The 50,446-nt window shown below is 43.6% G+C and carries 37 protein-coding genes and 1 pseudogene (1 of these 38 running past the window's edge); 17 read left to right on the top strand and 21 right to left on the bottom strand.

What is annotated here, in order from left to right; translation table 11 throughout:
- The 3 genes and pseudogenes from F0145_RS26320 to F0145_RS21145 all read left to right on the top strand — a co-directional run.
- A pseudogene (locus F0145_RS26320) lies at positions 1–180 on the top strand (IS4-like element ISSysp3 family transposase); the annotation flags it as partial.
- 425 nt (positions 181–605) lie between these two features.
- On the top strand, positions 606–2,336 hold the full coding sequence (locus F0145_RS21150; RefSeq protein ID WP_150091715.1) for an alpha-L-arabinofuranosidase: 1,731 nt from the start codon (positions 606–608) through the stop codon (positions 2,334–2,336).
- 452 nt (positions 2,337–2,788) lie between these two features.
- Positions 2,789–4,510 carry a hypothetical protein gene (locus F0145_RS21145; RefSeq protein ID WP_150091713.1) on the top strand — a complete coding sequence of 574 codons (1,722 nt, stop codon included), beginning with the start codon at positions 2,789–2,791 and terminating at the stop codon, positions 4,508–4,510.
- Positions 4,511–4,779: 269 nt separating this feature from the next.
- Here the strand turns inward: F0145_RS21145 and F0145_RS21140 are convergent, their stop codons facing one another.
- Positions 4,780–5,901 (bottom strand): Gfo/Idh/MocA family protein, encoded by a 1,122-nt coding sequence (locus F0145_RS21140; protein WP_150091711.1) that lies wholly within the window; start codon positions 5,899–5,901, stop codon positions 4,780–4,782.
- A 363-nt stretch (positions 5,902–6,264) separates the two neighbouring features.
- Here F0145_RS21140 and F0145_RS21135 point away from each other — a divergent pair, with 363 nt between their 5' ends.
- Positions 6,265–6,723 carry a DUF1569 domain-containing protein gene (locus tag F0145_RS21135; RefSeq protein ID WP_150091709.1) on the top strand — a complete coding sequence of 153 codons (459 nt, stop codon included), beginning with the start codon at positions 6,265–6,267 and terminating at the stop codon, positions 6,721–6,723.
- Between the two features lie 118 nt (positions 6,724–6,841).
- Here the strand turns inward: F0145_RS21135 and F0145_RS21130 are convergent, their stop codons facing one another.
- Positions 6,842–7,852, bottom strand: a complete 1,011-nt coding sequence (locus F0145_RS21130) for a phosphotriesterase family protein (protein WP_150091707.1) — start codon at positions 7,850–7,852, stop codon at positions 6,842–6,844.
- Between the two features lie 8 nt (positions 7,853–7,860).
- Positions 7,861–8,940: an alpha/beta hydrolase gene (locus F0145_RS21125; RefSeq protein WP_150091705.1), complete on the bottom strand. Its 1,080-nt coding sequence runs from the start codon at positions 8,938–8,940 to the stop codon at positions 7,861–7,863.
- Positions 8,941–9,212: 272 nt separating this feature from the next.
- On the opposite strand from F0145_RS21125, the gene F0145_RS21120 reads away from it, so the two are divergent.
- From F0145_RS21120 to F0145_RS21110, 3 genes are all read left to right on the top strand, one after another.
- Positions 9,213–9,794: a carboxypeptidase-like regulatory domain-containing protein gene (locus F0145_RS21120; protein WP_150091703.1), complete on the top strand. Its 582-nt coding sequence runs from the start codon at positions 9,213–9,215 to the stop codon at positions 9,792–9,794.
- A 124-nt stretch (positions 9,795–9,918) separates the two neighbouring features.
- Entirely contained in the window at positions 9,919–11,427 is a 1,509-nt protein-coding gene (locus F0145_RS21115; protein WP_150091701.1) for a sensor histidine kinase, read from the top strand.
- Positions 11,428–11,441: 14 nt separating this feature from the next.
- The gene (locus tag F0145_RS21110) at positions 11,442–12,119 is read left to right on the top strand and encodes a LytR/AlgR family response regulator transcription factor (RefSeq protein ID WP_150091699.1); all 678 of its coding nucleotides are present in this window, start codon (positions 11,442–11,444) and stop codon (positions 12,117–12,119) included.
- Between the two features lie 420 nt (positions 12,120–12,539).
- Here F0145_RS21110 and F0145_RS21105 read toward each other — a convergent pair whose 3' ends face one another.
- Positions 12,540–13,094 (bottom strand): SAM-dependent methyltransferase, encoded by a 555-nt coding sequence (locus tag F0145_RS21105; protein WP_150091697.1) that lies wholly within the window; start codon positions 13,092–13,094, stop codon positions 12,540–12,542.
- A 123-nt stretch (positions 13,095–13,217) separates the two neighbouring features.
- Positions 13,218–14,609, bottom strand: coding sequence for an APC family permease (locus F0145_RS21100; protein ID WP_150091695.1), 1,392 nt, complete (start codon positions 14,607–14,609; stop codon positions 13,218–13,220).
- Positions 14,610–14,966: 357 nt separating this feature from the next.
- Here F0145_RS21100 and F0145_RS21095 point away from each other — a divergent pair, with 357 nt between their 5' ends.
- Complete coding sequence (locus tag F0145_RS21095; RefSeq protein ID WP_150091693.1) at positions 14,967–15,926, top strand: bestrophin family protein; 960 nt, start codon at positions 14,967–14,969, stop codon at positions 15,924–15,926.
- Positions 15,927–15,950: 24 nt separating this feature from the next.
- Here the strand turns inward: F0145_RS21095 and F0145_RS21090 are convergent, their stop codons facing one another.
- Entirely contained in the window at positions 15,951–16,151 is a 201-nt protein-coding gene (locus F0145_RS21090; RefSeq protein ID WP_150091691.1) for a hypothetical protein, read from the bottom strand.
- 238 nt (positions 16,152–16,389) lie between these two features.
- Here F0145_RS21090 and F0145_RS21085 point away from each other — a divergent pair, with 238 nt between their 5' ends.
- From F0145_RS21085 to F0145_RS21065, 5 genes are all read left to right on the top strand, one after another.
- On the top strand, positions 16,390–16,719 hold the full coding sequence (locus tag F0145_RS21085) for a thiamine pyrophosphate-binding protein (protein WP_150091689.1): 330 nt from the start codon (positions 16,390–16,392) through the stop codon (positions 16,717–16,719).
- 141 nt (positions 16,720–16,860) lie between these two features.
- On the top strand, positions 16,861–17,856 hold the full coding sequence (locus F0145_RS21080; RefSeq protein WP_150091687.1) for an L-dopachrome tautomerase-related protein: 996 nt from the start codon (positions 16,861–16,863) through the stop codon (positions 17,854–17,856).
- 145 nt (positions 17,857–18,001) lie between these two features.
- Positions 18,002–18,538 carry a (2Fe-2S)-binding protein gene (locus F0145_RS21075; protein WP_150091685.1) on the top strand — a complete coding sequence of 179 codons (537 nt, stop codon included), beginning with the start codon at positions 18,002–18,004 and terminating at the stop codon, positions 18,536–18,538.
- The gene (locus F0145_RS21070; protein ID WP_150091683.1) at positions 18,531–19,526 is read left to right on the top strand and encodes an FAD binding domain-containing protein; all 996 of its coding nucleotides are present in this window, start codon (positions 18,531–18,533) and stop codon (positions 19,524–19,526) included. The genes F0145_RS21075 and F0145_RS21070 overlap by 8 nt, the downstream gene beginning before the upstream one ends.
- Positions 19,523–21,751, top strand: coding sequence for a xanthine dehydrogenase family protein molybdopterin-binding subunit (locus F0145_RS21065; RefSeq protein ID WP_150091681.1), 2,229 nt, complete (start codon positions 19,523–19,525; stop codon positions 21,749–21,751). Before F0145_RS21070 ends, F0145_RS21065 begins: the two co-directional genes overlap by 4 nt.
- Before the next feature lie 302 nt (positions 21,752–22,053).
- Here the strand turns inward: F0145_RS21065 and F0145_RS21060 are convergent, their stop codons facing one another.
- Positions 22,054–23,196, bottom strand: coding sequence for an AI-2E family transporter (locus F0145_RS21060; RefSeq protein WP_150091679.1), 1,143 nt, complete (start codon positions 23,194–23,196; stop codon positions 22,054–22,056).
- Positions 23,197–23,355: 159 nt separating this feature from the next.
- A complete protein-coding gene (locus tag F0145_RS21055; RefSeq protein ID WP_150091677.1) occupies positions 23,356–24,159 on the bottom strand; it encodes a hypothetical protein in 804 nt (267 codons plus the stop codon).
- An 800-nt stretch (positions 24,160–24,959) separates the two neighbouring features.
- On the opposite strand from F0145_RS21055, the gene F0145_RS21050 reads away from it, so the two are divergent.
- Positions 24,960–25,592 carry an HAD family hydrolase gene (locus F0145_RS21050; protein ID WP_150091675.1) on the top strand — a complete coding sequence of 211 codons (633 nt, stop codon included), beginning with the start codon at positions 24,960–24,962 and terminating at the stop codon, positions 25,590–25,592.
- A 49-nt stretch (positions 25,593–25,641) separates the two neighbouring features.
- On the opposite strand, the gene F0145_RS21045 is transcribed toward F0145_RS21050, so the two are convergent.
- Together F0145_RS21045 and F0145_RS21040 are read right to left on the bottom strand one after the other, a co-directional pair.
- The gene (locus F0145_RS21045; protein ID WP_150091673.1) at positions 25,642–26,205 is read right to left on the bottom strand and encodes a hypothetical protein; all 564 of its coding nucleotides are present in this window, start codon (positions 26,203–26,205) and stop codon (positions 25,642–25,644) included.
- Positions 26,206–26,549: 344 nt separating this feature from the next.
- On the bottom strand, positions 26,550–27,179 hold the full coding sequence (locus F0145_RS21040; protein ID WP_150091671.1) for a hypothetical protein: 630 nt from the start codon (positions 27,177–27,179) through the stop codon (positions 26,550–26,552).
- Between the two features lie 294 nt (positions 27,180–27,473).
- On the opposite strand from F0145_RS21040, the gene F0145_RS21035 reads away from it, so the two are divergent.
- Positions 27,474–29,111: an alpha-amylase family protein gene (locus F0145_RS21035; protein ID WP_150091669.1), complete on the top strand. Its 1,638-nt coding sequence runs from the start codon at positions 27,474–27,476 to the stop codon at positions 29,109–29,111.
- Positions 29,112–29,521: 410 nt separating this feature from the next.
- On the opposite strand, the gene F0145_RS21030 is transcribed toward F0145_RS21035, so the two are convergent.
- The 7 genes from F0145_RS21030 to F0145_RS21000 all read right to left on the bottom strand — a co-directional run bounded on the left by F0145_RS21030 (position 29,522) and on the right by F0145_RS21000 (position 43,574).
- Entirely contained in the window at positions 29,522–31,192 is a 1,671-nt protein-coding gene (locus F0145_RS21030) for a glycoside hydrolase family 32 protein (RefSeq protein ID WP_150091667.1), read from the bottom strand.
- Between the two features lie 335 nt (positions 31,193–31,527).
- Complete coding sequence (locus tag F0145_RS21025; RefSeq protein ID WP_150091665.1) at positions 31,528–33,258, bottom strand: RagB/SusD family nutrient uptake outer membrane protein; 1,731 nt, start codon at positions 33,256–33,258, stop codon at positions 31,528–31,530.
- A gap of 21 nt (positions 33,259–33,279) precedes the next feature.
- Positions 33,280–36,405 carry a SusC/RagA family TonB-linked outer membrane protein gene (locus F0145_RS21020; protein ID WP_150091663.1) on the bottom strand — a complete coding sequence of 1,042 codons (3,126 nt, stop codon included), beginning with the start codon at positions 36,403–36,405 and terminating at the stop codon, positions 33,280–33,282.
- A gap of 68 nt (positions 36,406–36,473) precedes the next feature.
- Positions 36,474–37,364, bottom strand: a complete 891-nt coding sequence (locus F0145_RS21015; protein WP_150091661.1) for a carbohydrate kinase family protein — start codon at positions 37,362–37,364, stop codon at positions 36,474–36,476.
- Positions 37,365–37,411: 47 nt separating this feature from the next.
- The gene (locus F0145_RS21010; protein WP_150091659.1) at positions 37,412–38,746 is read right to left on the bottom strand and encodes a sugar porter family MFS transporter; all 1,335 of its coding nucleotides are present in this window, start codon (positions 38,744–38,746) and stop codon (positions 37,412–37,414) included.
- Between the two features lie 717 nt (positions 38,747–39,463).
- Positions 39,464–42,232 (bottom strand): hybrid sensor histidine kinase/response regulator transcription factor, encoded by a 2,769-nt coding sequence (locus F0145_RS21005; protein WP_150091657.1) that lies wholly within the window; start codon positions 42,230–42,232, stop codon positions 39,464–39,466.
- Between the two features lie 337 nt (positions 42,233–42,569).
- A complete protein-coding gene (locus F0145_RS21000) occupies positions 42,570–43,574 on the bottom strand; it encodes a universal stress protein (RefSeq protein ID WP_150091655.1) in 1,005 nt (334 codons plus the stop codon).
- A gap of 676 nt (positions 43,575–44,250) precedes the next feature.
- Here F0145_RS21000 and F0145_RS20995 point away from each other — a divergent pair.
- Both F0145_RS20995 and F0145_RS20990 read left to right on the top strand, forming a co-directional pair.
- Entirely contained in the window at positions 44,251–45,642 is a 1,392-nt protein-coding gene (locus tag F0145_RS20995; protein WP_150091653.1) for an aldehyde dehydrogenase, read from the top strand.
- Positions 45,643–45,887: 245 nt separating this feature from the next.
- Positions 45,888–46,919, top strand: coding sequence for a spore photoproduct lyase family protein (locus tag F0145_RS20990; protein WP_150091651.1), 1,032 nt, complete (start codon positions 45,888–45,890; stop codon positions 46,917–46,919).
- A gap of 137 nt (positions 46,920–47,056) precedes the next feature.
- Here F0145_RS20990 and F0145_RS20985 read toward each other — a convergent pair whose 3' ends face one another.
- The 4 genes from F0145_RS20985 to F0145_RS20970 all read right to left on the bottom strand — a co-directional run.
- Positions 47,057–47,623: a hypothetical protein gene (locus tag F0145_RS20985; protein ID WP_150091649.1), complete on the bottom strand. Its 567-nt coding sequence runs from the start codon at positions 47,621–47,623 to the stop codon at positions 47,057–47,059.
- 25 nt (positions 47,624–47,648) lie between these two features.
- Positions 47,649–48,818: a mannonate dehydratase gene (gene uxuA, locus F0145_RS20980; RefSeq protein WP_150091647.1), complete on the bottom strand. Its 1,170-nt coding sequence runs from the start codon at positions 48,816–48,818 to the stop codon at positions 47,649–47,651.
- A 184-nt stretch (positions 48,819–49,002) separates the two neighbouring features.
- Positions 49,003–49,806: an SDR family oxidoreductase gene (locus tag F0145_RS20975; RefSeq protein ID WP_150091645.1), complete on the bottom strand. Its 804-nt coding sequence runs from the start codon at positions 49,804–49,806 to the stop codon at positions 49,003–49,005.
- A gap of 348 nt (positions 49,807–50,154) precedes the next feature.
- A protein-coding gene (locus F0145_RS20970; RefSeq protein ID WP_150091643.1) for a Gfo/Idh/MocA family protein crosses the window boundary here: on the bottom strand, positions 50,155–50,446 show its final stretch. The gene runs 1,145 nt beyond the window's last position; the window shows 292 of its 1,437 coding nt (coding positions 1,146–1,437); the start codon falls outside the window, past its right edge — the gene reads right to left on this strand; it ends in the stop codon at positions 50,155–50,157.

Genomic DNA, 50,446 nt, shown 5'->3' with positions numbered 1-50,446 from the left:
GCCAAGCAGCGGAATCCTTACCCCCAAGACTCTTTACAATGGTGCTACTGGATAATAGCCCGATTAGGCGGGTGGAAACCCCACGAAAAGCAGGCGGGGGTGATTACCCTTTTGCGCGGTTGGAATTACTTCCAGCATATCTTGCACGGGTGGACCCTGGCCCAAAAATTTGTGTCCTAATCGTAGCCCTAATTTAGGGAAGGAGTTCGGCCTACCTGGAAAGTTACTGATTAGCTTTGTTGAGCGGGCTTGTTTATTAATTATTAACAATAATTATTAAGGCTTAGAAAGGCAGTAGCTACAGAGCAAACTACATCAGTTTGGGCGATGAGGGCCTTTCAGGTTTCCGGTGCGCAGCATTCCGACGAAGGAGGAAAGGAAAGATGAGCAGCCCGAATGACCAAACGGGGCCCTGCGGCCGGGAGCTAACTTAAACAGTAACTAACAGTTAGCACCTACACCTTGAAAGATGGAATCTTTCAAAAGACAATCAGAAAGACCAAGATATTTATGGAATATCGTTAAGAAGCATTGACACTATTGGCTACTTTTTTCCGGCAAGTTTAGCATTCGGAAAAGGCAAATATTTGTACGAACTTGCCTTTATGAATAATTTTAGATTTTTAATAATAGTCGGCTTTTTGTCATTTTTTGCCGCCTGCCAAAACCCGGATAAAGAAGTTATTACGCCTACGCCCGTAACGCCACCCGAAACCATAAAACCGGCCGTTGACCCGCCGGTAGCCAACAGCATCGGCTTCTTTTTATTAGACTGGCAACCCAAAACTTTTACCGCACCCGCTTACCAGGACGCAGCCGCTCCGGCAACGGCTGTTCATACAATTACCATCGATGCCAGCGCGGTTATTACCAAAGTGTCGCGTTCAATTGCCGGCGATAATGCTAATTTATGGATGACCCAAATACTGACAGAGCCGGCTTTAATGACTCACCTCAATAATCTTCAACCGCATCTTATTCGTTTTCCGGGGGGCAGCATTAGCGATGTTTTTTTCTGGAATGCGCCCAAGAACACCCCGCCGGCTGATGCACCAAACCAGTTAACCAATGCCGATGGCTCCAAAACCAGCATGCCATACTGGTACGGCAAAAACTCCGAGAACTGGACCTTGTCGCTGGACAATTATTACCAGGTGTTGCAACAAACCAATAGCCAGGGTATTATTACTGTTAATTACGGTTATGCCCGTTACGGCACGGCCGCCAACCCGGTAGCCGCCGCCGCGCATCTTGCCGCCGACTGGGTACGTTACGACAATGGCCGGACTAAATATTGGGAGGTTGGCAACGAAAGCTTTGGCGACTGGGAAGCCGGTTACCGCATCGACCCTTCTTTGAACAAAGACGGGCAGCCGGAATACGCTACCGGTGAACTGTATGCCCAGCATTTTAAAATATTCGCCGATTCGATGCAGCAAGCGGCCCGCAAACTTGGCAAAACCATTTACATTGGGGCGGTTCTTTACGATAGTCCGGTTCAAAGCTGGCAAACCAATACCGTAAAAACCTGGAATACCGGGCTGTTGCCCAAAGCCGCTAACACCCCAGATTACTACATCGTGCACAATTACTACACGCCCTTTAACCAACAAACCAACGCCGATAATATTTTAACTTCGGCACCAACCGAAACCAAGCGGTTAATGGACTTTGTAAAACAATCTGTGCAGACGGCGGGTGTAAGTGAGAAACCAGTAGCGCTTACCGAGTGGAATATTTTTGCCGTAGGATTAAAACAGCAGGCATCGTACATCAACGGCATGCATGGGGTAATGGTACTCGGCGAAGCCCTGAAAAATAAATATGGCATGACTTCCCGATGGGATTTGGCTAACGGCTGGAACAACGGCGACGACCACGGATTATTTAATATTGGTGATGAACCGGATGGCGTTGCTAAATGGAATCCGCGGCCAGCATTTTATTATCTGTATTATTTCAAAAAATTCCTGGGCGACCGGTTGGTTGCGGCAACCATGGCTACAAACCCCGGAATAGAAACCTATGCCGCTACCTTTACTTCCGGCGAATTAGGAGTTACCCTGGTAAATAAAACCAATACTACCCAAACCGTAGAACTTAAAATAAATAATTTACGGGTAGGCAATCGCTTTTATTGGTACACGCTAACCGGTGGCACCGATAACGGCGAGTTCTCCCGGAAAGTAATGGTAAACGGCAGTGGCCCTACCGGCGTGGCTGGCGGCCCTGCAAATTATGCAACCCTCAAAGCCAACAGCGCCCTTACCCAAAATAGCATTAAGGTAACTTTGCCGACGAGGTCGGTGGTAAATGTAGCTGTTGATAAGAACTGATTCTGCTGATTTCGTTGGCTAGAATATTTTAGTTATCTCTTTTAAGGTAAGCATCTGCTTGAGTCTTATCGCCATAATCTCTAATATTATTTACTTATATAATACCACTATTAAACAGGAATTGCGCTTTAAAAACAATAAAATAATTACGAGCAAATATCCACTCACCGGGGTCATTCTGGAAGAATCTTACCAGCAAGTAGCCAATAAGACTCTTTCAGAATGACCATGGTTGGAGGTACAGCCTTTGCTTTATTGAAAAGCGCAGTATTTAATTAATAATAGTATAATATTAGAGGCTATGGCGGATATTTCAATTCATAATAAGTTTTACATATAATAATATTGCCTGCAACAGTAGCAAATCTCTAACCTGAATATATTTCGGCCGCGAAGTCTCTAAAATTTAGCAGTATTTTTTATATTGTTGCTGATCCACCGCATGTAAAACTATGAAACGAAGAACGTTTGTTAAAAATGGGTTAGTGGTTTGCGCTACCCCATTGGTACCATTTTTTATACAAAATAGCTGGGGCAAGCCCCTACCCGACCAGCAACCGCAGAAACCCGCCTGGCTGGTAAAATTGGTACACTTAAACGACGAACGAATAAAAAACCACCAGAAAATACAAATAACCGATAAAAATAATCCAGCTTACGGCGGTATTCCGGATGGCAACGAAATAGTCCATGTGCATGCGGTTACCGGTTTTCTGCAAGCCGGCATGTGCGGTTTGGTAAGTAAAGAATCTGAATATTTTAATAGCAAAACGCTAACTGCCCAATTAGTACTGGCGGCCAACTATCTCCGGAAATTACAGCACGCCGACGGTACCATCGATTTATTTTCAACTAATTTTCACTCTACGCCGGATTTAGCTTTTATTGTAAAATGGCTCACGCCTGGTTACCGGCTGTTACAACGCAGTTCGGTGCCCAACAAAAAAACTTTACTCCAACCCTTAACCGAATTTCTGCAAAAAGCTGGCAAGGCGTTAACCGTGGGCGGCATTCATACGCCTAACCACCGCTGGGTAATTTGTTCGGCTTTGGCGGGTTTGTACACCATCTGGCCCGAACCAGCCTACCGCCAACGCGCCGAAACCTGGTTAAACGAAAAAATTGACATGGACGCGGACGGGCAATACGAAGAAAAAAGCAGCTACATCTACTCCTCGTTAAGCGACCGCGTACTGCTGGCAACTGCCCGCGGCTTTAAAAAACCGGAGCTGCTGGAATACGTGCGTAAAAACCTCGAAATGACGCTCTATTACATTCACCCGAACGGCGAAATTGTAACGGAAGCCTCTGGCCGCCAGGACAAAGCCATAATTGGCACCCTCGAAAATTATTATTACCCTTGCCGCTACATGGCCATCCACGACCGCAATGGTAGGTTTGCCGCTGTTTGCCGCCTGATAGAAGAAACCGCTTTCCCTAAAACCGTCGGGTTTTTATATTATTTTCTCGAAGATCCTACGCTGTGGCAGGAATTACCGCCTTCCGCTCCCCTACCTACCAATTATGTTAAAGCCTTTCGCCCATCCGGATTACTCCGCATCAGGCGCGAAAATTATGATGCTTCCATCCTGCTGAATAATCCTGTATTTTTTACCATGCATAAACAAAATGCCGTGTTACAAGGCATCCGGTTAGCCAGCGCTTTTTTTGGCAAAGGCCAGTTTACGGCAACTAATTACCGCGAAGAAAACGGCGCTTATTTACTGGAAAGCAACCTGGAAGGCCCGTATTACCAACCATTTCCGGCAGCTAAAATTCCGGGCGATGGCGATTGGGCTAAAATGCCGCGCGAACAAAGGGCGCAATCGGAAGTGCAAAAATTAAAAACCTCTGTAGCCATCCGGGAAATAGAAAAAGGTTTTGAACTGGAAATAGATATTCAGGGTACCGACCAGGTGCCGCTGGCGCTGGAACTTATTTTCAGGCCGGGCGGCCAATTTACAGGGGTGCAGGCGCATTCCGATTTACCGGAGGTATATTTCTTAAAGGAAGGCCAGGGCCGCTACACCCTCAACGGCAACCACATTACTTTTGGGCCGGGTAATTACCAACATAAATGGGTAGATATCAGGGGCGCTTTGCCCCGGACCAATGCGCCCACCGTATTTATAACAGGTTTCACCCCTTTCAACCGGAAAATCCAACTCACTTGATTAGGTATTATTTTGCCGACGGGAATTTTTATGGCAATATTTTAATAGGTTAGAATAAGATAATTGCTGCGATTTTAGATAGCACAAAGTCCATCCCTCCAAACTCGGTCATTCTGAAAGAATCTTATTGGTTGCCTGCTAATAAGATTCTTTCAGAATGACCGCGGTGAGTGGGTATTCTTTAGAAAATATTAAAAAGAAAGCTAATGCTCAATTTTATTATGATAGGAATATAACAGCACCGCAATAAAAAGGAGACTTGAGATTGATTATATTTTCACATCTACTTTTCTGCCGGTTTTTACGGCCTGAAAAATAGCATCAATAATTTTTAAATCTTTTAAACCTTCCAGGCCATCTACCGGCACTACGGGCTGCTTGTTGTCGAAGATAATAGCGGCCATTTCGTCCATTTGCACGGTTTGGTGTGTGGTATGCGGACCAGTTAGTTCGCCTTTGTGGGTGCGACCTTTAATAGGGCCGTAGCCGGTTGCCGGGAATAATTCGGCATAACCTTTATCGCCGTTCAGGAAAAACCGGTCGAGGTTGTTCATGGAGTAAGTAGATAAACAAGAGGCTACTGCCCCGCTCGGAAAGCCCAACTGAAACTGAATGGTTTCATCAACGCCTTCTTTAAATTTTACAGGATCGGTTTTGGTTTCCTGGGCGGTTACCCAGGTTGGTTCCTCGCCTATCATGTAACGCGCGCCGTTAATTGAATAAATGCCAATATCCATCATAGATCCGCCGCCGGCCAATTCTTTCTTCAAGCGCCACTGGTTCGGGTCGCCGATTCTAAAACCGCTCAGCCCCTGAAAAAACAATACTTTTCCCAATTCGCCGGCTTTCCGCATCCGGATAATTTCGAGGGTATTGGGCTCGAAGTGCAACCGGTAACCCACCAGCAATTTTACATTGGCTTGCCGGCAGGCATCTACCATTTCCTGCCCTTCTTTGGCGTTAATGGCCATTGGCTTTTCGCAAATAGCGTGCTTACCCGCTTTCGCTACCCGAATTACCTGGTCGCGGTGCAGGGCGTTGGGCGTAATTACGTATACCGCATCTATGTCGCGGTTATTTTTAATCTGGTCGAAATTCTCGTAGTTGTAGCAGTTTTTTGCCGGAATATTGTACTTGGTTTGCCAATCTTTTAGCTTAGATGGCGTACCGCTGATAGCCCCTACTAATTTAGCCCGCTTACAGGCTTGCAAGGCTTCGGCCACCCGCGTTCCGTAACTACCCAGGCCCATAATAGCCACGCGCAGTACTTTCCCTTGCTGGTAGGCTTGTTCTTCAAAATCCGGGAGTGTTAAAGACCCGGTGCCGGGTAAAAAAGGTAATGCAAAGGCCGTAGCTGAAATTTTCTGTAAAAAATTGCGACGAGAAGTCATAGCCGGAAGTTTTTGTTTGCTTTTTAAAAGCTTAAATATAGAGAAAGTAAAACTAAAAATAGATGTTCGTGCGCCTGCTTAATTTATCGAACAAATATTAAAGATACTTTTTATTAAAGTTTATTAAACCGCAACTTATCCTATTCTTAATTTCAATAAATTTAAGCTAAAAGAAATTTGGTTTGGCTAATGGTAACGTTGCTTTACATTACCAGGTTAAAACTAAAATTTACTGCTTAAATAAATTAAGCTGCCCGAGCTATAGGCGAAAAATAATTTGATTTACTTACCTGCAGTCACTTACCTAACCCATATATTAAAGCATCTTATTCGCAATTACCAAAACCCACAAACACCTTAAAAATGGCCTTACCTAATATTTTTACCAAAGAAATATCGGAAAACGTTATCAACAGAATTAATGCCTTAACCCCAGAAACCCAGCCCCAATGGGGTAAAATGAGCGTTTCGCAAATGCTGGCCCACTGTAATGTAACTTACGAAATGGTTTTTGAAGATAAGCACCCGAAACCTAATTTTCTAGTGCAATGGATACTCAGGTCTTTTATAAAAAACACCGTTACCGGCGAAAAGCCCTATAAGCGTAATTTGCAAACCGCCCCCGCTTTTATGATTAAGGATACCCGCAATTTTGAATTGGAAAAAAATCGGCTGATTAATTACATCCGGCAAACCCAAGCTTTAGGCGAATCCCATTTCGATGGTAAAAAGTCGCATTCGTTTGGCGCTTTAAACACAACCGAATGGAACAACATGTTTTATAAACACCTGGACCACCATTTAACCCAATTTGGCGTGTAAATAAATATTTTGCAGAAACCTGATTTACAAAGCGGGTTCCTACCTTAGGATGCTGCTGTTTCGGATTGCAAATCCGGAACAGCTATAGGTTATTACTTAAAAGATACTTGCTAAGTGCTTAAAGCTTTCTTAACTGTATGCGCATGGCTGTAGCCGGATTTTTTACCAGTAGTTGCTCAAAATCTTTATCGGTAAAACCTTTTTGTTTTAAACGCGGAAACAGCTCTTTAAAAATATTGGTGTACCCCTGAAAATCAGCTTGCGATTCCTGCGGCTTGTACCAACCGGCATCGTGCGAAATTAACACCCGGTGGAGTAAGCCCGCTGTTTTTAAACGCAGTAAAGAATCAGCGTAGTTCTCGAAATCGCCCCAGCCAATGCCGTCTAAACTAACCCAGGCACCTTGCTTGGCGGCTTTAAGGTGCAAACTTTTATCTTGCTCGCTTTGGGCATGTACCCATACAAACGCATCGGGCTTTACACCAAGTTGTTGCAAAATATTTATTTGCTCGAACGCGGCCGGCCCTGGTCCGGTATGCGAAAAAATAGTAAGGCCGGTTGCTAAATGCGTTAAGGCCGCGGCTCGCACTAATTTTTGGTGAATTTGGGAGAGCGGCATCTGCCCATCTACGCCAATTTTAATAAAACCGGGCCGGATTGATGTATTTTCAATGCCATTTTTAAATTCTGTAATCCAGCGTTGGGCAAGTTGGGCAGCCGTTTCGGAAAAAGCCCAGGGCGGCAAATATTTATTATCACGGACACCATAGTAGCCGGTGTTAGTTATTATTTGTAAGCCACTTTTCTGCGCCAATAATTGGAGTAACCGTACATCGCGGCCCAGAAATGTCGGCGTACAATCAAAAATACTTTTTACGCCTGCCTGCTTAACTTCCTGTAAATAAGGCAATATTATAGCGGCTACTTCGGCCGGGTTCCAACGGTCTTCATTAATTTTATCGGCTCCAATAAAATCTACCAGAAAATGCTCGTGCACAAGCGCTTTACCTAACTGGTTTGCCGCGATAGCACCATTTATGGTTTGGATAGTGGCCCGGCGTTTAGCGAAGCCGGTTAGTAATCCACCTAAACTGGTTAATAAAAATGCGCGGCGGTCTAGTTTACGCATTTGGTATATTACTTTTTAGATTGTTCTACAGACAAATTTTCGGAGAAGAAATTAAGCAGATTACTACCGATGCGTTCCGCTACCCGGTTAATGTGGTCGCCGTTGTATTCTTCGTAAAAATGATTTATGCCGTAGCTATCCAGCACCTGATTTAATTCTTTTATGCTGGCAGCTATACTTTTATCCTGATTTCCGGCATCAAAAGCCAATGCTTTAAGTTTCCGGATGTTATAGATATTCTGATCAATGGTAGCTAATGGCCGGTTAGCGGTCCACTTGGCTATTACCAAAGGCTGCACTTGTCCGTTTTCTAAAGGCAAATCTATATAAAAAGGTGGCTTTTTTGGGTTCGGCGACCAGGCAGCGGCCGAAGCGAAAGTAGCTTTGGTAAAGAAATCGGCTTTATCTAAGTCGGCTTGGGTTTGAATAGCTTTTAAGCGAGCCTGGGCTGCCGCATCCTGGGGTACATTACTGGTGGGTTCCAGGCAGCAAGGGCTCAGCAAATACAAACTCGAAAACACTTCCGGGTATTTTTGCCCAATGCGCAAAGCGCCATAACCACCCATCGAGTGCCCGGCCAGGCCACGACTAGCGGCCCGCGGAATGGTGCGGTAATTTTTATCGATGTAAGCCACTAATTCTTTGGCCACATAATCTTCCCAGTTGCCGGTATTCTCCGAACTCGAATACATACTACCCATAAAGCGGGTATAAGCATTGGGCGTTACAAAAATCATTTCCTGCTTATTAGCCGAGGCAAACGCCTGATCCAGTACCTCCGGTAAATTCATCCAGTGCTTTTCAAAACCATACAATTTCGCATCGTTGTCGGTGAAGCCGTGCAGTAAATAAACAACCGGGTAGCGCCGTTTTGAGCTGGCTGAATAACTCGGCGGCAAATAAATAGAAACTTCCCGATCCGGCGAATCTCCGGCCAGGTTCCCCTCCAGGCCTTTGCCGTGTACCTTTATGCGTTCTACTTTCCCTTTCTTGGGCAATTGGCTTTGGCTGTTACCTGGTAATGCTATAAACAGGAATAATGCTAAAACTAAACCAAGTAAATAATAATGCTGTAAGCTTTTGTGCATAGTACATGATGTTTTCAGGCAGGTAATATAAAAAATATTTGGTTATATAAGTCTTGCGAAAAAGAAGTGCTGCGTGAGAAGCTTTTTAGAGTTTAAGTAACTACCAAAGAAATAAACAGATTCTATATTTAAAACGCCTGCTTTCTGCCTAATTTTCATTTCTATCCCATTTTTCCATTAATTCGTCACATTTAGTTTTACTTGTGCCCAAGGGCCTTTAATCTTGCTCATAATTAATCCGGGTTTCGCCATTACCTTAATTTAAGTTGATTATGAGAACTTTTATTTTTACCAAACATAATTATTTACTGTCCGCTGCCAACCGTTCCACTTTCGCCGGAGCAACTCCGGAGAAGCATAAAACTTTAAAGAATATCTCTGCCGCAGAAAATAGCCGGGTTAAAACTACTTGCCTCGGCATTATTTTCTGGCTGTTAGCCATAACCGGCCTGGTTACAACCGGCAATGTTTTTGCGCAGAATTTATCAGCCACTTTCCCAAACGCCAATCAAGCCCTTAGCCCTAACCACAAAACATTAGTAAATAAAGGTAAAATAATTGGCCAAATCGTAGATGAAGCCACCGGCCGGCCCATTACGTTTGCGAGCTTAACCCTCGAAGACCAAAACACCGGTAAAATTATTAACCACCTTGTTTCGGACCGGGATGGCCGGTTTCTGGCAGACCAACTGACAAACGGCAAGTACCGGCTATTTGTGGATTACCTCAGCTACGGCACCACAGTAATTGATGGGCTTTTGGTAGATAATGGAGAAGTTAATATTGGAAATATAGGGCTGATTGCTGATGCCCAGGCCTTAACCCAAGTTTTAACCGCCTGCGACAAAGATTAACCCACCTTGTAAATAGCACAAGCAACTAAAAAATTCGCCCTCTATCCCAGAATATTCGGCTTTCGTCACATTTTTTATATTAACTGCCTGCCATCCCTTAACATTGTTCTATATATTTTAATCTATGAAAGATTTTTTCGCTAATCCTGCCAACCTACGTAAGCTGGAATTTTGGGCGGCTACCGCCATCTTTGTTTTTGCCGTACTTTTCCTGTCAGCCAACCAAGACGGCCCCAACCATTATCACTTTGATGAAGTAGACATATCGTTTAATTATTACCGGAATTACTTTTTCCCGCAGCTCATTAAGTTTACCACACTTTACCTGGCTTTTTTGCTGTTAAACTTTGTAGTAGCGCCCAAATTAATTCAGAAAGACAATTTATTCCTGCACATAACTTTAACGCTGCTCACCTTCCTGGTAATTGGTGCTGTAGTAGGCGTTACCGATACGTACTCTAAAAATTATTTATTTAACCAGTTCGATTCCGTAGCGGAAACCTACGACTATATTTTTCAGGATAGTTATCTTTTTGCAGCGTGGCTGGTTTTAATATTTGGCTTTTATACCGTAATAAAATACGTGGGCATTTATATTTTAACCAATGCCGAAGCTATCCAGAGCCGGTACCGGCTTATTACCCAAGACAGCCTGATGGCTTTTTTGTTGTGGATGGTAAGTATGTTGGTGCTCTTAATTATTAATGCTGAAGCTGAATTTTTACTCGGTTGGGGAATATTGGTACCAACCGGCATCTTGCTTTATTCTTACGCCTGCTTCAAGCTTATACCAGAATCTTTAGGTAAAAAAAGGGCTTTCTGGGTTTACCTGAGTAAAGTTTTTGTGGCATTAATATTATCGTTTATTCCGATAGCTTTAATAATAGCTTTAATAACCCAGCGCGCCGAAACCATGATGGGCATCACGGTTTTTAATGCATCGGTACACCTGGTAATTACAGCGCCGCTTTCGTGGGTATTATTTAAGCGCCAGATGCGGGGCAAAGAAGAATTATTCGTCTTGAAAAAAGAACTGGGTCACTCCAACGCTAACCTCGATTTTCTGCGTTCGCAAATTAATCCACACTTTTTGTTTAATGCCCTCAACACCATTTACGGCACCGCCATTCAGGAAAAAGCCGAGCGCACCAGCGAAGGCATAGAACGCTTAGGCGAAATGATGCGGTTTATGCTCCAGGAAAACTTACAGGATAAAATAGCCCTGGTACGCGAAATAGAATATTTAACCAATTATATTTGCTTACAAAAGCTGCGGATTGATGCCAACCCGGGTGTGCAGATTCAGACGGAAATTGAGCATCCGGTAACGCATTTCCAGATTGCGCCCATGTTATTGATTCCGTTTATCGAAAACGCTTTTAAACACGGCATTAGTTTTCGGGAGCCATCGCACATAAAAATAACGTTAGAAGTAAGGGAAAACACGCTATATTTTGATGTGTATAACAGCAAGCACCCCAAGCCGCAAAACGACCCGGAAAAAGATAAAAGCGGTATTGGATTAAACAACGTAAAACAACGATTGCAGCTTTTGTACCCAACCAAACACGAATTAATTATCCGCGAAACCGGCAAAGAATTTTTCGTTCACCTGACCTTAAAACTAGCCTGAGTACCCTATTATAAATGAAAGCCATTGCCATCGACGATGAACCCATAGCCCTGGAAATAGTAAGGTCGCACGCGGCTAAAGTTCCTTTCCTGGATTTAAGAGCCGAATTTACCGATGCTTTTAAGGCGCTGGAATATTTACAGAAAGAAAATATTGATTTAATATTTCTGGATATTAAAATGCCCGATATTTCGGGCATTGATTTTTTTAACAGCTTAAGCAAAAAGCCGCTTTTAATATTTACCACCGCTTACTCCGAGCACGCCGTTACCAGTTTTGAGATGGATGCGGTAGATTATTTGTTAAAACCTTTCTCGCTGGCCCGCTTTATTAAAGGCTGCAACAAAGCTTTTGAGTTATACAATTTCCGCACCGCTCCCGAAACCCAGGACCATTTGTATATTAAAACCGGCTACGAACAACAAAAGGTTTTATTTGAAGATATTTTGTACCTGGAAGCCACTGGCAACTATGTAACGTTTGCCCTAAAAGATAAAAAAGTACTTTCGCGCAGCACATTCAGCGAGGCCCAAAACCTGCTACCCGCCCATAAGTTCGCCCGAGTTCACCGCTCTTTTATCGTCGCCATCCACCAAATTGATAAAGTAGAAAGGCACCAGGTAACCATTAATCACAAAACCATTCCGCTCAGCGAAGCCTACCGCCAAAATCTTACTTCCCTGCTTCATTAATTTTTTAAAAGTTTAGGTAGCTTTGAATAAATGGTTTATTAGGGTAATATTTAGGTTCTTTGTGCTTGGTTGCGTGAAATCCTCCCCCTACCCCCTCCAAAGGGGGACTTTTCGTGGACAGTGGGAACAAGCAAGGTAAATACTTATAACAGGTAAAATAAGACAACCAGTAGCTACGAAGCAGACTACAGCAGTTTGGGCGATGAGGGCCTTTCAGGTTTCCGGTGCGCAGCATTCCGAGGTACGAGGAAAGGAAAGATGAGCAGCCCGAATGACCAAACGGGGCTTCGCGGCCGGGAGCAAACTTAGGCTTCTATAATCAGTTAGCACCTCAGCCTTGAAAGATGAAATCTTTCAAATGACAAACCTCAAATCTTTACCTTCAAAAAACAAACTCCTAATCTTTAACAGAAAGCTAGATTATTTCTTTTCAGGCACCGTCCAGTAATAAATAGTAGAGCCATCAACTTCAATTTTTTGCTCAGGTTCCCAATCGCCCATGTTAAAAGCGTGCGACACAATGCGGGAGCCGGGTTTCAGTTGCTTGAGCAAAATAGGCCGTAGTTTTAAATTAACTGAGGGCAGTAAATAAAGTGTTACCACCGATGCTTTGCTGAAATCAGTTTCGAATAAATCGGCTTGTTCAAATTTTACTTTATCGGTTACTTTAGCGGCCTGGGCGTTCTGGTTAGCTTCTTTAATGCGTTCGGGATTAATATCGATGCCGGTTCCGGTGGCGCCGTATTGTTTGGCAGCGGTTATGACAATACGCCCGTCGCCGCAACCCAAATCGTAAACCACATCGTTTTTAGTAACCTTGGCTAATATTAACATGGCATCTACCACCGTTTGGCGGGTGGGCACATACGGCACATCCGGGGTGCGGGCCGCTGTTGCGGCTTCCTGGGCCAAGGAAGCAGTAATAACCCAAACAATTAAGAGTAAGGTGGTGCATAATTTCTGAAGTGTTTTCATTTTTTTACCATTAGGCGTTAATAAATAAAACTTATTTTAGAGCGAGCACTTCGTAAAATCTTAACTTAATCAGACCAAGCAGCTTTAAATTATGCAGGTGTTACCGCTTAGTAAACTTTGCTTTTAACTTTTCTGATTGGCTAAGGAAACTTTTTCAGTGGCCGGTAAAGCCAGGAGCAACAAAAAGCCAGCTATTAACACGCCTACCCCAACCAATGCGCCTACACCAGTATAAACCAAACTCGAATACAACAAATAGGCACTGGTCAGGCAAAACAAGAGCGGTGTAATCGGGTAAAAAGGTACCCGAAAAGGACGTTCCCGGTGGGGCTCTTTCCGGCGCAACACAAAAAGCGCGATGCCTACCAATAAAAAGAAAAACCAGAAAACCGGCGCGGTATATTCCACAATGGTTTCGAAGCCTTTGCGCGTAAACAAGCCCAAACCCAGCAGCGCCAGCGAAATAAGGCCTTGTACCAAAAAAGCATTTACCGGCGCATTGGCCTGGCCATTCCATTTACCCAAAGTCCGGAAAACTGAAAAATCCTGCCCCAGCGCATAATTGGTGCGGGCACCCGTAAAAATAGTAGCATTGGTAGATGTTAAGGCCGAAATTGCCACGAGCACCCCAATAAGTACCACCCCACCCTCACCGAAAGTAATTCGCATTAAATCGCCGGCCACTGCTTCTGATTTAGCCATGCCGCCGAGCCCCAAAGCTTTCAGGTAAGCTAAATTAATCAGCAGGTAAATTACCGTAATCACCACAATACCCAGAATAAGCGCTTTGGCCATGCCTCTACGCCCCGACCGCAGTTCGGCGGATATATACGCCGCTTCGTTCCAGCCGCCGAAGGTTAGCAGCACAAAAACCATGGCCATGCCCAAAGAATTTCCCGAAACTGATATTTCGGAAGCAGTACCGATTGCCGCCGTCGGGGTGAAAAAGAAGCCGGCCATTGTAATCAGCAACACCCCGGAAACTTCTACCAGCGTGAGTATTTTTTGTGTACCGGTGCCAAAGGTTACCCCAATAATATTAATGCCGGTTAAGGTTATAACCACCAACGCCGCATAAAAGGCCGAAGAGAAGGTTCCTAAACTATAAATTTGGGTAAGGTAATCGCCGATAATAAAAGACAGCAAGGCAATGGAGCCGGTTTGCACCACACTCATGCGGGCCCAGGCAAAAAGAAAAGCCAACCGCCGGCCAAAAGCGCGGGAGATAAAATGGTAATCGCCGCCGGTATTCGGGAAAGTGGTGGTTAGTTCGGCGTAACACAAAGCCCCAATTAACGAAACCAAGCCCCCCAATAGCCAAACAGACAAAAACATTTCCGGCGAATTAACATTGCCTGCTACCAGCGAAGGCGTTCTAAATATACCGGCTCCTACTACAATCCCAACAATCAGGGCAATAGCGTCCATCATTTTTAAGGCTGGTTTCGGCCTCGGAACCTGTTCGGTGCTTACCGGTACAAACTCAATCTCTTTTTCCTGACGCATTGCTGCCATACCGGACTATTTAGCGGTTTATTGGGGGATTGTTATTTTCAGTAAATTATAAATTTTAGAAATACAGCACGTTTATTATCACCCACTTACGAGTAAAGCTACAAAAATGATATAAATATTTATTACAATAATTATATCGTGTATTTCCTTCATACCTGGCTTATCAAACAAGCTGCGCATCTGCATTAAATAATCCTACACTTAATATTTACCTAATATTTAACCCATCACCACCTAGGCCAATATTTCCGGTGTGCTATTAAAAATTGGCGCTTCCTTAATCCGGTACAAGCCGTTGCTGCATTTTAGTTGAACAAAACCAGACCAAGTGAGTTAAAGGCTTAAAATATTATTTCGATGCTGATAAGTAGAAATTTAAAGTGGAGCGTTATTTTCTTTTACACCTGGAAAAGCCTGTCCTATTATTTTACCCTGGCTGTTACTGTTTTTCTGCTTCACGATTATTTTAGTGTCTGGAAATTACATATTCCATTTACGGCTATTTCGGCATTAAGCACCGCGCTGGCAATATTTTTGGGTTTTAAAACCAGTAATGCCTACGAGCGGTGGTGGGAAGCCAGGCAAATCTGGGGCAATTTGGTTAATTACAGCCGGGCCTGGGCCCGCCAGGTTATCACCATGATTATTCCGGAAAATACCACGCAAACCCAAAGCGTAAAAGAATTACAATATCGCCTGATTTACCGCCATATAGCCTTTGTACACGCCCTACGGGTATATTTAAGAAAAAAGCATTATTATAACAAGCAGTGGCAGGAAGAGATTTACGAAGAACCCAATCAGTATTCGGATGCGCTTGCTTTTTTATCGCCGGAAGAATACAAATTATTTACAAACAAGCAAAATCCACCCAATTACCTGATCGAACTGCAGGGCGAAGATTTGCGGCTGGGTTATGACCAAGGCTGGCTTTCGGACTACCGGTTTGCGAAGCTCGATGAAACGTTAGTAGAGTTTAATAATATTCAAGGCAAAAGCGAGCGCATTAAAAACACGCCTTTCCTGCGGCAATACAGTTTCTTTTCGCGCGTATTCGTGTTTATTCACGCATCGTTGTTGCCCTTTGTTTTTGTAGAAGAATTGCGCTGGGCCAGTATTCCCATATCGGTGATTATTTCGTTTGTATTTTTAGCCTTAGATTTAATTGGCGAACGTTCCGAAGATCCGTTCGAAAACCGCTTCGAAGACGTGCCACTCACGGCCCTGAGCTTAACCATTGAAACCAACCTGAAAGAACAATGGGGCGATCCGCAGTTTCCGTCTAAAAAACACGCAACCAACGGCATTGTACTGTAAGGTATACCGGCAAGTTAAACCATGTTATTTTTCCGGTTTCCGGTTGTTGTTTTGGGTAAAATGCTGGAGTAGTTTTTCGCTGGCATCGGTCAGGTAATTGGTAACAATACCAACTACCAGGCCTACGGCAATTTCGGTTCCTTTCCGGTGAATTACCTTGCCTATTTCCTGCAAAAACGTGGGCTGGTGCTTTCGGTTTTTTTTCTTCTTTTTCTTTTTACCCATAGCCGTTAACTAAGCTGTATTCCGTTAAACGCCATACTTAAACAAAGAGATTTTAAATTCTATAAAAGCTTTAGCTGCCATATTAATTATTACGCTTATTTGGCTACTCAAAAGTTAATATTCTAAAATATTGCTTCCGGCCTAAGCAAAGGCTAATACCAACCTCGCAAAATATTCATTTTTTTTCGGCAACGCTACCGGTATTTACGTTTGTATCGATTTTAACCCAATACAAGTCATGCAAGAAAATGTAAGTGATTACCTGGTTAAAAGAATGCAGGCCTGGGGCGTAAACCGGAAATTTGGCTATCCCAGCGACGGCATAAACGGCATTATGGGCGCTTTAAACCGGGTCGAAGATCAAAACCGTTTTGTACAGGTACGCCACGAAGCAATGGCTTCTTTAATGGCTGGTGCCTACCCCAAATATCCCAAAAAAGTAGGCGTTTGTTTGGCAACTTCGGGCCCCGGTGCTATTCACTTACTAAATAGCTTGTACGATGCCAAACCAGATCACCAGCCCGTAATAGCCCTGCCGAAGGCAATGCTGCTGCGCTTAAATATTTAGATGACCCGCTGCGGCAAGCGGTAAAACAAGCAAGCTCAAAAACGGAATAATTATCCGGTACTGCAACCCGTAAACCAACCAAAATATTACCCAGAATAAATATTTCTAACTCGGTTAAATTCTAACCTTAATTGCTAAATCATGGCTCAAAAAGAACTTACCAAAATTGCTTCTTTTGAAGGAATTCAAGTTACCGGCGTTACCATAAGTCAATCCGGACGATTATTTGCCAATTTCCCGCGCTGGCACGAAAACTTGCCTTTTTCGGTGGTAGAAGTTAGCCTAAACGGCGAATACAAACCTTACCCCAACGAAGCCTGGAACACCTGGAACGGCAAACCCGAAGAAAATAAATTTACCTGCGTGCAATCGGTAGTGGCGCACGAAAATTCTTTGTTTGTTTTGGACCCGGCCAGCCCTATGATGAAAGGCGTGGTAGGCCATGCGATGTTGTACGAGTTTGATTTAACTACCGATGAACTGGTAAACAAGTGGACTTTCGATAAAAATATTGCCCCGGAAAAATCTTATTTAAACGATTTGCGCATCGACCGCGAAGCTGGCAAAATTTATATAACCGAATCGGGCGTGGGTGCTATTGTTGTGCTGGATTTAAAAACTGGCAAACCCCGGCGTTTACTCGATAACCATGCCTCTACCAAATCGGAAGATATTTGGCTGACCGTAGAAGGGGAACGTTGGGTAAAAGAAGGCGAAAAGCCGCAAATGCACGCCGATGGCATTGCCCTTTCTAACGATAAAAAATATTTGTATTACCACGCCCTCACGGGTTATAACCTCTATCGGGTACCCACCCAAGCCCTAACCGACGAAAGTTTAGATGAAAAAGCCTTAGCCGGAAAAGTAGAAAATTTAGGCAAAACCACCGCGCCCGATGGCATGATGTTCGACCACTTGGGCAATTTGTATCTGGGCGACCTGGAAAATAATGCCATTATGTGCCGCACCCCCGAAGGCGAATTAAAAACTTTTGTACAGGATGCCGAAATAAAATGGCCCGATACCTTTACCATAGATGAGCAGGATAATTTCTATTTTACCACTTCGCGCATTCACGAAATGGAAGGCGATATTTCTGACCTAGATTTTAATATTTATAAGGTTTCGCTTACATAAAATTACCCTGAACCAACCCATATACCGCCGCCAACCGTAAAGGCTTATTCTAAGCGTAAAACTTAATATTCAACTAAAAATACACTGGTAACCAGAAGAAGATAAATTCAATTTTCTTCCCGGCAAACCCTTAAAATATATGCTTATGCAGAAAACCGCTGAAAAAGAAAATTTGGAAAAAGCTTCGGTTGCTTTACCGCCCACGCACACCGTTACGCTAAAAGTAAACAACACGGAAAAACAATTGCAACTCGCCCCCTGGGTCTCGCTGCTGGATGCCCTGCGGGAATATTTAGGTTTAACGGGTACCAAAAAAGGCTGCGACCACGGCCAGTGCGGAGCCTGCACGGTTTTGGTAAACGGCCGGCGCATAAATTCCTGCCTGACCCTGGCCATTATGGAAGAAGGCAACGATATTACTACCATTGAAGGTCTGGCCAAAGGCGATGCCCTACACCCCATGCAGGAAGCTTTTATTCAGCACGATGCTTACCAGTGCGGCTACTGTACCCCCGGCCAGATTTGTTCAGCGGTGGGGTTGCTTTCAGAAGGGAAAGCCAAGAACGAACATGATATTAAAGAACTGATGAGTGGCAATATTTGCCGCTGCGGCGCTTATACCAATATTGTGGCGGCGGTACAGGACGTAATGCAGCAGAAAGGAGATCCGGCAAATGAATAGCTTTACTTATTTCCGGGCGCACGAAGTAGCCGCCGCCCTTACCGAAAAAGCTACCGCTCCGCAAGCAAAATTTATTGCCGGTGGCACCAATCTAACCGACCTGATGAAGGTAAACGTAGAACAGCCGCATCATTTAATAGATATTCGTCGTTTGCCCCTAAATAAAATTGAAGAAACCGAAGAAAATGGTTTACGCTTAGGGGCCCTCGTTACCAACGCCGATACCGCTTATCATCCTTTAGTAGAAAGCCGCTATCCTTTACTGGCAAAAGCTATTCTGGCGGGTGCTTCGGCCCAGTTGCGCAACATGGCTACTAACGGCGGCAACCCCTTGCAGCGCACCCGTTGTTATTATTTTTACGATACCGCTACTGCCTGTAACAAAAGAGAACCCGGCAGCGGTTGTTCGGCCCTAAACGGTTATAACCGCATACACGCTATTTTGGGCACCAGCGAACATTGCATTGCCGTGCACCCTTCGGATATGGCCGTGGCTTTAACCGCCTTAGATGCCAAGGTAAACGTAACCGGGCCCCAGGGCGAAAGAGTCATTCCTTTTCCGGAATTCCACCGCTTACCCGGCGATACCCCAAATATTGATACCAATTTAAGTCCCGACGAAATTATTACTGCTATTGATTTGCCTACTAAAGGCTTTGCCGAAAATAACGCTTACCTAAAGTTACGCGACCGCACTTCTTATGCTTTTGCGTTGGTATCGGTAGCAGCCGCTTTAGAACTGGAAGGCAATATTATAAAAGAAGCCCGGATAGCTTTGGGCGGTGTAGCACATAAACCCTGGCGAAAACCGGAAGCAGAAGCCCAACTAGTTGGCAAAGAAGCAAACCCCGAAAATTTTGCGCAAGTAGCCGAAACCTTACTGGCCGGTGCGCAGGGCTTCGGTCATAATAATTTTAAAATAGAATTGGCCAAACGGGCTATTGTGCGGGCTTTGTTACAAGCAGCTAAAATGGAGGAAATATCATGAGTAATACTACCACCAACTATATAGGCAAACCCGCCAGCCGGGTAGATGGCCGGGCCAAAGTAACCGGCGAAGCAAAATATGCCGCTGAATTTCCGGCGCCCGGTTTAACTTACGGCGTGGTTGTGTCGAGCGCTGTTGCCAAAGGCACAATCACTAAAATAGATACGGCCGCTGCTTTAAGTTTGCCGGGTGTTTTGCAGGTTTTTACCCATCAAAATCGTCCCGGTCTGGCCTGGTTCGATAAAAAATACCAGGATGAAGATGCGCCGCCGGGTACGCCTTTCCGGCCGTTGTACGACGAAAAAATATTATTCAGTCAGCAGCCGATTGCTTTGGTTGTAGCCGATAATTTTGAAGTGGCCCGGTATGCGGCTTCTTTGGTAGAGATTACGTACGAAACCGAACCGCACATTACCAGTATTAAAAACCGCCTGCACGAAGCTTACACACCTAAAGAATATAAATCGGCGGAGCCATCGCCGCGCGGCGATGCTGAAAAAGGTTTGGCCCAGGCCGAGATAACCCACGAAGCTGAATATTCCCATCCCAGTGAACACCACAACCCCATGGAAATGCACGCCTCAACCGTAGTACTTGCGGAAGATGGAACGCTAACCGTTTACGACAAAACCCAGGGTGTACAAAACAGCCAGAATTATATTACCCAGGTTTTCGGCTTAGCTAAAGAACAGGTACAGGTTATTTCGCCGTTTGTGGGCGGCGCTTTTGGTTCGGGATTGCGGCCGCAGTACCAGTTATTTTTAGCCGTAATGGCAGCCCTGGAACTAAAACGTTCGGTGCGGGTAGTTTTAACGCGCCAGCAAATGTTTTCTTTTGGGCACCGGCCGGCTACCATCCAGCATTTAGTATTAGGCAGCACCAGCCAAGGCGCTTTAACCGCGGTGGTACACGAAGGCTTTGCCGAAACTTCGCGGTTCGAGGATTATACCGAAAATCTGGTGAATTGGTCGGCGATGTTGTATAAATGCGATAACGTGCAACTGGCGCATAAACTCATTCAGATGGATGCTTATACCCCGCTGGATATGCGGGCTCCCGGCGGTGTAACGGGTTTGTATGCCCTGGAATGTGCCATGGACGAGCTGGCCTATAAACTAGACAAAGATCCGCTAGAGCTGCGCTTAACCAATTACACCAATATTGATTTAAGTAAAGATAACCCATTTTCGAGCAAAGAACTGAAAGCGTGTTACCAGCAGGGCGCCGAAAAATTTGGCTGGGCGAAACGGAATCCCCAGCCCCGGTCTATGCGCGAAGGCAAAACGCTGATTGGTTACGGCCTGGCCACGGGTGCCTGGGAAGTAAATCAACAAAAATCCAGCGCCAAAGCCGTTTTATCGCCGGATGGCCAGTTAAAAGTTACCAGTGCAACCGCCGATATTGGCACCGGCACATACACCATTATGACCCAGATTGCCGCCGAAACCCTGGGCTTACCATTAGCCAATGTAACATTTAAATTAGGTGATACCGCTTTGCCGCAAGCCCCTCTGCAAGGCGGCTCCTGGACAGCCGCATCCGTTGGTTCGGCGGTAAAAGCCGCTTGCGAAGGTATTCAGGAAAAATTACTGGCCCATATTCGTAACCTGAAAGAAGGTCCGCTCGCCGGGGTTCAAAAATTAGAAGAAGTTCTGTTTGCCGACGGTAAAATAATATTAAAAAGTAACCCGGCTCAACACATGCTGCTGCCGGAAGTAATGCGGCTGGCCGGTGAAAATTTTATAGAAGCAACCGTAACCACCAAACCCGAACTTAGGCAGAAAAAATATTCCATGTTTTCGCATTCGGCAGTATTTGTAGAAGTACTCGTAGACGAAGATTTTGGCACTATTCGGGTAACGCGGGTGGTGAGCGCCATTGCGGGAGGCCGCATTATTAATCCTAAAACTGCTCGCAGCCAAATATTAGGCGGTATTGTTTGGGGCATGGGCATGGCTTTGGAAGAAGAATCGGTAATGGACCAGCCGTACGGCCGCTTTATTAACCACGACTTAGCCGAATACCACGTACCCGTTAACGCCGATATTCATGACCTGGAAGTAATATTTGTAGAAGAAGACGACGATATTGTAAATCCGCTCGGCGTAAAAGGGCTCGGAGAAATTGGGATTGTGGGTACCGCGGCGGCCATTGCCAATGCCGTTTACCATGCCACCGGCAAGCGGGTTCGAGATTTGCCTATTACCCTTGATAAATTAATGTGAGTTCGAAGTAAAAGGATTACCAGTATTAGACTAAAGTAATATTTTAAGCGCTAACTATTTATAAACGCACTAATGTAAAAAAACCCGGTAAGGATTAAAGCTTACCGGGTTTTTAGCTTATACTACTATCAACTGGAAAATGTGCTTAAATCTAATTTCGGTCATCCTGAGCCTGTCGACGGATCTATAACAGCATTAAAAATAAAACTTAGATCCTTCGACAGGCTCAGGATGACCAATAATGTAAGCGCATTAACTAATCAATATTCGTATTATCCAGCTTTAAACAAGTGATGTTTATTTTACTTTTTCGGGGGATCAATATTATTTTCGGCGGCTAATTGGCTTTTTACCTGCTCGTCTTGTTTTCTGAGTTGCGGGTGCCGCATAGGCGAATGCGATGGCCGTTCGTCGCCGAGCAAAACGCCCCACTGCTGAAAATTATTGGTCCGGTCGAAGATAATTTTTAACACCGCAATAACTGGTAAGGCCAAAAACATACCCATAATTCCGGCCACTTTACCGCCAATTAAAAGGCCAATAATTACCGCCAGGGCATTAATTTTAACTTTAGAGCCCACAATACGCGGCATCAGAATATTATTATCCAGGAACTGCGCCACGGCAATGGTAATTAATACCGTAAATATTGGCCATAAATCCGGCGAAGAAGCCAGCGTAAGCAGCACCCCAATAATATTACCGATTAAGGCACCCACGTACGGAATCAGGTTTAAGAAAGCAAATATTACCCCAATGAGCAAAGCATGTTTAATCCCGATTAAGAGTAAAGCCCCTCCTACCAGCACGGTCATGTACGTTACCTGAATAAGCAGCCCTGTGAGGTAGCTTTTAATAATACTTTTAATTTCCGACAATGCTTCTTTTACCCGTTCGTGGCTTTCGGGCGGAAACCATAGAAAAATAAACCGCAGCAGCAGGTTTTGGTAAAACAAAAGCAGAAAAGTATAAAGCGGTAGTAGCGCAAAAAATACAATTACCGAAACGGCCGATCCGGCGGCGCCCGTGAGCATGTTTACCCCATTATTCAGCAGGCTATCGCTTTGCTCCTTTATAAATTTTAATTGCTCATCCGGCGAAAAATTGGTTTTGGCATTTATCCAGGCACTTAGCGTAGACAAATGGTGGGTAATATTTTGGCGAATGGTGGGCAAATCGGCGGCCAGGTTGCTGGTTTGGCTCACTAAAAACCAGATAATTACTCCAAAAACCAGGAGCATGACCAAAATATTCAGGCCAATGGCTAATACTTCGGGGAAACGATGCTTGCGCAGAAAATAATAAAGCGGCAATAACACCAAACTTAAAAAGAAAGCCAGCAGCAAAGGCGCTAAAATATCCCGGCCAATGGCCATGGCCCAAACCAAAAAAAACAGGCCCAATAATTCAATTGCTCTCCGGACCGTAATGGGCATGCTTTTCATAGCGACAGACGTTAAAATTAAACCTATATTTAACTTTGCTAATTGCTCATACGCAAAATCTGAAAAATAGAAGTTTAATAATTTCTGGCTGCTTGCTTCCGGTTAATTCTTTAAGCAAATTCAAGTTTAAGATGGGGCTATAAGCTTAACCGCTACTAACTATTTAGCCGCAGCAATTTTATTCACTTTGCCCGGTACCCGCTGAAACACATCTTCGAAATGGAAAACAGCTTTACCGGTAGCATCTTTTACAATACCGCTCCAATACATTTTGTCTCCTTCTATACGCTGGGTAATTTCAATTTTATCTGATTTATTTATTGGGAAAGAAGCATATTCCATTACCGGGTATATTTTATTTCCTTGCATGGTATAGGTACCGGCCATCCGGTTCTCAACTTTTTTATCACGGGTGCTGGTACGTATCCAGTGGGTAGGCGTAATTATCTGAAACCGGGTGGCAGTGGCATTGGTATGCGATTGTTTTTTGCTATCTACCCCCCAATACGTAGAAGATAACTGGTTCCAGGTACCAATACCCGGATTGTTCGGATAACTATTAGCTGATTTAACTTTAACAAAAGTATGATTAACCGGATATTTTAGCGAATCCGAAACAATAAAAGTGCCTTTACAGTAAAATTTGTCATTTTCTACCTTATAATCATACGCTGCTTTCATCTTTTTATAAGGCTCCAGATTTATTAAATATTCCGTAAAATCATCGGTTTGCAGATTCTCAATATATTTATTGCCTTTAAGAGAATACGTACCGCCACCGCCCATACTAACCGTATCAGCGTTTAAAGGCCGTATTAAAAACATAACATGAGTAGGTGTAATAATTTTTATTTCTTCTACCTTATCGCTGGTTTCAACCCAAGTACCCACCAGCGGGTTTTGAGCAAAAACAGGTAAGGCCCCAATTAATAACATAGCAAAAAATAGCAGTTTAGCTTTCATAATAAATTTGGTTCTAAGGTGAATAATGCCGGAAAGGTTTAAATATTTAAAGAAGCTTACGGGTAACTATACTGGCGCCAAAACGAATTATGGTTATTACAATTAATTAATAATGAAAGTCTGCTATCATAAATATTTAGCCCAGGTAGCTTTTGCCCTATAGCTATATTCGTTCCCAGCCAAACCGAAAAGAAACCCGCTAATACAGGTTTCTGAATTAATACATTAATGAGGGAATATAAATAAGTTCTATCCGAAGTTAGCTATCCAATCAGCGCCTTATCAAATGCTTAAAGCAAGAATATTCTTGTAATTAAATTAATATTTTAGTTTGATTATTTTAAGCAGATTTATCTCAATAATATTATATTAAATGTAATATTATTACCGTACAAGTAAAAATTTTTATGAAATTATTTACAATAATTATAACAGTAATATAAACAGGTCTTTTCAACCAAGCTTGGTTATAGTATATCGTCAGAAAAATATTTGCATTTTCAGCTATCCTAAGCACAATTATCTACCCGAAAACTTTATACTACTCTGGCAGGAATAAACATCTTTTGGTAATTAATTTTAATTTCTGATAAACTGAACAGCCTGATAAATAATAGGCTTTTCCAAGGCTTTCACTGATTTTTGCAAAAGCAATTCCGGGTAGTAAAGGTTGTGGCTTATGGCGGTTATTAAAAGACGAACCCGCTGCCGTTATTTTTTGCTAAACACCCACCATTATAGATAAATATTGCCTGCTGAGATTTATATAAATATTGGTATCCTTGCAAAAAAGTAAATATATGCTTAAACCCGACAGCCTGATTTTTGACATGGACGGCACCTTATGGGACGCCAGCGAAACTTATACTGCCGCCTGGAACGCAGGTTTTAAGGCAATGCAAATTAACAAAACCATTAGCCGCAGCGATTTGGATTACATGATGGGTTGGGAAAGAAGAAGGGTACTGGAGCACACTTTCCCGGATTATCCGGAAGAAAAAAAAGAACAGATTTACGATGCCATTGTGGCGGCTCAGGATAAATTATTGCCCCAAACTGGCGGCCGCTTATACGAAGGTGTTTCCGCAGGAATTGCGCAACTGGCTACCAAATACAAGTTATTTATTCTCAGCAATTGCCCTGTAAATACCATTAACCAGTTTTTAACCTATACCGGCCTCACCCCCTATATAACCGACCAAATGGCACACGGCGTAAACAATATGCCCAAGCACCATAACATTAAATTACTGCAAGAAAAATATGCTTTACAAAACCCGGTTTACGTTGGCGATACGGAGCCGGACCAGGTGCAAAGCGATTTAGCCGGAGTGCCTTTTGTGTTTGTAGAGTACGGCTTTGGCCAAACCGAAAAGTATGCCTTAAAATTTAGCCACTTTACCCAGTTAACTACCTATTTCATGGCTTTATAACCCTAAACCTATGCGCTACATTCACGCTGGCTTAACCGTTAATTGTGTATTATTGAAAGACATCGTACATTAAAATTTTACCTTCCGATAAAGTTACGGTTTCGTTTAACCCATTTCTAAAAGTAAGCTCAAAAGTACCAGACAGATCGCACATGGGGGTTTGTTGGGTACACAAGCATAAAATATTAAAAGCGGGCCGCGGACCGCAAGCGGTTTTGGTAAAAGTTATATTTCCCGATTGGTAATAATATACTTTTTCGGGTGGTAAAGGGCTGCCATCCGGTGCCACGGCAGCTAAATCAAAAGTGCAGTTCTCCCGCGAATTTACAAAGGGCATCTGGTAATTTTTCGGAACAATAATCCCACAAATATCCGAACCTACTTTCCGGATATCGAACTGAAACGGACTGGCCGAGACGGTAGTGGTATTCTGTATATTAAAATTATTGTTGGCAAAACTGTTGCCTTTAAACTCATCTGGGCGCAGGGTATAAACAACGCCATTCATTTTAAAACTCAGATAATTACGCTTTGGCGGTTCCGGTTCTTCGCCGCTGCTGCAAAACTGAAATACCCAGCTACAAACCATTAACAAACACAGTGCTTTTTTCATAACCCGAAATATTATGATTTAAAAGTAAAAGCATGGGAAATGCCGGAAACTAAAATTGGAATAAATCAGGAATTTCCTTTAATATTGCCGGCGACAGAAATTGCCGAAATTAATCTGAGAAAAACAACATCACTAACCCCGCCTAAACTTAGGCGGGGAACTATTTACCTTTATCCCAAATAGTTAATTCCGCTAAGTGGTAACGTTAGCTGTAACACTTACCAGGTTTTTAGGCAGATTATTCTTAGCCAAACAAAAATATACAGGATTAATTTACAACAATTTATATAATTACGAAAGGTTCTAACGGGCTAATTCATAAATATTTACCTGCCAATATTTGCTTACGCTTTAGTTTCTTCCAGATGCACTAAATAGCGGGTAAGTTTATCCCACTGCAAAGCCTGGAAACCAGCCCAACCGCCTTCGGCTACCAAGGTATTAACCACGGCCCGATTACCGGCTTCGGCGCCCTGGTTATTGGGGCGTTCGCCCCTGCCAATTTCGGAAGCTTTAATTACAGTACCCTGGCGTTCCACCCGAAAGGTGCTGCTGGCTTCTTTTCCGAAAAAATGTTTTACTTCTTCGGTATTATCGGTAAGCGGGGCTGGTGCCGGACTAGGGCTTACTACAAATTCGGCCAAATTTTCTTCTTCATGAATATTGGTTACCGTAACCCAGTTTTCCGGGCCTGGGCCGGGCAATATTATTTGTACAAAATCGCCCACTTTAGGGTTTGCCTCTGCTACCTGGTTGCCCTGCTCATCAAATAATATAAAAGTAGAATTAATGCCCGGCAGCCCCGACCAATTATTTACGCCAAATAATTTCTGTTTAGAACGCGCAAAAGCTTCTGTTGCACTGCTTTCATCGGGGTAAGTGTTTTCGTTCGAAAACTCCGTATTCTTCACTTCTTCGCCCCGCAGTACATCAATTTCTTTCTTTACTTTATTAATAATATTATCTAAGCCCATGATTGCAACATATTTAAACCGTAAAATGGTACGGCCTAATATTTTAAATGTTCTTAAACGCTGATAAAAAGCAAGTAACGGCTTCTAAATAAATTACCTAGGCGGGTACTTGTTCTAATATAATGGTTCCGCAATAACCTCCCCATTGCTTCCCCGTAAACTTTCGGATTAACAATTTCCGGTAAAATTTTGAAATCGGTTAGCTGGCACAGAAACCTGGCTGACCGGCAGAAACTAAAGGAAATATTATTACGCCGGCAACGGCACTAATTAAATACAGAACAGCAGCAAAAAATGGATGAACTTTGGTACAAAGAGGCAATATTCTACGCCATAGATGTAGAAAGCTTTCAGGATGGCAACGGCGACGGCATCGGCGATTTTAAGGGGCTTACCAGCCGGCTCGGTTACCTCGAAGATTTAGGTGTTACCTGTTTGTGGCTGCTGCCATTTTTTACCAGCCCCAACCGCGACAATGGCTACGATGTAAAAGATTATTATTCCATCGATAGCCGCCTAGGTAATTTACAGGATTTTTCAGATTTTATTGCCGCCGCCAAGGAGCACAATATTCGGGTTATTATTGATTTAATTATTCACCACACTTCCAACGAACACCACTGGTTTCACGCGGCCAGTAACGACCCCAGTTCTAAGTTTCATAAATATTACATCTGGAGCGAGGAAAAACCCGAAAAAACGCCGCCGCCTAGTTTTCCTGGTCAGGAAAACGACGTTTGGACTTACGAAAAACGGGCCGGTGCTTTTTATTTTCATCACTTCTACAGTTTTCAGCCCGATTTAAATATTGACAACCCCGATGTGCAGCACGAAATTATGTCGATTATGGAGTTCTGGCTGGCCTTTAAAATTGATGGTTTCCGGGTAGATGCCGCTACTTTTATTATGGGCGACAATGGCGTGAAAGAAGACGAAATCCGGAACCCGGTTGGCTTTCTGAAAAAACTACGGAAAACCGTAACGAACAAAAACAAAGAAGCTATTTTACTCGCCGAAGCCGATGTAGAACCCCAAAAAATTCCGGACTTTTTCGGGAGAGGCGATCGGTTTAATTCCTTGTTTAATTTTATTCTGGATAATTATTTGTTCCTGGGGCTAGCCCGCGAAGAAGCTCAACCCATTGCGGAAGCCCTAAAAATCCCCATGCCGCCTAAAACCTGCCAGTGGACTAATTTTTTACGAAACCTGGACGAATTAAACCTGGGCAAACTGACCGAAGAAGAACGGCAGGACGTGTTCAAGAAATTTGCTCCGGAAGAAGATATGCGCATTTACAACCGCGGCATTCGGCGGCGCCTGGCACCCATGCTGAACGGTAACCGCCAACACCTGGAAATGGCTTACAGTTTATTATTTTCGTTGCCCGGTTCTCCCCTATTAATTTACGGCGATGAGATTGGTTTGGGAGAAGACCTGGCGCTGGAAGGGCGCACCAGCGTCCGGATACCGATGCAATGGAGTGCCGGTACCAATGGCGGCTTTTCTACGGTTCCGGCTAAAAAATTATTCCGCGCTCCCCTGCTGCAAGGGCCGTATGGCATTAAAAAAGTAAATGCCGAAAGTCAGCAACAGGACGAAAATTCTTTACTCGCGTGGATGAAACGGCTAACCCGGATGCGCAAACATTGCCGGGAAATTGGCCGGGCCCCGGCCAACGTACAAAACACCGACAATCCGCACGTGCTGGTTTTAACTTACGAATTCGAAGGCAACGCTTTGTTAATTGCGCATAACCTGTCGGGCAAGCCTGTTCGGTTTAAGCTAAAAAGCCGCCGGTACCATGCCCGGCAATTAGTAGATATTTTCAGCAACCGCACATATGAGCCCACAACCGAAGAAACCACTCAGCTAGATTTAGATGAATACGGTTACCGCTGGTTCCGGGTAAACCGCTTAAAAACAGAAGCCTAAACCTAGAGGTTGATATCACAAGAAAATTTATCTGAATGAGATAGTCCTTATTTTAAACTGTTTTCCAGAAGGGTTACCTATAAATATTATTCCAGAGCTTAGCAATAGCACCTAATACTCATATTAAACAGGATTTGTACTTATAAAACAATAAAATAATTATAACCTAATATCCACCCACCACGGTCATTCCGGAGGAATCTTATTAGCAGGTAGCCAATAAGATTCTCTTGGAATTCTTAGAATTCTGCAGAATGACCGTGGTGGAAGGTACATCCTTTGCATTATTTAAAAGTGCAATATTGATTTGATTAGGGTATAATATTTTATAAAATATTAAGGCTTTTGCTAAGCTCCGGTTAACTAAAAGGTATATTTTAAATTCCTTAAAATTGCAAGCACTATTAGCCTTACTCGGCCTTGTTCCAGATAGATTTTAGTTCGGTTACAGTACCGGCATTAAGTTTTACCTGGCCTTTGTTCGGTATTAAGCGCAACCGGGTAAATTTTTCATCCGGGAAGAATATTTCGGTCATTACGGTTTTTCCGTTATCGGCAAATAATTCTACCGACGCTACATCAACCAATAATTTTACCAGGAATTTACTGCCGGTGGCAATGCGGGGTGCGTAATGGATGCCGGCAAAATCTTTAGAAAAACTGCTTGGTCCAGATTGGGTGCGATCGATGTAATACCGGTTGCCAGCAGCATCGTAGCCAATTAATATTCGCTGGTTTTTAGAATTAGCCAATTCCACGGCAAACCCACCGACACCGCCCGCAAGTTCCAGTTCTAAGTTGGTTTCGAAGGTTGGGGTGTTTAGCGAAAGTTTTTCAGAAATATTTAAAGCATCGGTTACGGTTTGGGCGGTTAGTTTGTGGGTAGTAGCGTAAATATTCTGTAACTCTTTTACGGGCTGCGATGCCACGCGTAAACCGGCCGGCGTATTTTCGAGAGTTAGGGTGCGGGCTACGGTGGTGGCGCTGCGCCAGTTTTGGGTAGGCACCTCGTTGGCGTACTGCCAGTTACTCATCCAGCCAATAAATAAGCGGCGGCCATCCGTTTCTGGCACATTGGCCCAGGTAATGCCGGCATAATTATCTTTGCCGTAGTCCAGCCAGATACCTTCGCCTTTTTTAACGGTGCCTGGTGTAGTGCTCTGTCCGGTTAACTGCGCTTTAAAATTATTATCCAGCACAAAGTTTTTACCATCAAACTCCCCCACAAAATATTGCGTACCGGAGCCGCCGTTGGGTGCGCCCGGGTTAATATTTACAATCAAGATCCACTTTTCTTCGTTGGTACCCGCAATAGGCAGTGTAAATAAATCCGGGCATTCCCATACGCCGCCGTGTCCGCCAATATCCGCGCCAAAATCACTTTCTTTCGTCCAGTTTAATAAGTTTTTAGAAGAATAAAAGCTGATATGGTCCTTAACTGCTAAAGTCATTATCCATTTTTGCCCTTTGTCGTACCACGATACTTTTGGGTCGCGGAAATCTTTAATGCCGGGATTTTTTAAGACCGGGTTGGCTTTGTATTTAGTCCAGGTGCGGCCATTATCCAGGCTGTAGGCAACGCCCTGGGTTTGGTAATCGTTGCGACCGGCTTTTTCACCTTCGGCATTGTGGTAGGTATAAATAGCCACCATGGCCGGGTTATCTTTGGTACCCAGATCAGAAGTATTATTTTTATCTATTACGGCACTTCCGGAAAATATCGTACCCAGGCTATCGGGGTATAAAGCAATGGGCAGGTGCTCCCAACTTACCAGGTCTTTACTCACGGCGTGTCCCCAGTGCATCGGTCCCCAAACGGTACTATCGGGGTTATGCTGGTAAAACAAATGGTACTCGCCATTGTGGTAAACCATACCGTTGGGGTCGTTCATCCAGCCGGCAGGCGGCGTAAAATGAAACTGGGGCCGGTGCAACTCATCAAAAGTAGCCGCTGTTGCTTTTCCGGCTTCGGCCTGGTTTTTATCCGTGGTGGTTGTATTGTTTCCTTCTGAGGAAGTTTGTTTCGAACTGCAACTATAAAGCAGCCCGCATAAGGCAATTCCTAAGGTTATTTTTTTCATAAGTAAATTAAGGGTTAAGTAAACCGGAAAGCAAAGCGGATTCTGAGATTCAGTTAGCTTTCCGGTTGGTTGATTTATTTGTTGTTTTAATATTTTCCTCTTTCAAATTAATTCCACAATCAATCTGCTGCGGAATTTGGCAACATTCATCGTAGCTATTCCTAAATATTATAACTGAGATAATGCAAATTTTATTAATCGGCAACGTCTAATCCAAAGGTGTCATTCAGGAGGAAACTTGTTAGAAGGTCACAAACAAGTTTCCTCCTGAATGACAATAAATTATTCCTTTATGAGCATCCTTTTAACCTGATCTTAGTTTTTCGTTATGTTGGTTAGTACCCCGGATTTTGCACATATAAACCTTTGGTAAAATCAATTTCTCTCTGCGGAATCGGGAAATATTCGTCTCTGCCTTTGGTAAATTTAGCCGCCGACAAAAACGTTTTCCTGGTTTTTTCTACATTCAGGTAAGCGTTCAGGGTTTCGGCCGCAATACCCCAACGTACCAGGTCGAAAAATCGCGGACTCTCCATCGCGAATTCCAATCTTCTTTCCCATTGTAAAGCTTTGCGGGCATTTTCCTGGTTCCAGGTGATATTTACGCCGTTTACATATTCATTAATATTATAGTTAGAGGGACTGGTACCATTAGCCAGTTTTGTCCGGTTGGTACTGTTTTTAGCCCTGGCTCTTATTTGATTAATAAGGGGTAAAGCTTCAGCTTGGCGGCCTAACTCAATAAGCGCTTCGGCTTGCCAAAGCAGCACATCGGCATACCGGATAATATCGATATTTTTAGCGCTGCCGTAAAATGGCCCGACCTTTTTGAAACTGGAACTGGTAGCTTCCTGCTGTTCTTTCATGTTGCCAAAGCCTCCGTACAATTCCGGAATCCGCTCCCAACTGTGGTTGTAAATAACACTTGGGTTGTATTTAAAAGGGTGGCCCTGCACACCAACGGTATGATCCAAGCGGGGATCAACAGGTTTGCCGGTTGGGGTAAGATCGGCATCGGTTACAACTTCGTTATTAAAGGTATCGAACTGCGGAAGTCCGGTGGCGGTGGTTTTAAAGGCGTTTACCATGTTCTGCGACGGAATATGAAACCAGCAGCATCCATATTGCGGTGCCAAACTGTAATTCAGGCTCGTAGCCATACTGAGCCGGCCTATTTCGGTTCCATCATTTATGGAAAACTGAACCGCAAATACAGATTCTGGCCCGTTATCAAATCCGTACAGAAAATTTTCGGCAAAATCAGGCTGCAACCGGTATTTATTAGAATTGGTAACCTCGGTTGTTAAGGCTACTACTTCGTTTAATCGTTGCGGGTTAATGCTGGTTACCTTATGGTTTTCATCCTGCTGGTAAGCCTGGTAAAGCCGCACCTTCGCCAGATAAGCTTTAGCCGCTAATTTATTGGCACGGCCTACCTGCGACTGGGTTTCGGGCAGGTTATCAATGGCAACTTGAAAATCTTCGGCAATTTTATTCCATAATTCATCATTGGTATACTGCCGGTTAGATACTTTTAATATATCTTCTTCCGAAAGGGTTTCATCAATGTACGGGATGTTCTTGAATAATACTTTCAGCAGAAAATGCATGTGCCCTCTTAAAAAACGTAGTTCGCCCTGGCGCACCTTTTTATTTTCAAAATCTGCATCGGTTAAGCCATTAAGTGCCTTTAAGGCAAAATTTGCTCGCGAAATAGCCCCGTAAGCGCGGGTCCAGGTGTTGTTAGCATTACCAATGGTGGTAGGCGTAACCAGGTTGTATTGTTCATACGTGTTGTATTCGCCCACATCGCCCACACTACCGCCACCTTTATAAGCATCGTCGGAGCGCACACTGCCGTAGGCCCACATACTGGTAATTGGTCCATCCCAGAAATCGTTGCCAATGGCTGCGTAGGCGGCAGTTACTAATTGGTCTACTTTATCTGGGGTGGTGAGCTGATTGGCGGTGAGCGTTCCTTTTGGTTCGTATTCCAGGTAATCTTTACAGCCAACAGATAGAACTAAGGTGGCGGCTATGAATATTTTATATAGATTCTTTTTCATGATTGTAAATGCTGTTAGTAATTAAAATGCGACGTTTACGCCTAAGGTGTAAGAGGTAGGTTGTGGCCAGTTGCCAAAACCACCAATTCTTTCGGGGTCTTTACCTAAATATTCTTTGCTTTTGATGGCAAACAAGTTTTGGCCAATCAGGTAAAAGCGCAGGGTTTGCATTTTTACTCTTGAAGTAAGCTCTGCTGGCAACGTATAGCCTAACTGCACATTCCGCAGTTTGGCATAAGAGCCATTTATCATAAAGAAATCTGAAGTCCGGTATTCATCGTTTTTATTCACCAGCGATAACATTGGGGTGTTGGAACTGGTATTCTGAGGGGTCCAGGCATTCAGTACTCCCGGTCCGTTGTTCTGATTTACCGTTAAGAAGGAGTTAAATTGTCGGGCAGGGTCAAAGCCAGTTTTGCCGGCTACACCAGAACCAAAAACAGACAAATCAAAGTTTTTATAAGCGACATCTACTCTTAAACCATATTCCATGCTCGGTAACAAAGTTCCTAACCAATCCCGGTCCGAGGCATTAATTACGCCATCATTGTTAAGGTCTACGTAGCGGATGCGGCCTACATCTTTTCCGGTTTGCATAGCGTGGGCATCTACTTCGGCTTGGTTCTGGAATATACCGTTGGTTTTATAGCCAAATACCGCCAGTTGCGATTGCCCGATGATGGATTTTTCGACACTACCGGGGTATGCCGTACGCACTTCTGCCGGCAGCTCGGTAATTTTATCTTTAAAGTGAGCGGCATTGCCCGTGATGCTGTAGTTTATACCCCCTGGCGTGGTATTCTGGTAGGTCAGCAACATTTCCCAGCCTTTATTGCTTTTGGTAGCACCGTTCAGCCATTTTACTCTGCCTTCGCCAACTGCGCTGGCAACTGGAGGTTGAATTAATATATCTTCTGTTCTGCGGGTGAAATAATCAAAGGAGCCGGATAACTTTTCGTTTAAAAAACCAAAATCTACCCCCACGTTTAACTCATTAGTTGATTCCCATTTCAAACTTTGGTTTTCACCCTGAATCTGAACATAACCCGAAGGTAAGGTTCCCTGATTGGCACCGTTCAGATCATAGGCAGTTCCGGTGTTTAAATGGTCGCCTATTCTGGTACCATAATTTGGCTGGTATAACCCGTATCTGGCAATATTGCCAATTTCCTGGTTACCCACCCGGCCTACCCCGGCTCTTAGTTTTAAGTTGGAAATAGCACCAATGTTTTTGAGAAATTCTTCTTCGTTAATCCGCCAACCCAAGGTAAAAGCCGGGAATAAACCAAATTGGTTTTCGGAACCAAACCTGGAAGAACCATCGCGACGCAACGTAACAGAGGCTAAATATTTTTCGCCGTAGGCATAGTTAACTTTTCCGAATAAGGAGAATAAACGATAACCGGTAACCATACCATTATTGGTACTCCGGCCGGTACCGGCATTTAGTACATAATAATTTTCGTCTTCGGTGGTAAAACCTTCCCGGAAAGCGCCAAAACCCTGAAAGTCATTGCGGATAGCTTCGGTACCAGCCAAAGCATTGATGCGGTGCTGACCAACTTCAAACTGGTAATTAGCCGTATTGGCCCAGGTTAAAGTAAGTTCATTGCCCTGCTGTAGTGATAAGCTGTTAATATCTCTGCCCAAAAAGCCTTCCTGAAAAGCCGGCTCAATATTTTTGAATAAGGAATTTGAATAATCTGCTCCTAAACTAGTTCTAAATACCAAACCCTTTTTGGGTGTAACTTCGGCATAAATATTACCAATGGCATTTAAGCGGTTATTCTTGTCCCAGCGGTTCAGGTATTGCATATGCACCGGATTATTGCGGTCGGAGTAACCAGCTCCAATCGGGCCGGCATAGGTTCCATCGGTTCTGAGCACGGGTAAAGTAGGGGCCAATGTAACGGCTAGTTCGGTAGTAGGAACCCCGCCCAAATCGTTTACTTGTAAAGTTTCCGATGACCGGGATAATTGCAGATTTTCGCCAATTTTAACTTTGTCGTTCAGGAAAGTGGTGTAGGCATTAATGCGGGTGCTGTACCTATCGAAATTGGTATATTTCAGCATGCCGGTATTTTTAAAATACCCCAAGTTAATAAGCAAACTGCTTTTATTTGTTCCGGCTGTTAAGGTAAGGTCTTGTTGGGTAACAATGGCTCTTTCGTAAGCGGCATCCTGCCAATCGGTATTACCGGCTGGCTGCAGCGGATCGCCGCCTACAATAGGCACAATATTTACTTTATTCAGGACTGGGTTATTAAAATCATTGTTCCAGTCGTAGGTATAAAGGGCGGAAGTTGGGTTAGTTCGGTCGTTAACAGCACCCTGCCAAAGGGCACGGCCCCGCTCTTCGGCAGTTAGCACATCTTCTCGCCAGGGCTTTTCGGATTGTACCGATACATTGGAATTAAACTGAACCGATATTCTTTCCTGTCCTTCTTTTCCTTTCCCATCTTTGGTGGTGACGATGATTACGCCATTAGAAGCCCTGGCACCATAAATAGAAGCGGCCGATGCATCTTTTAACACCTGTACCGAAGCAATAGAGCTAGGGTTTATACTGGCGAACACCTGCGCATCTTTAGTCGGCACGCCATCTATCACATAAAGCGGATTGGGATCACCTAAGGTATTTAAACCCCTGATTAATACCCGGCTGTTGCCGCCGTTGGGCTGACCGGTTGCCTCCACGTAAAGCCCGGGTACCCGGCCTTGTAAAGTACGCATGGGGTTCCCAGCCGGAATATCTTTTACCTGGGTCAGGTTTACCACGGCCACTGCACCAGTTAAATCGGCTTTTTTCTCGGTTTGGTAACCGGTTACTACCACTTCTTCCAAAGCTTTGGCATCGGGCTGCAGGGTAATATTTAAGGTAGTTTGGTTATTAACGGGTACCTCTTGGTTGGTATAACCAATAAAGGAAACCACTAATACGGCATTGGGATTAGGCACCGACACCGAAAAGGTACCATCGGCATTGGTGGTGGTACCGGAAGTGGTTCCTTTTATGGCAAGGCTTACGCCGGGCATGGGTTCTCCGATTTCGGAAGTTACCTTCCCGGATACGGTTATGCTGTTCTGGGCGTACAGGATTTGCGCCGCCCCGAGAAATAGCATAACTAAGTAAAAGATTCTTTTCATGTGTTTAAGATTTAGAATAGTAATTATTAGGTGGTAATGCTAAAATTGAAGATTTGAAAAATCAGGAATTAGGAAGCTATTTCGGCAAAAGAAGCTTCCAGATTTTGCGGGTCGTATGCGGGGGTAGCACCTTTTTGGGAAGCTACAAAAGCACCAACCAGACAGGCTTTTTGCAAACAGGCTGCGATGGGTTGCTCCTGGAGGTAAATGCTGAGGAAAGTAGCCAGAAAAGAATCGCCACTGCCAATGGTGTCTTCTACTTCTACTTTGTAGCCCTGATGTTGGAAGTATCCTTCGTCGGTCAAAACAGAAGCTCCTTTTTCGCCGCGGGTTAAGATTACCATTTGCAGCCCGAACTTTTCGCGGATATAAGCCATCTGCTGCTCTTCGGTTCCGGCCCGGCCAAACCAACCCATAATTAATTCCAGTTCCTGGTTGTTCATCTTCACGATGTCGGCAAACTGCAGCAGGTGCTGAATGCGCTCCGGGTTATAGTGCGGCGGCCGCAGATTTACATCAAATACTTTCGTTTTGGCGATAGGCAAATATTGCAACAGCGTTTCGCGGGTAGTTGTGCTGCGGGCGGCGAGGCTACCGTACACAAAAACATCGCTTTGGGCTACCACCTGGGCTACTTCCTCCTCGTATTGAATGTAATCCCAGGCCACTGGTTCTACTATTTTGTAGCTGATTTCATTCTTATCATCTACATTCACTTTTACCACGCCGGTTAAATGCGTTATGCCAATCTGGATGCATTCGGTAGAAACTTCTTTCTTCTTTAAAAAATCTAACAGCGCATCGCCTAAATCGTCGGTACCCACCCGGCTAATAACAATGGGGTTGTAATTATTGTATTTTAAATGAATGGCTACATTCATGGGGGCACCACCCGGCATATGGCCGCTGGGCAGCATATCCCACAAGGTTTCCCCAAAACAGATTATTTTGTAATTCATGATTATTAATAAATAAGGGTGGAAAACTCAGATGAATAATTGAATAATTAGTGCATGACAACAGTTTGCCCGATTTGCTCCAGCGAGGTGCCTTTGGTTTCGGGCATTAAGCGCCACACAAATATTAATTGCAGTACCATCATGCCGCTGAAAACCAGGAAGGTGTTGCCGCCGCCGAGCGTTTCGGAAATGTAGGGAAAGGTAAAAGCAATTAAGGCGGCCATAATCCAGTGGGTAAAACTGCCCAAGGCCTGACCGGAAGCTCTTACCTGGTTGGGGAATATTTCGGAAATAAATACCCACAGCACGGCACCTTGCGAAAAAGCAAAAAAGGCGATATAAACAAAAAGGTAAATCGGAACAGAAAAGGAATCGAACTCTTCGAGATAAAAAGCTTTGGCTACCAGGCTAAGCGTTAAAATTAAACCCACCGAGCCGATGAGCATGAGCGTCCGGCGGCCAAAGCGATCGATGAGGTTAATGGCTAGCAACGTAAACAAGAAGTTGATTAAACCAATACCAGCCGAAGATAAAAGAGCTGAGCTTTTGCCTAAACCGGCCATTTCGAAAATGCGGGGAGCATAATAAATAATGGCATTGATGCCCGAAGCCTGGTTGAAAAAGGCAAATAATACTGCTAATGTAACCGGGGTAAAATATTGCTTCGAGAACAAAGAAGTCTTCATTTTTTTTCCTTGCTCATCCTGCGCCGAGTTCTTTATTTCAAAAATTATTTGCTTTACATCCATGCCCGGATTAGCAATGGCTAACGTTTTTTCGGCCTCGGCTACTTTGCCTCTTTTCAGAATTAACCAGCGCGGGCTTTCCGGCACAAATAATACCAGCACCAAATAAATAAAGGAAGGAACGGCTTGTATGCCCAACATCCAACGCCAGTCGTTTTCGCCAATACCGGCAAACGCATAATTAGACAGATAAGCTACCAGGATACCAAATACAATATTAAACTGGAACAAAGCCACCAGTTTACCCCTCGATTTGGCTGGTGCAATTTCCGAAATGTACATAGGTGCGGTTACCGAAGATACTCCCACCCCAATGCCGCCTAAGAAGCGAAAAATTAGGAAAGTATACCATTCCGGGGCCAGCGCCGTACCCAGTGAAGCAAGCAGATACAAAACCGCAATACCGAAGAGGGTAGTTTTACGCCCGTATTTATCTGAAGGAATACCGCCTAACAAGGCACCCATTACGGTACCTATAAGCGCGATGGCAACTGTAAGGCCGTGTTCAAAAACATTTAAATGCCAGAGTTGCTGAATTGATTTTTCGGCTCCCGATATTACTGCGGTATCGAACCCGAACAGAAAGCCGCCTAGCGCTACCACCACCGACCAGAAGAAAACCTTTTTGTTAGCCATTTTTTGATTTTGTTTTTATCAAAAGTAGGCGGTCTGTCAGCGGAAGGAGTTAAGGATCATATCAAATAAAATTAAACTTTGATACATGCCTCAAAAATACAATAACTATCTGTTTATCAATTATTTAAATTAATTAACCTTACACCAAAAATTAAAATTTGTAACATGATTTTAAATTTTGATACAGACATAATCTTGTATTATTCTGTTTTAACTTTAGATTTTGCTGGCGATAGCTTGGGAAAAGAGGAATCTTATTGGTTTTGGAACCAGGGGCTTAAATCATGAATCTGACAATTCAAATAAAAAAGTATGTCCAGACTTTAATACTAAATAGTAAATATTAAGCTCCATAGCAACTCAGCAAATGGCTATGCCTACCTAAGTCTGTCATTCTGTTAAGAATCTTCTGCATGAGTTTAAAAAAACAGGTAATAGGCCAACGCTGGTATTTGCCTGTAATCCTATCCAAGCAGGAGATTCCTGCGGAATGACGGGTGGAGAGGAAAGGATTTATAGTTTCAGCTATGAAAGGGCATTTATACTAGCTGGTATAAATGCATCCTCATTCGTGAATATTAGGTCAAGCCTCAAGCCTGAATAAAGTCAGAGACTTTACTTCATGTTTAGACACAAGTGACGCTTCGCTTAACACTTGCGCCAGCAAACCAGCAAATGAGAATAATTCAATAGAAAATGCCAGATTGATAAACCGCTCTAAACCGGCTCAGTACGTAAATGCTGATTTTTATAATCGGTGGGCGAAACCCCGAACTTGCTTTTAAAAGCAGTAGAGAAATAGGTAGCCGAAGAAAACCCAACCTGAAAGGCTACATCCGCAATAGAAGCTTGGGGCTGCCGCAAAAGCGTACAGGATTTATTAAGCCTTACCGTTTGGATGTAATCATTTACATTGCAGCCAATCAGGGCTTTAACTTTGCGGTATAACTGCACCCTAGACAAGCCAATTTCCCTACCTAAGTACTCCACACTTAGGTCCGGATCGGCCAGTTTGGCGTCAATAATCCGTTTAAAGTCTTCCAGAAACTTTTTATCCAGCTTAGAAATAGTAACGCCTTCGGTTGGGGGCAAATGCAGTATTTCGCCAGCAGAAAAACGCTCTTTAACCAGTTGCCGGTTAGCTAGCAAACTACGAACACTTTCTTTTAAAACCTGCGGGCTGAAAGGCTTAGTTAAATATAAATCGGCCCCTACCTGCATACCCTCAACCTGTTGTTCCAGGCCGGTGCGGGCAGTTAAAATTATTACCGGAATATGCGACGTGCGGAGATCAGCTTTTAAGGAAGCTACTATTTTTAACCCATCCGTGTCGGGTAGTGTTAAATCGCAAATAATCAAATCCGGACTATTTTCGTAAGCTTCTGCTAATCCTTGCTGTCCCTCGGCGGCGGCGGCAACCTGGTAACTTGTTTGCAAAGTAAACTTCAGGAAATTTCGCAAATCCGGATGATCTTCGATTACCAGCACATGGTGCTTTTTAGGTTCTGTATGGGCAGGCATTTCCCAAACCGCGCTGGCATCTTCCAGCAAATGATTACCCACCAATTGTTCCCCGGTTATTACCTGGCCGGTGGTTTTTTCTTCTTCGGTAAAATGCTGCTGGCCTAACTGTAATTGTACCGTAAAGGTGGTGCCCTGATTGGGTTGGCTAACTAATTTAATTTCGCCGTGGTGCAAAGAAATAAACTCTTTCGAAAGCGGCAAGCCTAAACCGGTACCTTTATGCGCGGCGTGCTGGCCCTGGTAAAACATTTCGAAAGCCTTGCCCGCTTCAGAATCTGACATGCCAATACCAGAATCTTTAACTTTAATATTTACAACGTTTAAACTAACATCTTTTTCTACGAGTATTTGAATCCGGCCGTAATCGTTGGTAAACTTAAAAGCATTAGATAAAAGGTTAAAAAATACTTTATCCATCATGTTTGTATCAAACCAAACCGGTACAGTACTCAGGTTAGTTGTTAACTTAAACTCGATGTGGTGTTTTTTGGCCAATTGCTCAAAGGGCCGCATTATCTCCCGGATAAATAAAATTAAATCATTTTCGGTAGCCTTAACTTTTATTTTGCCACCTTCCAGCTTCCGGAAATCTAATAATTGATTAACGAGCCAGAGCAAACGTTGCGCATTTTTCTGAATCAGTTTTAAGTTCTGCTTTACCATTAAATGGTCGGCTTTGCCGTGCAATAAACCTTCTATGGGCCCCAAAATAAGCGTAAGCGGCGTCCGGAACTCGTGCGAAATATTGGTAAAAAACCGGAACTTAGATTCGGTTGCGGCCTGGGCTTCATCGGCCATTTCCTGAATTTTATTCCGTTGCTCTACAATTTCCCGGTTTTTCGCCTTTAGCTTTTTGTTAATTTTTTTTCTTTCTACGGAAGAATACAGCGCCCAAGCGCCTAACACTACTGAGCAAACCAGCAGCCCTGACAATGAATACAATAATATTTGCTGGTTTCGGTAAAGGGCTATTTGCTCATCGTTCCGTTTTTGTTGCCGCTCAATATCTTCCTGCTGGGTCAGAATTTTATCGGTTTGCATTTTAATCATGCGGGCATTAGAGGAGTCGATAACGGCAGTACTTAAAATATTCTCTTTGTTAAAAGGCTTCTTCAGCAATATTTGCATAGCCGTCCGGATGGCTTCTTCGCCGCCGGTGGGGTATAACATGGTAGCGTTTAAGATGCCGTCGTTTACCATTTGAATGCCCCCCAAAGGCCCGGCCAGCCCATCGATGCCAATAAATTTGGTTTTGCCTAATAGTCCTTTTTCTTTAAACACTTCGTGAGCACCCAGGGCCATCTGGTCGTTGTGGGCAAAAACCAAATCTACGGTGGGCAGGTCGGCAATATTTTTTTGCAGGCGTGCTTTAGCTATGTTTTTTTCCCAATCGCCTGGAAAGGTTTTTATAATGGTGATGCCCGGATATTTGCTGATGGCTTCGGAAAAACCCCGGTGCCGCTCTACGGTAGGCGAAGATTTGGGCAATCCGGTAATTTCCAGTACCTGGCCCCGCCCCTGTAAAGCAGCGCCAATATATTGCCCGGCGGTTTTGCCTACTTCGTAATTATTGCCACCTACGTAAGCCGTGTAAAACGAGGAAGCCGTTTTACGGTCTACTACCACCACCGGAATGCCTTTTTGGTAAACTTCTTCTACAATGGGGGTTATGGGTTCGGCCTCGTTCGGCGAAACAATAAGCAGGTCGGGCTTGGCCCGAATTAATTCTTTTATTTGATTAATCTGGGTTTGGCTGTTGCCTTCCGCATCCAGGTATAGTAAACGGGTGTTCGGGTGAAATGCCAGTTCGCGTTGCATGCCCCGGAGCATATCCTGGCGCCAAACATCATTGCCGGTACACTGCGAAAAGCCAATAGTATAGGTTGGTTCTTCTTTTTCTTTACAACCGCACAGAAACAAGAAACCAATAATTACAAAGAGAAGTTTTTCCCGGAAAGGCATCTAAGTAAAACAATTAGGTCTGTTAAGGCTTACCGCTTAACAGCTAGACTAATTTAGTACAATAAAATCAGATGCCCTCGTTTACCACTTTAATAAATTACCAGTAAAAAGTTTATTTCATTATAATAAAGCTACCTTAAAGGGATTTTATTAATAAAGCTTATTTCATAAGCTGCCAAAAACTAAAATATTCTGATTTTTAATTTCGGTCAGCCAACTAATTTTAAAGTCACATTTTTACCTTTTTTAATTTAACCAGCGCGACTAAACTAAGGCTATTTTCTCCTGCGGTTTATTAATATTCCTACGAATGCTTCTTTACATTGCCTAATAAATATTAATTATTTACTGCTTTCCGAACAGGTAGGGGTTCCGGAGTGTGTGATTTGTTTGGGTCTGGCAAAATAAACAAGGGCAAATTAGCTTTTTGCGTAAACTGGCCGGTTACACTTTTCCGAAACAATATTTCCAAAAAGGTATGGCGATGCGGCACCAATGCTAGTAAATCGGCTTGCTGCTCCTGCGCAAACTGCTGAATGCCAGTTGCTATATCAGCCTCCTGCCGGAAATGTACTTCAAAATCTAAATCATGCAATTGCTCATCCAGCAATTCCAATGCTTTCAAGACCTTAGTCTGCTCAGCTTTAGGGTTATTATCCTGGTAAAGATGCAGCACCTGCAAATGCGCGTTAAAAAGTCCGGTAATTTGTTGCAACGAGCGCAGTGAAAAAGCCTCCGGTAAATGGGTAAGATCGCTGGCAAAAACAATGTTCCGGATTGGTTTACTTGGTGCGACAGCCGGTAATGCCAGTACCGGTACCCGCGCCGATTGAATTACCTCAGATACGGTACTGCCCATAACAGCCTGGCTTACAGCCCCCGCACCACGCATGCTCATTATAATTAAATCGGGCTTGTAATTAGCAGCCGCTGCCAGAATTGCTTCCGCCGCCAGACTAAATTTGCTGACACAGTTAATTTTTACAGTGGCTTTTCCGGCGGCTATGGTATCACTTACCAATACATGGTTTCCGCTTTTGGTCAGCGGTTGGTTGGCAGGTAAATCCGGCGCAACGTTTTGGGGCCTGATAAATTTTAAGCTAAAATTTTTGGCAGTATCGCTTTGTACCTCCCTCGCAAATTCTTCCAGAACCTGATTCTTTTCTTTTTCCAGTTGTGCTATTGCTTCATCTACCCTAAAAGCATTTCCGGTCGATAATGGCTCATGAAAAGCATGTAGTAAAACTATGCTGGCCTGTGAAAGACGGGCTAAATCAATGGCAAAAGTTAAAGCCCGGCGCGAACCCAGGGAATAATCAACCGGAACTAATATTGTATGCATGTTGGCAGGGTCTATAAAGCTGTTAGATAATTATTCAGAATAAATATTATCTAAAAGTAGAAACCTTTTTGTGCCTGTACGATGACAAATATTGCCTGCCAGTATGATTTTGATCAGAGCTTTTAAGAAACCCAACGTACTTAATTAACTGCCGGATTACACTTGTTTACGGTCGTTTCTTCTTCTCCAGATAGTGTGAATTTTGGCAACGCCTATAGAGGCAACTAGCCAAAGCGTAATAAATACATAATTAAATTCGGAAATCTGTTTCATGATGGTGTTTTAAGGAAAGGGTCATTAATTTTATAATACAAATTAAGCTAATTACACTTTAAATTAAAATACCTATTTTTAAGTATATTCTAATGTGTAAAATACTATTTTAACATTAATTTAAATAGCTTTTACCTTCTACAATTGCATCAAACATGTGTAAATCAGGCACAATTTCATACAAATTTCTGAATAACAAAACAGCCATACCAAACAAATACCATTTATTAATATTCCGCCTGAAATTTAAACACCACAAAATAACCCAATTTTTGTTTATGCATTTATTGCGCGAGAAATATACCAGCAGCGCGAACTTAACCATTGCGGTATAGCCAGGTAATTAACCTGTACTTACAACAAACGTTTATAGCAGCAACCTTTTAAATAAAAGCTATCTGTTATGAACCAAGCGCCAAACCCCGACTACCATAAATTGCACGAACAGCAGCGGCAATTTTTCGAGAGTGGCCAAACCAGAAGTTATGCTTTCCGGAAACAGCAATTGTTGCGCCTGAAAAAAGCTGTTCGTACGCACGAGGCTCTAATAACCGAAGCTCTGTACCAGGATTTGCGAAAGTCGCCGACCGAAAGCTACACCACCGAAATAGGTTTTGTTTACGAAGAAATAAATTATGCCCTAAAGCACTTAAAAGATTGGATGAAACCCCAGCGCGTTTCTACACCGCTGATAGCGCAGCCTGCCCTGAGCAAAATATACCGCGACCCGCTGGGACTTACCTTTATTATTGCACCCTGGAATTATCCTTTCCAACTCCTGATTTCGCCGCTAGTAGGTGCCATAGCCGGCGGAAACTGCGCCATTTTAAAACCTTCCGAAGAAACTACCCATACTGCTCAGGCTATTGAAAAAATAATACAGGATGCTTTTCCGCCGGAATATATTGCCGTGGTGCAGGGCGTTGGTTCGGTGGTAGTACCGGTCCTAATGGAAAACTACCCTTTCGACCATGTTTTTTTTACGGGCAGCGTACCAGTAGGCAAAATTATTATGGCGGCGGCCGCTAAACACTTAACCCCCGTAACATTAGAATTAGGCGGTAAAAGCCCTTGCGTAATAGACGAAACCGCTAATTTAAAGGTAGCCGCCCGCCGCATTGCCTGGGGTAAATTTCTGAATGCCGGCCAAACCTGCGTTGCCCCCGATTATTTAATAATTCAGCAATCTGTTAAGGAAAAGTTTGTGCGCCTAATGGCCGAAACCTTAAAAGATTTTTACGGGGAAGATCCGGCCCAAAGTCCGGATTACCCACGCATGCTAAATAAAAAACACTACGAAGCTGTAACCAAATTCTTAAATAATGGCCGGATTTTACTTGGCGGGCAAACCGATGAAAAAGACAAATATATTGCACCTACCCTGCTGGATAATATTACCCCCGATGACCCAGTGATGCAGGAAGAAATATTTGGCCCTGTTTTGCCCATCCTAACCTACGAGCGCCTGGAAGAAGTGCCCCAGATGATTGCGCGGCAGCCTTACCCGCTGGCTTTATATTTATTTACCAATAGCAAGGCAAACGAAAATTATATAATGCAGCAAGTGCGCTTCGGCGGTGGCTGCGTAAACGACACGGTATTACATTTAGCTAATCCGGCTATACCTTTTGGTGGCGTTGGCACCAGCGGCCTGGGCAGTTACCACGGCAAATACAGTTTCGATACGTTTACGCACAGCAAAGGCGTTTTAAAAGCAACTACCAAATTAGATATTCCGTTGCGGTATCCGCCCTATCAGAAAAAAGCCAAATACGTTAAGTGGTTTATGGATTAGCACCTACCCGGCGTACTCTTCTTAAAAAATGCGCTTAAAAACTACAAAAACATTAAATAGGTTTGCTGGTTTATTAGCGTAATCAGACCCAGATTTTAGCCCGATTATAATATTATTTCCTCTGATTTCAGGCAGGTAAACGCATGCTAAATCAGCTCAAATATTATTTATAAACTACTGATTACCAACAACATTAAATAACATCAAGCTGAACCAAGCCCCCGTGGCGCCTGTTATAATCCTGTATGCAGAAACTCAATCCTTCTACAATATTATATACCCCCGATGCGCTGAACGCGCGCGGTTTACAGGCTTTGGCAACTTACCCGGATGCGGCCCGCGAAGAAATAAAGCAACATAACCGTTTGCCGGGTTTAGACGGCAACCATTACCAGGTAAAGTCTAATGTGCTGGTGTTGGGCCGTTTAAAAACCTTAATTTGCAAAGAGAGTGGCCGGAGTTCTGATTTTATTTCGCCTAGCTTAGCCAACGGCTGTTTAGGCGCTTGTGCTTATTGCTACGTAGACCGGAACAAGCCCGTAAACCCGATTACCTTGTTTACCAACACCGAAGAAATATTGGCTGCGGTAGATAAGCACGTGCAAAAGCAGGTTTGGCCCAAAGTGCCTAACCAAACCCACCCCTTGTACTACACCTACGATATTGGCTGTAACTCCGATATTTCGGTAGATGCTTCTATTTCGGATAATGTAAAAGTAGCTGTAGATTTTTACCGGCAGCACCCGAAGGCTTTTGCCACTTTTGCTACCAAGTTCGTGAATCCCGATTTGCTTACTTACGATCCGCAAGGCAAAGTTCGCATCCGGTTTAGTTTATTGCCCCATAAAGTAAGTAAGCTGGTAGATGTGCGCACTGATTCTGTTGACAAGCGCATTGCCGCCATCAACGATTTTTACCAGGCCGGCTACGAGGTGCATGTTAACTTTTCGCCGGTGATTGTTTACGAAGGCTGGCAGGATGATTACCGCGAATTATTTGCGCAACTAAACGAAGCAGTGCACCCGCAGGTAAAAGCCCAAATGAGTTCTGAAGTAATATTTTTAACGCATAACTTCTGGCAACACGAAGTTAATTTAAGCATCAACCCGAAGGCCGAGGAATTAATCTGGACACCGGCAACGCAGGAAACTAAGCGCAGCCAGTTTGGCGGTATTAACGTGCGCTACCAGCACCAGCTAAAAGCCCAATTAATAGAAGAATTTAAGCAGTTGCAGCAGGAAATTATTCCGTGGTGCCCTATCCGGTATATTTTTTAACCCTGAATTATTTATATAAAAGCCCCGGCACCAACATCAGGTACCGGGGCTTATAGTATTATTATAGGTAGTATTTAACGACTGGACTAGAACGCGTTTAAACGTACTTTAGCTTTTGTTAAGTAGAAGGCTTTATTTTATCTACTATTATTGCTTATTCTAATCACTTCAAATCCCAAAAAGCCTACTGCCATACAAAGTGTAATTGGTTCATTTTCATTGTACTGTTCCCACTTTGTTTTATAAAGCTCAATACGCTCCTCTTGACCATTTATATTTACATATATCCAATAAGTCTTTGAGCGATTACCTCCTAAGGATTTTCTCTGTATTTTATAATCAGAACATTCAGCAGTTAAGCTAAATCTATCATTAATAAAAGCAGCAATTTCAGGAACAAGCAATGTAAGGCCAATAAAAATGAGACTAGTCGAAATATATTTAGAGGTACGTTCATAATTTTTTAAGTTCGGCAAGATTGCAAACAATAGCCAAACTAATATCATTGAAATTATGAGTCCTGCTAAGGCAAATAAAATAAAAAATTTAGTCCCTTGTAAAATATTGTCAAAGCTTACTACGCCAATTCCAAACATTGCTGCGAAACAAATAAGAAAGGCAAAAACATCAATCATCCAATACCTTTTAATCTTTGCTGATTGATATTCCTTACTTTTAGATTTCTTAAGGTTTACTTTATTCATCTTTTGGCGTACTGCTAACTTCTTTCTAAACCCAGTTTTCAGAACGACAAATACCCTCTTGTAAGCCACGCAGTTCAGCTAAACCGCGCATCCGGCCAATGCAGGAATAGCCGGGGTTAGTGGTTTTCTGCAAATCATCCATCATTTGGTGGCCATGGTCGGGCCGGAACGGAATGGGCTCCGCTACTTGCTGCTGAACGGTTAAGATTTCTTTCATTACGGCGTACATATCTACGTCGCCGCCCAGGTGGTCGTCTTCGTAAAAATTGCCGTGTTCGTCTTTTCTAACATTTCTTAAATGCACAAAATGAATGCGGTCACCTACCATGTGGGCCATTGCGGGTAAATTATTATGGGGGTTAGCGCCCAGCGAACCGGTACAGAAACAAATGCCATTGCTTGGGTTGGGTACGGCTGATAAAATAAATTCTAAATCTTCGGCGGTACTCACAATGCGTGGTAAACCCAAAATATTAAACGGCGGATCATCAGGGTGAATGGCCAGTTTTATTCCTACTTCATCGGCTACCGGCGCTATTTGCTGCAGAAAATATTTCAGGTTTTCGCGTAGTACGGTGCGGTCAATATTTTGGTAACGGGCCAAATTTGCCCGCATTTCTTCCAAAGTCTGTTTTTTCTCACCCGGAATCCCGAACATGACAATATTTACCAGGTAATCTAATTTTTCCGGCGTATAGCTTTGGTATCTTTTTTCCGCTTCCTCCAAAACTGCCTCAGAATAATCCTGACGGGCATTTTCTCTTTGCAGAATATGAATATCGAATACCGCTAGATCGAACCAGTTAAAGTAAAGCGCTTTGGAACCATCGGGCATTATTAAATCCAAATCGGTGCGGGTCCAGTCGTTTACGGGCATAAAATTGTAGGTTACAATCTTAATGCCGCAGGCGGCAATATTCCGCAGAGATTCTTTGTATAAATCGATATAGCGCTGGTAATCGCCGGTGCGGGTTTTGATAGATTCGTGAATGGTTACGCTTTCTACCACATCCCAGGTAAGATCATAAGCAGCTAATTCGGCCTGCCGCTTTTGTATTTCTGCTATGGGCCAAACCTCGCCGTGCGGAATGTGGTGCAAGGCCGTTACAATACCCTCGGCACCGGTTTGTTTAATATCCTGCAGCGTTACCGGGTCTTGCGGACCAAACCAACGCCAAGTTTCTCGCAATTTCATGGATTGTTTAAATGATTTATGTAATAACCTATTTGCTAGTTAGCTATAATTAATTACAGGAGTCCACCCCTGTCATTCAGGAGGAAACTATTTGGCAAGTAACAACATAGTTTCCTCCTGAATGACAGAATTTGAAGTCCTTGTACCTTCCTTATTTTATTTGTAAAATGAATTAAATATTTAACTAAACGCCCGAAAACACCGAAAAGCCACCGTCTACGCAGATTACTTCGCCGCTTACAAATTTAGAGGCATCGCTGAGTAACCAAATTAAGGTGCCAATCAGTTCTTCGGGTTCGCCAAACCGTTTGTAAGGGGTGTTACGGATAACGGCTTCGCCGCGGGCCGTATAGCCGCCATCGGGGGTAGTTAATAAACTGCGGTTTTGGTGGGTTACAAAAAAGCCGGGCGCAATGGCATTCATCCGTATTTTATCGCCGTAGCGGTTTGCCAGTTCCACTGCCATCCAGCGGGTAAAATTATCGACGGCGGCCTTTGCCATAGAGTAGCCCAGTACCCTCGTTATCGCCGACTGGGCAGCCATCGAAGAAATATTAATAATGGTACCACCATTGGTTACCATGTGCCGGCCAAAAATAGTAGTGGGTAAAATGGTACCGTACAGGTTCAAATCGAAAACCTGCTTCAGGGCTTGGATATTTACCGAAAAAATATCCTTATCGGGACCAATTACCGCTTCGGCCACGTTGCCACCGGCGCCATTAACCAAAGCATCTATCCGGCCAAAGGTATCTAACACCTGCTGGCAGACTTTTTCCAAGTCTTCCTGTTGCAAAACATCGGCCGGAATAAACAAAGCATCTCCGCCAGCGGATATTACTTCTTGTTCCCTTTCGCGTCCCACTTCCTCGTTCCGGCCCAATATTACTACTTTACCACCGGCATCGGCTATGCCTTTAATAAACGCACCGCCCAAAATGCCGGTGCCACCCGTTACTACAATTACTTTATCTGTTAGGTTAAACATTTATATTTTATATAATATTTTTAAAAGGCGGTTTTGGATTTTCTAGGCAAAAATTACCAGCGGCAATATATTAAAGAAACCCAGTTGAATATTTCCCAGTTTTCTTTTCGATATTATAATAGCCTGTATTAAATTAAAATGTGAAGCTGTTTAGCATTTTAAATATTGGTTAAACCCGCTGCCCTCGCGAAGGAGGCACCAGCAAGCAGTTTGGCAGAAGCTTTAGAATTAGCAGCGATAACACCACCAATGGCACCAGATTCTGCTCGAGTCAGAAATATTAAACAGCTTCAGATTATATTCTTATCCGTTGCTATAAATTCTAAAATTAGAAATGGCAAATACGAATTAGCTTTTTCTGTTGACTACATAATTAGTACCGTACGGGTAACGCTGCGGCCTGGAGAGTAATTTATTGGCTTCGGCATTATTTTTAAATTCTTCTTTTTTAGGGTCCCAATATAGTTTGCCCGGCACTTTCATGGCAGCGTGCGCCAGCAAACAGGCACTGCACGAACGGTGGGCCACCTCGGCCGGACTAATGGTTTCTTTTTTGTTCTGGATACAATCGAGCCAATTGCCGTGCTGCTCGGGGCTGGCGTACAGGTGGGTTTCTTTGGCTCCTATTTCGGAAGTTAAT

This window comes from Adhaeribacter rhizoryzae, assembly GCF_008629685.1.
Lineage (GTDB): Bacteria > Bacteroidota > Bacteroidia > Cytophagales > Hymenobacteraceae > Adhaeribacter > Adhaeribacter rhizoryzae.
The sequence above is the reverse complement of the archived record's forward strand: the minus strand, read 5'-3'. Positions and strand labels throughout refer to the sequence as shown.

What these genes read in the sequence shown, in the direction of transcription:
- F0145_RS21150 (WP_150091715.1), top strand. Translation starts at nt 606, where the DNA reads ATGAATAATTTTAGATTTTTAATAATAGTCGGCTTTTTGTCATTTTTT.
- F0145_RS21145 (WP_150091713.1), top strand. Translation starts at nt 2,789, where the DNA reads ATGAAACGAAGAACGTTTGTTAAAAATGGGTTAGTGGTTTGCGCTACC.
- F0145_RS21140 (WP_150091711.1), bottom strand. Translation starts at nt 5,901, where the DNA reads ATGACTTCTCGTCGCAATTTTTTACAGAAAATTTCAGCTACGGCCTTT.
- F0145_RS21135 (WP_150091709.1), top strand. Translation starts at nt 6,265, where the DNA reads ATGGCCTTACCTAATATTTTTACCAAAGAAATATCGGAAAACGTTATC.
- F0145_RS21130 (WP_150091707.1), bottom strand. Translation starts at nt 7,852, where the DNA reads ATGCGTAAACTAGACCGCCGCGCATTTTTATTAACCAGTTTAGGTGGA.
- F0145_RS21125 (WP_150091705.1), bottom strand. Translation starts at nt 8,940, where the DNA reads ATGCACAAAAGCTTACAGCATTATTATTTACTTGGTTTAGTTTTAGCA.
- F0145_RS21120 (WP_150091703.1), top strand. Translation starts at nt 9,213, where the DNA reads ATGAGAACTTTTATTTTTACCAAACATAATTATTTACTGTCCGCTGCC.
- F0145_RS21115 (WP_150091701.1), top strand. Translation starts at nt 9,919, where the DNA reads ATGAAAGATTTTTTCGCTAATCCTGCCAACCTACGTAAGCTGGAATTT.
- F0145_RS21110 (WP_150091699.1), top strand. Translation starts at nt 11,442, where the DNA reads ATGAAAGCCATTGCCATCGACGATGAACCCATAGCCCTGGAAATAGTA.
- F0145_RS21105 (WP_150091697.1), bottom strand. Translation starts at nt 13,094, where the DNA reads ATGAAAACACTTCAGAAATTATGCACCACCTTACTCTTAATTGTTTGG.
- F0145_RS21100 (WP_150091695.1), bottom strand. Translation starts at nt 14,609, where the DNA reads ATGGCAGCAATGCGTCAGGAAAAAGAGATTGAGTTTGTACCGGTAAGC.
- F0145_RS21095 (WP_150091693.1), top strand. Translation starts at nt 14,967, where the DNA reads ATGCTGATAAGTAGAAATTTAAAGTGGAGCGTTATTTTCTTTTACACC.
- F0145_RS21090 (WP_150091691.1), bottom strand. Translation starts at nt 16,151, where the DNA reads ATGGGTAAAAAGAAAAAGAAGAAAAAAAACCGAAAGCACCAGCCCACG.
- F0145_RS21085 (WP_150091689.1), top strand. Translation starts at nt 16,390, where the DNA reads ATGCAAGAAAATGTAAGTGATTACCTGGTTAAAAGAATGCAGGCCTGG.
- F0145_RS21080 (WP_150091687.1), top strand. Translation starts at nt 16,861, where the DNA reads ATGGCTCAAAAAGAACTTACCAAAATTGCTTCTTTTGAAGGAATTCAA.
- F0145_RS21075 (WP_150091685.1), top strand. Translation starts at nt 18,002, where the DNA reads ATGCAGAAAACCGCTGAAAAAGAAAATTTGGAAAAAGCTTCGGTTGCT.
- F0145_RS21070 (WP_150091683.1), top strand. Translation starts at nt 18,531, where the DNA reads ATGAATAGCTTTACTTATTTCCGGGCGCACGAAGTAGCCGCCGCCCTT.
- F0145_RS21065 (WP_150091681.1), top strand. Translation starts at nt 19,523, where the DNA reads ATGAGTAATACTACCACCAACTATATAGGCAAACCCGCCAGCCGGGTA.
- F0145_RS21060 (WP_150091679.1), bottom strand. Translation starts at nt 23,196, where the DNA reads ATGAAAAGCATGCCCATTACGGTCCGGAGAGCAATTGAATTATTGGGC.
- F0145_RS21055 (WP_150091677.1), bottom strand. Translation starts at nt 24,159, where the DNA reads ATGAAAGCTAAACTGCTATTTTTTGCTATGTTATTAATTGGGGCCTTA.
- F0145_RS21050 (WP_150091675.1), top strand. Translation starts at nt 24,960, where the DNA reads ATGCTTAAACCCGACAGCCTGATTTTTGACATGGACGGCACCTTATGG.
- F0145_RS21045 (WP_150091673.1), bottom strand. Translation starts at nt 26,205, where the DNA reads ATGAAAAAAGCACTGTGTTTGTTAATGGTTTGTAGCTGGGTATTTCAG.
- F0145_RS21040 (WP_150091671.1), bottom strand. Translation starts at nt 27,179, where the DNA reads ATGGGCTTAGATAATATTATTAATAAAGTAAAGAAAGAAATTGATGTA.
- F0145_RS21035 (WP_150091669.1), top strand. Translation starts at nt 27,474, where the DNA reads ATGGATGAACTTTGGTACAAAGAGGCAATATTCTACGCCATAGATGTA.
- F0145_RS21030 (WP_150091667.1), bottom strand. Translation starts at nt 31,192, where the DNA reads ATGAAAAAAATAACCTTAGGAATTGCCTTATGCGGGCTGCTTTATAGT.
- F0145_RS21025 (WP_150091665.1), bottom strand. Translation starts at nt 33,258, where the DNA reads ATGAAAAAGAATCTATATAAAATATTCATAGCCGCCACCTTAGTTCTA.
- F0145_RS21020 (WP_150091663.1), bottom strand. Translation starts at nt 36,405, where the DNA reads ATGAAAAGAATCTTTTACTTAGTTATGCTATTTCTCGGGGCGGCGCAA.
- F0145_RS21015 (WP_150091661.1), bottom strand. Translation starts at nt 37,364, where the DNA reads ATGAATTACAAAATAATCTGTTTTGGGGAAACCTTGTGGGATATGCTG.
- F0145_RS21010 (WP_150091659.1), bottom strand. Translation starts at nt 38,746, where the DNA reads ATGGCTAACAAAAAGGTTTTCTTCTGGTCGGTGGTGGTAGCGCTAGGC.
- F0145_RS21005 (WP_150091657.1), bottom strand. Translation starts at nt 42,232, where the DNA reads ATGCCTTTCCGGGAAAAACTTCTCTTTGTAATTATTGGTTTCTTGTTT.
- F0145_RS21000 (WP_150091655.1), bottom strand. Translation starts at nt 43,574, where the DNA reads ATGCATACAATATTAGTTCCGGTTGATTATTCCCTGGGTTCGCGCCGG.
- F0145_RS20995 (WP_150091653.1), top strand. Translation starts at nt 44,251, where the DNA reads ATGAACCAAGCGCCAAACCCCGACTACCATAAATTGCACGAACAGCAG.
- F0145_RS20990 (WP_150091651.1), top strand. Translation starts at nt 45,888, where the DNA reads ATGCAGAAACTCAATCCTTCTACAATATTATATACCCCCGATGCGCTG.
- F0145_RS20985 (WP_150091649.1), bottom strand. Translation starts at nt 47,623, where the DNA reads ATGAATAAAGTAAACCTTAAGAAATCTAAAAGTAAGGAATATCAATCA.
- uxuA (WP_150091647.1), bottom strand. Translation starts at nt 48,818, where the DNA reads ATGAAATTGCGAGAAACTTGGCGTTGGTTTGGTCCGCAAGACCCGGTA.
- F0145_RS20975 (WP_150091645.1), bottom strand. Translation starts at nt 49,806, where the DNA reads ATGTTTAACCTAACAGATAAAGTAATTGTAGTAACGGGTGGCACCGGC.